Origin of the sequence: Vibrio sp. SCSIO 43009, from assembly GCF_023716525.1 — a bacterium.
Taxonomy (GTDB): domain Bacteria; phylum Pseudomonadota; class Gammaproteobacteria; order Enterobacterales; family Vibrionaceae; genus Vibrio; species Vibrio alginolyticus.
The window spans coordinates 1498701-1556371 of record NZ_CP071843.1; the positions used below are offsets into that span (position 1 = coordinate 1498701).

51 protein-coding genes (2 of these 51 cut by a window edge) are annotated in these 57671 nt (G+C 45.1%); 33 read left to right on the top strand and 18 right to left on the bottom strand.

Annotated features, from left to right (window positions below; all coding sequences use genetic code 11):
* The 6 genes from doeA to J4N43_RS22180 form a co-directional block, all read left to right on the top strand.
* Nucleotides 1-938, top strand: the 3' portion of a protein-coding gene (gene doeA / locus J4N43_RS22155) for an ectoine hydrolase DoeA (protein WP_005373780.1). Its footprint begins 250 nt before the window's first position; 938 of the gene's 1188 nt are visible here — the last part of the coding sequence; its start codon lies off the left edge, out of view; it ends in the stop codon at nucleotides 936-938.
* 54 nt (nucleotides 939-992) lie between these two features.
* A complete protein-coding gene (gene doeB, locus J4N43_RS22160; protein WP_005373782.1) occupies nucleotides 993-2000 on the top strand; it encodes a N(2)-acetyl-L-2,4-diaminobutanoate deacetylase DoeB in 1008 nt (335 codons plus the stop codon).
* 124 nt (nucleotides 2001-2124) lie between these two features.
* Nucleotides 2125-2604 carry an Lrp/AsnC family transcriptional regulator gene (locus J4N43_RS22165; protein WP_005373784.1) on the top strand — a complete coding sequence of 160 codons (480 nt, stop codon included), beginning with the start codon at nucleotides 2125-2127 and terminating at the stop codon, nucleotides 2602-2604.
* A gap of 155 nt (nucleotides 2605-2759) precedes the next feature.
* On the top strand, nucleotides 2760-4280 hold the full coding sequence (locus J4N43_RS22170) for an NAD-dependent succinate-semialdehyde dehydrogenase (RefSeq protein WP_054702559.1): 1521 nt from the start codon (nucleotides 2760-2762) through the stop codon (nucleotides 4278-4280).
* 41 nt (nucleotides 4281-4321) lie between these two features.
* Nucleotides 4322-5725: an aspartate aminotransferase family protein gene (locus J4N43_RS22175; protein ID WP_017819816.1), complete on the top strand. Its 1404-nt coding sequence runs from the start codon at nucleotides 4322-4324 to the stop codon at nucleotides 5723-5725.
* Between the two features lie 172 nt (nucleotides 5726-5897).
* Nucleotides 5898-6419 (top strand): DUF2058 domain-containing protein, encoded by a 522-nt coding sequence (locus J4N43_RS22180; RefSeq protein ID WP_053307193.1) that lies wholly within the window; start codon nucleotides 5898-5900, stop codon nucleotides 6417-6419.
* A 92-nt stretch (nucleotides 6420-6511) separates the two neighbouring features.
* Here the strand turns inward: J4N43_RS22180 and J4N43_RS22185 are convergent, their stop codons facing one another.
* The 3 genes from J4N43_RS22185 to J4N43_RS22195 all read right to left on the bottom strand — a co-directional run bounded on the left by J4N43_RS22185 (nucleotide 6512) and on the right by J4N43_RS22195 (nucleotide 8485).
* Complete coding sequence (locus tag J4N43_RS22185) at nucleotides 6512-7126, bottom strand: LysE family translocator (protein ID WP_017633575.1); 615 nt, start codon at nucleotides 7124-7126, stop codon at nucleotides 6512-6514.
* 77 nt (nucleotides 7127-7203) lie between these two features.
* Entirely contained in the window at nucleotides 7204-7596 is a 393-nt protein-coding gene (locus J4N43_RS22190) for a ribosome recycling factor family protein (RefSeq protein WP_017819813.1), read from the bottom strand.
* A 19-nt stretch (nucleotides 7597-7615) separates the two neighbouring features.
* Complete coding sequence (locus J4N43_RS22195; RefSeq protein ID WP_062731066.1) at nucleotides 7616-8485, bottom strand: LysR family transcriptional regulator; 870 nt, start codon at nucleotides 8483-8485, stop codon at nucleotides 7616-7618.
* Between the two features lie 105 nt (nucleotides 8486-8590).
* On the opposite strand from J4N43_RS22195, the gene J4N43_RS22200 reads away from it, so the two are divergent.
* Together J4N43_RS22200 and ansB are read left to right on the top strand one after the other, a co-directional pair.
* Nucleotides 8591-9847, top strand: coding sequence for an adenylosuccinate synthase (locus J4N43_RS22200; protein WP_158155762.1), 1257 nt, complete (start codon nucleotides 8591-8593; stop codon nucleotides 9845-9847).
* A 370-nt stretch (nucleotides 9848-10217) separates the two neighbouring features.
* Complete coding sequence (gene ansB, locus J4N43_RS22205; protein WP_042523261.1) at nucleotides 10218-11282, top strand: L-asparaginase 2; 1065 nt, start codon at nucleotides 10218-10220, stop codon at nucleotides 11280-11282.
* Nucleotides 11283-11358: 76 nt separating this feature from the next.
* Here ansB and ppsR read toward each other — a convergent pair whose 3' ends face one another.
* Nucleotides 11359-12195, bottom strand: a complete 837-nt coding sequence (gene ppsR / locus J4N43_RS22210; RefSeq protein ID WP_005373820.1) for a posphoenolpyruvate synthetase regulatory kinase/phosphorylase PpsR — start codon at nucleotides 12193-12195, stop codon at nucleotides 11359-11361.
* 251 nt (nucleotides 12196-12446) lie between these two features.
* On the opposite strand from ppsR, the gene ppsA reads away from it, so the two are divergent.
* From ppsA to tyrS, 4 genes are all read left to right on the top strand, one after another.
* The gene (gene ppsA, locus J4N43_RS22215) at nucleotides 12447-14819 is read left to right on the top strand and encodes a phosphoenolpyruvate synthase (protein ID WP_047102763.1); all 2373 of its coding nucleotides are present in this window, start codon (nucleotides 12447-12449) and stop codon (nucleotides 14817-14819) included.
* 170 nt (nucleotides 14820-14989) lie between these two features.
* Nucleotides 14990-15769 carry a lipid-binding SYLF domain-containing protein gene (locus J4N43_RS22220; protein ID WP_005373824.1) on the top strand — a complete coding sequence of 260 codons (780 nt, stop codon included), beginning with the start codon at nucleotides 14990-14992 and terminating at the stop codon, nucleotides 15767-15769.
* Nucleotides 15770-15962: 193 nt separating this feature from the next.
* Entirely contained in the window at nucleotides 15963-16769 is an 807-nt protein-coding gene (locus tag J4N43_RS22225) for a response regulator transcription factor (protein ID WP_025767978.1), read from the top strand.
* An 82-nt stretch (nucleotides 16770-16851) separates the two neighbouring features.
* Nucleotides 16852-18111, top strand: a complete 1260-nt coding sequence (gene tyrS, locus J4N43_RS22230) for a tyrosine--tRNA ligase (protein WP_158159467.1) — start codon at nucleotides 16852-16854, stop codon at nucleotides 18109-18111.
* Between the two features lie 106 nt (nucleotides 18112-18217).
* Here tyrS and J4N43_RS22235 read toward each other — a convergent pair whose 3' ends face one another.
* Nucleotides 18218-19252, bottom strand: a complete 1035-nt coding sequence (locus J4N43_RS22235; RefSeq protein WP_005373831.1) for an ABC transporter substrate-binding protein — start codon at nucleotides 19250-19252, stop codon at nucleotides 18218-18220.
* 137 nt (nucleotides 19253-19389) lie between these two features.
* Nucleotides 19390-19749, bottom strand: coding sequence for a DUF6559 family protein (locus J4N43_RS22240; protein ID WP_005373833.1), 360 nt, complete (start codon nucleotides 19747-19749; stop codon nucleotides 19390-19392).
* 167 nt (nucleotides 19750-19916) lie between these two features.
* On the opposite strand from J4N43_RS22240, the gene J4N43_RS22245 reads away from it, so the two are divergent.
* On the top strand, nucleotides 19917-20171 hold the full coding sequence (locus tag J4N43_RS22245; RefSeq protein ID WP_005373837.1) for a hypothetical protein: 255 nt from the start codon (nucleotides 19917-19919) through the stop codon (nucleotides 20169-20171).
* Between the two features lie 101 nt (nucleotides 20172-20272).
* On the opposite strand, the gene J4N43_RS22250 is transcribed toward J4N43_RS22245, so the two are convergent.
* Entirely contained in the window at nucleotides 20273-22681 is a 2409-nt protein-coding gene (locus J4N43_RS22250; RefSeq protein WP_005373839.1) for a beta-mannosidase, read from the bottom strand.
* Between the two features lie 303 nt (nucleotides 22682-22984).
* On the opposite strand from J4N43_RS22250, the gene J4N43_RS22255 reads away from it, so the two are divergent.
* The gene (locus J4N43_RS22255) at nucleotides 22985-24571 is read left to right on the top strand and encodes a BCCT family transporter (RefSeq protein ID WP_005373846.1); all 1587 of its coding nucleotides are present in this window, start codon (nucleotides 22985-22987) and stop codon (nucleotides 24569-24571) included.
* A gap of 62 nt (nucleotides 24572-24633) precedes the next feature.
* Here the strand turns inward: J4N43_RS22255 and J4N43_RS22260 are convergent, their stop codons facing one another.
* Nucleotides 24634-25362 carry a UTRA domain-containing protein gene (locus J4N43_RS22260; RefSeq protein ID WP_005387087.1) on the bottom strand — a complete coding sequence of 243 codons (729 nt, stop codon included), beginning with the start codon at nucleotides 25360-25362 and terminating at the stop codon, nucleotides 24634-24636.
* Between the two features lie 210 nt (nucleotides 25363-25572).
* Here J4N43_RS22260 and J4N43_RS22265 point away from each other — a divergent pair, with 210 nt between their 5' ends.
* From J4N43_RS22265 to J4N43_RS22305, 9 genes are all read left to right on the top strand, one after another.
* Nucleotides 25573-26640, top strand: coding sequence for an ABC transporter substrate-binding protein (locus tag J4N43_RS22265; protein WP_158159466.1), 1068 nt, complete (start codon nucleotides 25573-25575; stop codon nucleotides 26638-26640).
* 12 nt (nucleotides 26641-26652) lie between these two features.
* Nucleotides 26653-27477, top strand: coding sequence for an alkaline phosphatase family protein (locus J4N43_RS22270; RefSeq protein WP_005373854.1), 825 nt, complete (start codon nucleotides 26653-26655; stop codon nucleotides 27475-27477).
* On the top strand, nucleotides 27474-28364 hold the full coding sequence (locus J4N43_RS22275) for an ABC transporter permease (RefSeq protein WP_158159465.1): 891 nt from the start codon (nucleotides 27474-27476) through the stop codon (nucleotides 28362-28364). Before J4N43_RS22270 ends, J4N43_RS22275 begins: the two co-directional genes overlap by 4 nt.
* A 2-nt stretch (nucleotides 28365-28366) precedes the next feature.
* Nucleotides 28367-29155 carry an ABC transporter permease gene (locus J4N43_RS22280; RefSeq protein WP_065969830.1) on the top strand — a complete coding sequence of 263 codons (789 nt, stop codon included), beginning with the start codon at nucleotides 28367-28369 and terminating at the stop codon, nucleotides 29153-29155.
* A complete protein-coding gene (locus tag J4N43_RS22285) occupies nucleotides 29152-30171 on the top strand; it encodes an ABC transporter ATP-binding protein (RefSeq protein ID WP_005373862.1) in 1020 nt (339 codons plus the stop codon). The genes J4N43_RS22280 and J4N43_RS22285 overlap by 4 nt, the downstream gene beginning before the upstream one ends.
* 2 nt (nucleotides 30172-30173) lie before the next feature.
* Entirely contained in the window at nucleotides 30174-30833 is a 660-nt protein-coding gene (locus J4N43_RS22290) for an HAD family hydrolase (RefSeq protein WP_158159464.1), read from the top strand.
* Between the two features lie 192 nt (nucleotides 30834-31025).
* Entirely contained in the window at nucleotides 31026-31682 is a 657-nt protein-coding gene (locus tag J4N43_RS22295) for a TetR/AcrR family transcriptional regulator (RefSeq protein WP_021707693.1), read from the top strand.
* The gene (locus J4N43_RS22300) at nucleotides 31669-32997 is read left to right on the top strand and encodes an efflux RND transporter periplasmic adaptor subunit (protein ID WP_017633564.1); all 1329 of its coding nucleotides are present in this window, start codon (nucleotides 31669-31671) and stop codon (nucleotides 32995-32997) included. Before J4N43_RS22295 ends, J4N43_RS22300 begins: the two co-directional genes overlap by 14 nt.
* Entirely contained in the window at nucleotides 32994-36095 is a 3102-nt protein-coding gene (locus J4N43_RS22305) for an efflux RND transporter permease subunit (protein WP_158159463.1), read from the top strand. Before J4N43_RS22300 ends, J4N43_RS22305 begins: the two co-directional genes overlap by 4 nt.
* Before the next feature lie 482 nt (nucleotides 36096-36577).
* Here J4N43_RS22305 and J4N43_RS22310 read toward each other — a convergent pair whose 3' ends face one another.
* From J4N43_RS22310 to J4N43_RS22330, 5 genes are all read right to left on the bottom strand, one after another.
* A complete protein-coding gene (locus J4N43_RS22310; RefSeq protein WP_158159462.1) occupies nucleotides 36578-37441 on the bottom strand; it encodes a DNAase in 864 nt (287 codons plus the stop codon).
* Between the two features lie 164 nt (nucleotides 37442-37605).
* Nucleotides 37606-38454 carry a hypothetical protein gene (locus J4N43_RS22315; RefSeq protein WP_053349327.1) on the bottom strand — a complete coding sequence of 283 codons (849 nt, stop codon included), beginning with the start codon at nucleotides 38452-38454 and terminating at the stop codon, nucleotides 37606-37608.
* A 395-nt stretch (nucleotides 38455-38849) separates the two neighbouring features.
* Nucleotides 38850-39116, bottom strand: coding sequence for a hypothetical protein (locus J4N43_RS22320; RefSeq protein WP_005373876.1), 267 nt, complete (start codon nucleotides 39114-39116; stop codon nucleotides 38850-38852).
* Between the two features lie 324 nt (nucleotides 39117-39440).
* On the bottom strand, nucleotides 39441-42599 hold the full coding sequence (locus tag J4N43_RS22325; protein ID WP_025767992.1) for an efflux RND transporter permease subunit: 3159 nt from the start codon (nucleotides 42597-42599) through the stop codon (nucleotides 39441-39443).
* A 13-nt stretch (nucleotides 42600-42612) separates the two neighbouring features.
* On the bottom strand, nucleotides 42613-43770 hold the full coding sequence (locus J4N43_RS22330; protein ID WP_005387110.1) for an efflux RND transporter periplasmic adaptor subunit: 1158 nt from the start codon (nucleotides 43768-43770) through the stop codon (nucleotides 42613-42615).
* 519 nt (nucleotides 43771-44289) lie between these two features.
* Between J4N43_RS22330 and J4N43_RS22335 the strand changes: the two genes are divergently transcribed.
* Together J4N43_RS22335 and J4N43_RS22340 are read left to right on the top strand one after the other, a co-directional pair.
* Nucleotides 44290-45807: a phospholipase D family protein gene (locus J4N43_RS22335; protein ID WP_062731074.1), complete on the top strand. Its 1518-nt coding sequence runs from the start codon at nucleotides 44290-44292 to the stop codon at nucleotides 45805-45807.
* Between the two features lie 90 nt (nucleotides 45808-45897).
* Nucleotides 45898-46485, top strand: a complete 588-nt coding sequence (locus J4N43_RS22340) for a class I SAM-dependent methyltransferase (RefSeq protein WP_031781098.1) — start codon at nucleotides 45898-45900, stop codon at nucleotides 46483-46485.
* 54 nt (nucleotides 46486-46539) lie between these two features.
* Here the strand turns inward: J4N43_RS22340 and J4N43_RS22345 are convergent, their stop codons facing one another.
* On the bottom strand, nucleotides 46540-47010 hold the full coding sequence (locus tag J4N43_RS22345) for an ASCH domain-containing protein (protein WP_005373887.1): 471 nt from the start codon (nucleotides 47008-47010) through the stop codon (nucleotides 46540-46542).
* Between the two features lie 200 nt (nucleotides 47011-47210).
* Here J4N43_RS22345 and J4N43_RS22350 point away from each other — a divergent pair, with 200 nt between their 5' ends.
* A complete protein-coding gene (locus J4N43_RS22350; protein ID WP_005373890.1) occupies nucleotides 47211-48056 on the top strand; it encodes a tetratricopeptide repeat protein in 846 nt (281 codons plus the stop codon).
* A 13-nt stretch (nucleotides 48057-48069) separates the two neighbouring features.
* Entirely contained in the window at nucleotides 48070-48465 is a 396-nt protein-coding gene (locus J4N43_RS22355; RefSeq protein ID WP_005373896.1) for a DUF2391 family protein, read from the top strand.
* A 9-nt stretch (nucleotides 48466-48474) separates the two neighbouring features.
* Here J4N43_RS22355 and soxR read toward each other — a convergent pair whose 3' ends face one another.
* Nucleotides 48475-48909 (bottom strand): redox-sensitive transcriptional activator SoxR, encoded by a 435-nt coding sequence (soxR, locus tag J4N43_RS22360; protein ID WP_005373898.1) that lies wholly within the window; start codon nucleotides 48907-48909, stop codon nucleotides 48475-48477.
* A 201-nt stretch (nucleotides 48910-49110) separates the two neighbouring features.
* Between soxR and J4N43_RS22365 the strand changes: the two genes are divergently transcribed.
* The 5 genes from J4N43_RS22365 (at nucleotide 49111) to fusA (ending at nucleotide 55822) form a co-directional block, all read left to right on the top strand.
* Entirely contained in the window at nucleotides 49111-50319 is a 1209-nt protein-coding gene (locus tag J4N43_RS22365) for an MFS transporter (RefSeq protein ID WP_062731075.1), read from the top strand.
* Nucleotides 50320-50473: 154 nt separating this feature from the next.
* Nucleotides 50474-51355 (top strand): LysR family transcriptional regulator, encoded by an 882-nt coding sequence (locus J4N43_RS22370; RefSeq protein ID WP_085569193.1) that lies wholly within the window; start codon nucleotides 50474-50476, stop codon nucleotides 51353-51355.
* Between the two features lie 101 nt (nucleotides 51356-51456).
* Nucleotides 51457-52461, top strand: a complete 1005-nt coding sequence (gene dgcN, locus J4N43_RS22375) for an N-acetyltransferase DgcN (protein WP_158159504.1) — start codon at nucleotides 51457-51459, stop codon at nucleotides 52459-52461.
* A gap of 50 nt (nucleotides 52462-52511) precedes the next feature.
* Nucleotides 52512-53504 carry an N-acetyl-D-Glu racemase DgcA gene (gene dgcA, locus J4N43_RS22380; protein WP_139059291.1) on the top strand — a complete coding sequence of 331 codons (993 nt, stop codon included), beginning with the start codon at nucleotides 52512-52514 and terminating at the stop codon, nucleotides 53502-53504.
* A 293-nt stretch (nucleotides 53505-53797) separates the two neighbouring features.
* A complete protein-coding gene (gene fusA, locus J4N43_RS22385; RefSeq protein WP_158159461.1) occupies nucleotides 53798-55822 on the top strand; it encodes an elongation factor G in 2025 nt (674 codons plus the stop codon).
* A 75-nt stretch (nucleotides 55823-55897) separates the two neighbouring features.
* On the opposite strand, the gene J4N43_RS22390 is transcribed toward fusA, so the two are convergent.
* Nucleotides 55898-56092, bottom strand: a complete 195-nt coding sequence (locus J4N43_RS22390) for a hypothetical protein (protein ID WP_005373920.1) — start codon at nucleotides 56090-56092, stop codon at nucleotides 55898-55900.
* Nucleotides 56093-56279: 187 nt separating this feature from the next.
* Between J4N43_RS22390 and J4N43_RS22395 the strand changes: the two genes are divergently transcribed.
* The gene (locus tag J4N43_RS22395) at nucleotides 56280-57092 is read left to right on the top strand and encodes an aminoglycoside phosphotransferase family protein (protein ID WP_199266782.1); all 813 of its coding nucleotides are present in this window, start codon (nucleotides 56280-56282) and stop codon (nucleotides 57090-57092) included.
* Here J4N43_RS22395 and nqrM read toward each other — a convergent pair.
* Nucleotides 57070-57279 (bottom strand): (Na+)-NQR maturation NqrM, encoded by a 210-nt coding sequence (gene nqrM / locus J4N43_RS22400; protein WP_017635136.1) that lies wholly within the window; start codon nucleotides 57277-57279, stop codon nucleotides 57070-57072. The genes J4N43_RS22395 and nqrM overlap by 23 nt on opposite strands.
* 1 nt (nucleotide 57280) lies before the next feature.
* On the bottom strand, nucleotides 57281-57671 hold the 3' portion of the coding sequence (locus J4N43_RS22405) for a NifB/NifX family molybdenum-iron cluster-binding protein (RefSeq protein WP_053349334.1). Its footprint extends 116 nt past the window's final position; the window shows 391 of its 507 coding nt (coding positions 117-507); its start codon lies off the right edge, out of view — the gene reads right to left on this strand; its stop codon occupies nucleotides 57281-57283.

Sequence of the window (57671 nt, forward strand, 5' to 3'; positions counted from 1 at the left end):
CGGCAGAAAACATCACCTACTATCCAGACCATTATGTAATGAATCCGCCGCTACACCCGATGGATTTCCTGGTCGAAGCCGTACTGGCTCCGCGCCTTTGGGATCGTGGTCGCATCGGTGTAGAAAAAGATAACTATTACTTTAGCGCCACCGCTTACGAATCACTCACTACGCACCTACCGAATGCTCAACTTCTCGATGCAACTGGACTAGTCAACTGGTGCCGCGCCGTTAAATCCGATCAAGAACTGGCATACATGTACCGTGCCGCTCGCATTGTTGAAAATATGCACCGCGTCGCGTTCGACATGATTGAACCAGGATTACCGAAACACCACCTTGTTGCCGAGATTAACCGCCAAGCCGTGCTCGGGCATGAAGACCACTTTGGCGATTACACCGCGATTGTGCCGCTTTTGCCATCAGGTTCTGATGCTTCCGCACCTCACCTGACTTGGGATGACAGACCCTTCAAGAAAGGCGAAGGGACGTTTTTTGAAATCGCTGGGGCGCACCGCCGTTACCACTGCCCACTCTCACGCACTATTTTTCTTGGCGAGCCTGACGACAAGTTCAAACGAGCCGACGAAGCCCTGACTCTAGGACTTGAAGCGGGCTTGAAAGTGGCAAAGCCCGGAAATACCTGCGCCGACATCGCCAATGCACTAAACCAGGTTCTCGATAAAGCGGGATTCTCACGCGAAGGTGCCCGTTGTGGCTACCCAATAGGTTTGAGCTACCCACCAGATTGGGGGGAACGAACCATGAGTTTGCGAGACACCGATAAAACCATCTTGAGAGAAGGCATGACATTCCATTTTATGCCGGGGCTGTGGTTCAAAGATTGGGGGTTAGAAACAACGGAAAGTATCGTCATTACCCATGATGGAGCAAAAACGCTGTGTGACTTTCCACGCCACTTATTTGTTAAACACTAATTTTTCAAACCTCAGGCTCTGTTGAGCTAGGTCTGAGAACTAAAAGGACTTGATATGCAAAAAAGCTCGATCACAGCCACCATAGACTTTGACCGAGAAGGTGTACAGCACGGCTTTTTAACGCTGCCCTATTCACATGACGACTCCGCCTGGGGCAGTATTATGATACCTATCACCGTGATCAAAAATGGTCACGGACCAACCGCACTGCTTACTGGCGGTAATCACGGAGACGAATACGAAGGCATCACCAGCCTGCTAAAATTGACGAACTCGCTTCAGGCAGATCAAATCCAAGGTCGTGTCATTATTGTACCCATGATGAACTTACCTGCGGTACAAAATGCCTCACGTACGTCGTTTATCGATAAAGGGAATTTAAATCGCAGCTTTCCCGGCAACCCCATAGGCACAGTGACCGAGAAAATTGCGGATTATTTTACTCGTTACCTAGTTCCTAAGTGCGATTTTGCGTTAGACATTCACTCAGGTGGTAAAACGTTAGATATCGTGCCGTTCGCCGCTGCCCATCGTCTCGACAATCTCGATCAAGAAGAAGCCTGCATATTAGGTGCAAAACTGTTTGGCGCACCTTACACCATGATCTTGCTCGAAATGGACGCCACCAGCCTGTATGACACTGCCGTGGAGTCTCAGGGAAAAATCTTTGTTACCACCGAACTAAGAGGAGGCGGAACCAGCACTCCAGAAACCATCGCTTATTCCGACCGTGGCATTCGCAACTTCTTGCGCTTCTCAGGCAACTTGCCCGGTGACTACGAACAACCAACCCAACCAACTAAATTATTAGATATGCCTGATGCAAGTTGTTATGTGCAAAGCCAACACCACGGCATCACAGAATACTTATTTGATCTTGGCGATACCGTCAAAAAGGGCGATGTATTAGTGAGAATCTTCTCGACCGAGCGCACAGGTACCGCCCCCGTTGAGTACAAGTCACAGCGCAATGGTATTTTCGCGGCACGTCGTTTTCCTGCTATGGTGAATATCGGTGACACTATCGCAGTTATAGCCGAAGACTGCGGCGAGATAGGCTGATTGAAAAACCAACTAAAGAAATCAAAACAAATGGCATACCAGAAGCAAACTGGAAAGCAACTTATAACAGCGACCAGTCATCAGCCTTTCATGAAATGATTAGTATTCTACAGGGAGACTCATTATGCGCCTCGATCGCTACGACGTAAAAATTCTACAAATACTTCATGATAATGGTCGTATCACCAAATCTCACCTTGCCGAGGCCATCAACCTATCCGTGAGCCCTTGTTGGGAGCGTGTCAAAAAACTGGAAGAAGCAGGCATCATTGAAGGCTACGGAGCAAAAGTAAATACCGATATTTTGTTCAAACGAACGTCAGTTATGGTTGAAGTTACGCTCAAAGAACACAACGCCCAAGCGTTCAAACGCTTCGAGCAACTGGTACAACATTCACCAGAAGTCACTGATTGCTATGCCACGGGCGGTGGTGTCGATTACATCCTTAAAATTCAGTCAGAAGATATCGACCAATATCAGCGGCTTATCGACAACTGGTTAGACTCAGATGTGGGCATTGAGCGCTACTTTACTTACATTGTGACAAAAACAATCAAACGTGATGCGGGCACATTCGAAGTAAACCAAAACGCTTTGTTATAAAAGGGAAAATGCGTATCAGGCGTGAACAGAAAAAACACCATATTTAACTGCACTAAAAAGAAAGTTCTGACGTTTTAAACCTCGGTATCAGAAATTATTTCGGTCACTTCTCCATTACAGTTTCATTATGGACAACGATGCTGGGAGAAGGACTCATGGCAGCACTGCACAGCTTACACACTGAAGAATTAAAAGCCTCACACGACATGATGGCGATAATGAAAGACGTACGTTTGGTGAGAGGTTTAGCGTACGTGAATGGCAAATGGGTAAGTGGTGATCAATTTCATCCGGTGGATAATCCAGCAGATGGCACGGTCATCGGTTACATCACTAAGCTATCTCAGCAACAACTCTATCAAGCGATTGATGAAGCCGACCAAGCCTTTCGTCAATGGCGAAAAATGCAAGCAGAGGAGCGCGCTGAAATTCTCATGCGTTGGCACGACCTGATTCTAGAATCAAAGCAAGACCTTGCTCATTTGATGGTGATGGAGCAAGGAAAAACACTAGGTGATGCTGTAGGTGAGATTGACTACGGCGCATCCTTTGTTCGTTGGTTTGCCGAAGAAGCACGCCGCTGTTATGGCGAAACCATCCCAAGTCATATTCCGAATGCGCAGCTATCAACGGTGCGCGAGCCAATTGGTGTCGCAGCACTGATTACGCCATGGAACTTTCCTAATGCCATGATCACACGCAAAGCCGCTGCCGCACTAGCAATAGGCTGTCCGGTGCTCATTAAGCCCGCCAGTGAAACGCCTTTTTCTGCATTAGCGTTGGCAGAGTTAGCAGACCGAGCTGGCTTTCCACCTGGTGTCTTTAACGTGATCACTGGCGATGCGGTGATGGTGTCACAAGCCTTGTGTCACTCCGATAAAGTCAAAGCGCTCTCGTTCACAGGCTCAACTCGAGTAGGCAAACTATTGCTACGCGACGCGGCACAAACCGTGAAGAAGTGCAGTATGGAGCTCGGTGGTAACGCCCCTTTCATCGTGCTGCCAGATATGGATGTCGAGCAAGCAGCCAAAGCCGCCGTGGATGCGAAGTTTCAAACCGCAGGACAAGACTGCTTGGCCGCAAACCGTATTTTCGTCCCTGACGATAAGTACGAAGCGTTTTTGGAAGCGTTTGCCAAAGAAATGAGCCACATCGTTTTGGGCAATGGCTTAGACGAAAAAACCACCATGGGACCGCTTATTAATCGCACTGCGGTGGATAAAGCGCATGATTTGGTGCGTGACGCGCTCGACAAAGGCGCGCGATTGGTAGCGGGATACCACCAGCCCGTACCAGGCGAAAACTTCTTCGCGCCGACATTGCTAGCCGATGTAACCCCTGAAATGGCGGTGTATCGCGAAGAGAATTTTTGTCCTGTGGCAGGCGTATTGCCTTACCAAGACTTAGATACCGTGATTGAAATGAGCAACGACACTGAGTACGGCTTAGCTGCCTATGTTTATGGTCACGATATTCACCAAATTTGGCACTGCATGCGCGGTTTGGAGTTTGGCATGGTGAGCGTGAACTCCGTCAAAATGACAGGGCACCCTATCCCATTCGGCGGCGTGAAACAGTCTGGTCTTGGACGAGAAGGAAGCCGTCACGGATTTGAAGAATACAGCGAAATCAAATACTGCTGCTTAGGCGCTTTACCAACCGTCAGTGGCAGTTGAGACACGAAATATGGATATCCAATTATTCGAGGAGAAGGATCATGAGTAACAAAACCCAACAACTTTTAGAGATCGATCGTCAGAGAGTATTTCATGCCTCAACCCACCTGAAGCAGTATGCGGCCGGGGAGCTTCCGGGAAGAATTATCTCGAGCGGAAGCGGAATACGCATCACCGATTCAGAAGGCATCGAGCTGATAGACGGCTTTGCCGGGTTGTATTGTGTGAACATTGGCTATGGCAGGACTGAAATGGCCGATGCGATTTATGAACAAGCCAAAGAACTGGCGTACTACCACACTTACGTCGGCCATACGAACGAAGCGCTCGTGACACTGTCAGATCGCATCATCAAAATGGCGCCTGAAGGCATGAGCAAAGTTTACTACGGCATGTCAGGCAGCGACGCGAACGAAACTCAACTTAAGTTGGTGTGGTATTACAACAATGCTCGTGGTCTACCAGAGAAGAAAAAAATCATTTCGCGTGACCGCGGCTACCATGGTTCAAGTATCGCGTCCGGTTCACTGACAGGTTTACCGTTGTTCCACGCCCATTTTGATTTACCACTTGAGCGTATCAAACACACCATCGCGCCATATTATTATCGCCGTGAAGACGAGAGTATGTCTGAGCTTGAATTCTCTCAATATTGCGCAGATCAACTCGAAGCGATGATCTTGGAAGAAGGCCCAGAAACGGTAGCAGCAATGATTGCGGAACCAGTGCTCGGTACTGGCGGTATTGTGCCACCACCAGCAGGGTACTGGCAGGCGATTCGCAAAGTACTCGACAAATACGATGTGCTCTTGATTGCGGATGAAGTGGTGTGTGGCTTTGGTCGCCTCGGCTCCGATTTTGGCTCACTCCACTACGACATGAAACCAGATCTCATCACGGTAGCGAAAGGGTTAACCTCAGCGTATCAACCGCTGTCTGGCGTGATCGTCGGTGAACGAGTTTGGAGTGTGCTAGAAAACGGCACCGACCAATGGGGCGCTATCGGACACGGTTATACCTACTCTGGTCACCCAATGGGGGCGGCAGCCGCGAACTGCAACCTCGATATCATTGAACGTGAAGGCTTAGTGCAAAACGCGGCCGAAGTCGGCGCTTACTTGCAGCAACGTATGGCAGAGACGTTTAACGATCATCCATTAGTCGGTGATACTCGTGGCGTTGGCTTGTTGCATGCGTTGGAGTTTTCTTCAGACAAGCTTCGCCGAGCACACTTTGATCCAAACTTGAAAGTAGGCCCGCAAATCGCGGCGGCCTGTTTAGAGCAAGGCTTAATCGCTCGCGCTATGCCACATGGTGACATCCTCGGTTTTGCTCCACCGCTTATCGCGAATCGTAACGATATAGACACCATTGTCGACAAAGCGCATCAAGCGGTAAACAAAGTGATGGATAACCTCGTCACATCTAAACAGTGGCAGCCATAACCCACCTAGATTTCAGTAATGCTCGCGGGCTTTGGAGAAGGCCCGCTTTGCACTTTCCATTAAAGAGACAACAAGCCAACCAAACATTTTAGACCCATAGAAAGCACTATTATTTACTACAAGTGGCAATAGTGGGTAAAATGCCCAAAATTGCGCACTAACTGGATGAAACATGGCAAAACTTACCCTTCAAGAACAAATGCTGAAAGCTGGCTTAGTTAATGAAAAGAAACTAAAGAAAGCGAAGAAAGGCTCAAAAAAATCACGCGTTCAAGCACGCGAAGTAAAAGCGGCGGTTGAAGAGAATAAACGCCAACAGTTAGAGCGTGATAAACAATTGAGCGAGCAACAAAATGCTGAACGATTAAATAAAGAGATCAAAGCGCAGATCAATCAATTGATTGAGATGAACAAGATCGACTTAAAAGATGGCGACATCAAATACAACTTCACTCACGGTACGCTAGTGAAATCACTTTATGTAGATTCACTTATCCGCGAGCAGTTGATCAAAGGTATTTTGGCAATCGCAATTGTTGGTGAAAGCTATGTTGTCATTCCACGTGGAGTAGCGAATAAAATTGCTCAACGTGATGAGTCCGTCATCATCGAACAGAAAGAAGCAGAATCTGACATTCCAGCAGAAGACGATCCATACGCAGATTTCGTCGTGCCTGACGATTTGATGTGGTAACAATAAATAATCGATGCATCAACGAAAAGAGCCGCTGATGTAACATCAGCGGCTCTTTTTATAGAAAAATAATCTACAGAGATGATGTGTTGTTATTGCTTACTTAGTAGCAAATTCGCACCTGATGCTGCTAAAAACAACGAACATCCGCGATTGAAACGTTTCGCCATTTTTGGATTTGAAAACCAGTGCCTCAAGTACAAACCAAAGATGGCATAGATTGAAATGGCGACCATTTCTAATATCAAAAACGTGGAGCCAAGGGCAAAAAACTGCTCTTGAACGTTGGCATTGGCATCAACAAATTGCGGCAAGAATGCAGTAAAAATAAGAATCGCTTTCGGGTTGCCAGCAGCGAGCGTAAATTCTTGTTTCGCCAGTCCTGCGTAGTTGCGCGAATTGTCCAAGTCAGAGATCGGGCTGGACTCTGAACGCCAAAGGTTAAACGCAATCCACAGTAGATACAGCGCCCCTACCAACTTTATTGCCAAAAATAGCATTTCTGACGTATACAAAATCACAGCCAGACCTGATGCAGACAACGCAATCATCGCTGAAAAAGCAGCAATTCTGCCTAAACTGGCCGTAAACGCGGCCCTAAAGCCGTAACAACGCGCATTATTCATTGCCAATAAATTGTTTGGGCCTGGAGCCATATTTAGAGCGAAGCAAGCTGGAATAAAAAGGAGAAGCTGCCAAATATCCATAATAAAATGGTCTTAGTGAGTGATTTTGATCGGTACCCTAACATCTGTTAATAAAGTGAGTAAACCACAAACCGATCTTAAAGCAACTCAGCATCAAATCGTGCCGTGCGAGCTTGAACTAACGTGCAGTTCGTTTCAGCCATCAGCTCCGCTAAGGTGATGTTTGGGTTTTGTCTCACCAAACGTATCAACTTCACGTCCAAAGGTTCCAATTTGTCTTGGTGAGCAAGTAGAGCTTGTTCGATTTTGTTGATCGCAAATCGCATCGTCTCTGCTTCTTCGTTTTTGAGATGCTCTAAAAACGCTTTTACATCCAAAGCCTCGCCCGAGATTTGCCAGTGACGAGATCGTCTAATTCGCTTAAGATCGCACTGTTTTTCTGCTGCGAGTGTTTTCGCTCGCTTGGCATGGTCGCCCCCAATACGGTGAATCAAGGATGGGAGCGAAATCGTAATCTTCGTCTCTTTCATGGCCTTTTCTTTCATCGTCTTAGCCCTCAACCACCGACACATTCTCGCCAACCCAAGCCAACAACTGTTTTGCCGCTTTGGATAACACCTGATTTTGACGCACGATGTAGCCGAAATCAGTGTTTGGAAAACTTGGCAAAGGCGTAACTTCTCGGGAAAGCTTTAATCTCGGATCGAGCGAGAAATCCGGCACAATAGCAGTCCCAAACCCTGCTTCCGCCCAGTCGATTTGTGCTTCCACACTGCCCACTTCCATCACGCGATGCTTAGGCAGATTTAGCTCAGGTAAAGACGCATCAATCAGCTCTCGGGTTCGAGTATCATGCCCTAGCAGGATCAGCGTCTGGCTCTCTTTTCCATTGTCTTGCCACTCAAAAAAGTTATCGCCAAACGCACACCAGTGAATCTGCGTGAGAGGCGTAAAATGCAGCGGTTGACTCTCTTTTTGTGCGATAACAAAGCCGATATCGGCACGCGCACTTTTCACCAAATCCACCGCTTGAGAAGATGTGGTGTTGAACAATGCCAAGTCGATCCCCGGATATTCACTTTTGAATTGCTGAAATGGTTTGATAAGCAGTAAACGTGAAACAATATCGCTCGCCGCAATAGAAAGCGTCCCCTGCGTAAGATCGTTGATGGCATTGAGATCTGACTGACAAATTTGCAGCTCATTGAGCATCCGCTGCGCCGTAGCTAACAAACGCTTCCCCGCTTGCGTCAACTGCACGGGATTTCGCTCAATCAATTTCGTGCGCGTGGCTTGCTCCAACTGCTTGATATGCAAACTTACGTTCGGCTGCGTCATGTGCAGTTCCGTCGCTGTTTTACCAAAGTGTTTTACCTCTGCAAGAGTGACGAAGGTTCGCAGCCAGTTCAAATCTAACATTGCCAATTCCGATATGAGATTCTTATCAAGTTAATGAGTATAATTAATTTCTCTTATTATGGCGAACACCTTAAGATTTTTGCATCTGTTTTTGGAGATTAAATTATGTCGTCTATCGTTGTTGTGGGTGCAAACTGGGGTGATGAAGGCAAAGGCCGCATCGTTGACTTTTTGGCAGAGCAAGCTTCTGCGAGCATTCGTTTCCAAGGTGGTAACAACGCGGGTCACACCGTGGTTAACGATCTAGGTACGTTTAAGCTGCACCAGCTACCAAGTGGCGTATTCAACCCAGACTGTTTGGCAGTGTTAGGTCCGGGTATGGTTATCAGCCCTGCGTTGCTGTCTCAGGAGATTGCGGAAGTTGAAGAAGCGGGCGTAAAAGTGAATATGTGCATCTCTGATCGCGCAACACTGTGTCTACCTCTACACGCACTAGAAGATACGCTAGAAGAACAACGTTTAGGCGACAAAGCATACGGTTCAACTCGTCAAGGTATTGCACCTGCTTACGGTGACCGCGTAATGAAGAAAGGCATCCTAGTTGGTTGGTTGAAGCAACCAGAAGTATTGGTTGAACGCCTTCAATTCATGATGGATTGGAAACTGCCGCAACTGCGTGCACTTTACCCGACGTTCGAGTTTGAACAAACCGCTGAAGAACTGGCGAACTGGCTGCTAGAAGTCTCTGCACCTTGGCGCGATTCAATTTGCAACGTAACGCTTCCTCTAAAAGAACTACAAGCGAAAGACAAAACTCTATTGTTCGAAGCGCAGCTTGGCGCGGGTCGTGACCTTGTTTACGGTGAGTACCCTTGGACAACATCTTCTAACGTTGTATCAATGTACGCGGGTATCGGTAGTGGCCTTCCGGCACTTCGTCCTGAACGCGTTATTGCGGTTGCAAAAGCCTTCAGCTCATCAGTGGGTACTGGTACGTTGATCACTGCAATGGAAGAGCAAGACGCTTTCCGCGAACTTGCTGGCGAGTTCGGTGCAACTACGGGTCGTCCACGCGACATGGGCTACTTCGACGCAGTCGCTACGAAGAATGGCGTTGAACTGCAAGCCGCAACTGAAATCGCACTGACCAAAGTAGACTGTCTGACAGGTCTTAAAGATCTAAAAATCTGTGTTGGCTACGAAGGCGACCATAGCGAAAACCCAATCTGGCCTCAAACTGCCTCTCTTGCGCCAATCTACGAAAAGATGGAAAGCTGGAGCGAGGACATCACAGGTTGTCGTAAGTTTGAAGAGCTTCCAGTAGCAGCACAGAAATACGTTCTACGCATTGAGGAACTCATGGGCGTACCAGTAAAAATGGTGTCTGTGGGTCCTGGTCGTGAACAAATGATTATGCGATAAGATGTGAATTAACACATCATTGGCAAGCGGCTTTTATCTGTTCCGGGGTAAAGCCGCTTTTTTTTACACTGTAAACTTTGAAAAATTGCACGGCTAAATTCATGTTTAGTAACCTCATCACGAGACTCCTACCTCCTTTATTTATAAATCAATAAATTATAGGGCTTAACACGTTGTGCACGTTACTAGCACATCTCACTTGTTAAAGAAGCACGTCAATTAGGTTAACTGGTTGATTTGATATTCTTTAAGTGATTAGTTGATCACGATCTTCATCTGCAATTTGTTGAACTAGTACTCAAAAAATCTAACCCGCTGTTTTTAGGATAGATGAGTTCCCCAACATCCAACCTAACAGCAGGTGATTCCCATGACGAAAAATCTTTTCCGCCTCAGTACGATAACCCTTGGTTTGTGCCTTAGTTCTTTGTCTTTCGCGCAATCCGATCTTCCGAACATTAAAATTCTTGCCACTGGCGGCACCATAGCAGGCGCAGGTCAATCTGCAACCGAGTCAAACTACACAGCAGGTAAAGTCGGCGTTGAATCATTGATTTCTGCGGTGCCGAGTATGACCAACATTGCCGATATTTCTGGAGAGCAAGTGGTCAGTATCGGTTCACAAGATATGAATGATGAAGTGTGGCTAAAATTATCGAAAAGAGTTAATGAGCTACTCGATCAAGATGATGTTGACGGCATCGTCATTACTCATGGTACGGATACGTTAGAGGAAACCGCTTACTTCCTTGATCTGACCGTCAAGAGCAAAAAGCCTGTCGTGATCGTTGGTGCAATGCGTCCTTCCACCGCAATGAGTGCTGATGGACCAGTCAACTTATACAATGCAGTCGTAACAGCCACCGATGAAGATTCAGAAGGACGTGGCGTGCTAGTCGCAATGAATGACACGATTTTCGATGCGCGAGATGTGACAAAAACCAATACAACCTCCGTCAGCACTTTCCAGTCACCCAACTTTGGTGCTATCGGCTACATTCATAATAGCGATGCCAAATATCAACGAAGCCCAGAGCGTAAACATACGACAGAAACCCCATTCGATGTATCAAAGCTTACTAAGTTGCCTAAGGTCGGTATTGTTTATAACTATGCAAATGCCTCCAATTTGCCAGTGAAAGCCTTTGTGGATGCGAAGTTTGACGGCATCGTAAGTGCTGGTGTCGGTAATGGTAACTTGTACCACACTGTGTTTGATGAGCTAGAGAAAGCGAGTAAAGATGGCGTTGTTGTTGTAAGAAGCTCCCGAACGCCTAGCGGCTCAACCACTTTGGATGCTGAAATTGATGACGAAAAATACGGCTTTGTTGCCGCTGGTACATTGAACCCACAAAAAGCACGTATCTTACTGATGCTGTCACTAACTCAGACCAAAAACTATCAAGACATCCAAAAGATGTTCCAATACTATTAATTCTGTCTAAGGTTCATTCGATAGAGGAGGTACACACCTTACCTCCTCTTACACATGGCGACATGAGCGTCTCTTGTTAGCCAAACAAGCGACGCTTCATTCCTGCTTTTTCCAGAATACGCGTAGTAATTTCCTCAACAGACAGAGAGGACGTATTGATATATGGGATCGCCTCTCTTCTAAACAAAGCCTCAACAGTGTCTAGCTCCAGCTTGCACTGCTCTGTGCTAGCGTAATCACTTCCAGACAAACGATTCTCACGGATTTCAGTCAAGCGCTCGGGATCGATCGTCAGCCCAAACAACTTATGACGATGGATCTCAAATTCAGGCAACAAACGCATCATCTTCACATCTTCCGCAATGAACGGATAGTTCACAACACGTAAACCAAATTGCATCGCCATGTACAAGCTAGTCGGCGTTTTTCCGCTGCGCGATACTCCCAGCAGGATAATATCGGCTTGTTCCAACCCTTTTAGCGTGATGCCATCATCATGCGCCAATGTGTATTCAATAGCCGCAATACGGTCAAAATAGGTGTCGGAATCTTTCCCCACACTGCGAGAACGCTGCAACTTAGGCTTTGGTGCCATCTGAATGTCGTCTTGCACTTTCTGCACAATACTCTCCAACACATCGTAACTGTATGCCGGCGCTTCAAGCAGCATTTCACGTACTTCTGGAACGACAATTGAGAAAAAGACCAGAGGTTTGACGCCATTGCGCTGGTAGGAAGTTTCAATTTCTTTGACTACGTCAGTAGCTTTGTCCTGGCTTTCTACAAACGGAAAGGTTTTTTCGTTAGGAATGAACGGAAATTGACCGAGAACAACATGCCCTAATGTCTCACATGTTATCGCCGTACCGTCAGAAACATAGAATACATCACGACTTTGGTTATTTATTTGCATTTCTGTTTAATTTTTCAAAATCTTTTGAGTAGGATGGTACACATAATATTAATAAATCAGTTTGGCTTTCAGTTAGGTTCACCACAGCTTTAAAAATTCTTTTGAATTTTTTTCAGCCAGAACGTAATCGTTTGCCTTTGATATCAATCTAAATGAAGCAATGTATGGTCAACGTGTAATAACAGCCAACATGCGATTGTTTAGATCGATTTAAGTCCCCCTACTAAGCTGCAATGTTTCTGGAGAAAGACATGCAAAAGAACACCCTCTGGTTCAATGGCCTATCCATGGATGATGTCGACAAAGTCGGCGGTAAGAATGCTTCACTTGGCGAAATGGTTTCTAACCTAGCAAACGCAGGCGTTTCTGTACCAAATGGTTTTGCGACAACCTCATACGCGTTTAACCAATTCCTTGACCACGAAGGTTTGGATGAGCGTATTCACCAATTACTCGATGAACTAGACGTTGAAGATGTAGAAGCTCTGCGTAAGACAGGTGCAAACATTCGTCAATGGGTATTAGAGGCCCCTTTCCCTGCGGACCTTGAACAAGAAATTCGTGAAAATTACCAAGAACTGATCGAAGGCAATCCTGAGCTTTCAGTCGCAGTTCGTTCATCTGCTACGGCAGAAGACCTACCTGATGCTTCTTTTGCTGGTCAGCAAGAAACGTTTTTGAACGTGAAAGGCATCGACGCAGTACTAGAAGCAACTAAGCACGTTTACGCTTCTCTATTTAACGACCGTGCGATTTCTTACCGCGTTCACCAAGGGTTCGACCACCGTGGCATCTCGCTATCTGCGGGTATCCAACGTATGGTGCGTTCAGATAAAGCCTCGTCGGGTGTTATGTTTACACTAGACACTGAATCGGGTTTCGACCAAGTTGTCTTCATCACCTCTTCATGGGGTCTAGGCGAGATGGTCGTTCAAGGTGCAGTAAACCCTGACGAGTTCTACGTTCACAAGCCAATGCTTGAAGCAGGCGAACACCCAATCGTTAAGAAAACATTTGGTTCTAAGTTGATCAAAATGATCTACTCAGATAACCAAGAAATCGGCAAACAAGTTGATATCGTTGATACTCCTGATGAAGAGCGCAACACGTTCTCATTGAACGACGACGAGATCAAAGAGCTCGCAAAGCAAGCAATGATCATCGAAAAGCACTATCAGCGTCCAATGGACATTGAATGGGCAAAAGATGGCATTGATGGCAAGCTGTACATTGTTCAAGCGCGTCCTGAAACCGTATGTTCACAAACGGAACAAAACGTGATTGAGCGCTACGAGCTACAAAACAAAGCGGATGTTTTAGTTGAGGGTCGTGCAATCGGTCAGCGCATCGGTAAAGGCGTGGTTCGCTTGGTTGACTCTCTGGACCAAATGTCTTTAGTCCAAGAAGGTGACGTGCTAGTTACAGACATGACTGACCCAGATTGGGAACCAGTGATGAAAAAAGCATCTGCAATCGTAACCAACCGTGGTGGCCGTACTTGCCACGCTGCCATCATCGCTCGTGAGCTTGGTATTCCTGCAATCGTTGGCTGTGGCGATGCGACAAGCAAGTTAACCGATGGCGCAACCGTGACCGTATCTTGTTCAGAAGGTGAAACGGGCTACGTTTACCAAGGTGAACTTGAATTTGATGTAAAACGCTCTTCTGTTGATGAACTGCCACTGCTACCAACAAAAGTGATGATGAACGTGGGTAACCCTGATCGTGCGTTTGACTTCGCACAAATTCCAAATGAAGGTGTTGGTCTTGCTCGTCTTGAATTCATCATCAATAAGATGATTGGTATCCACCCGAAAGCATTACTTAACTTTGATGCACAAAGCGATGAGCTAAAAGCAGAAATCACTCAGCGTATTCGTGGTTACAAAGATCCTATCGATTTCTACGTAAGCAAGCTGACAGAAGGTATCGCAACCATTGCTGCGGCATTTTGGCCGAAACGTGTTATTGTTCGTATGTCTGACTTTAAGTCTAACGAATACAGCAACTTGGTTGGCGGTAAAGCATACGAACCGCATGAAGAAAACCCAATGCTTGGCTTCCGTGGCGCGTCTCGTTACATTTCTCCAGTGTTTGAAGACTGCTTCGAGCTAGAAACTCAAGCAATTAAACGCGTTCGTAACGAAATGGGTCTGAAAAACGTTGAAATCATGATCCCATTTGTGCGTACACCAAGCGAAGCAGCATCAGTGATTGATTTGCTAGCGAAGTTTGATCTGCGCCGTGGCGATCAGGGTCTTAAAGTCATCATGATGTGCGAACTGCCATCCAACGCGGTCCTTGCCGATGAGTTCTTGAAGTACTTTGATGGCTTCTCGATTGGCTCAAACGACATGACTCAGCTAACGCTTGGACTTGATCGTGACTCTGGCGATGTTGCACATCTATTTGATGAGCGCAACCCAGCGGTTAAGGTGATGCTTCAGATGGCGATTGATGCGGCAACAAAAGCAGGCAAATACGTTGGTATTTGTGGTCAAGGCCCATCAGACCACGACGACTTAGCGGAATGGCTAATGGATCAAGGTATTAGCTCTGTATCACTAAACCCAGATACGGTTATCGATACTTGGTTAAAACTCGGTAAAGTTAGCAGCAAGTAACACACGATAAACTCTAGCCCTCACACTCCACTTGTGAGGGCTTTGTTATTCACACGTCATTTCACAATCAGTTCGTGATTCCTCTCTCAAGTTCGTCATTTAGTCAATTTCATTATCAAAGTCTGATGACCTAAAATGAATGGTATATCGATAACTCCAGAGAGAATTTGATGAAAAAGCCTATCGCACTCCTTACTACATTGATGCTCCTGGCATCCCCTGCTTATGCCGATTGGGATGAAATTTCCAATAAAATGTCTGAGCTTGGCGACGCAGTTTCTGATACTGCACAAGATGCTTGGGACGACACCAAAGCGTTTTCAAAACAAGCGTGGCAAGATTTCACGAACTGGTCCGAGGAAGCGATCAATACCGCAGGCGAATGGACAGAAGCCAGCATCGAGAAAAGCAAAGAATGGATAGATGCTGCCGACAAAAAAATTGATGAGCTGATGGAAGGCGATACGCCAGAAGAAGCTCGCCAAGCCGTGGACTTAATGGCAGATAGCGCTTTGCTCAAGTTATTTAATGAAAAGCCGGAGGCAAAAGCTATTTACGACAACGCGTACGGCTACGCGGTCTTTGATTCTCGTAAATTATCTTTGCTGTTTCACACCAACTCAGGGTCAGGAGTCGCAGTGAATAAGGAAACAGAAGAACGCACTTATATGAATATGTTTGGTTTGGGCGTTGCACTTGGGGCTGGCGGCAAATTTTACCAACAAGTGGTTCTGTTTGAGAGCAAAGAAGACTTTGATACGTTCGTCAACGAAGGATGGGAGGCCACAAGTGAAGCCTCTGCTGTTGCGGGCGAAGATTCAGAGCAACTTTCAAAACAATTTAACAGCGGCGTCGCCGTCTATCAGTTGAACGCTAAAGGTTTGCTCATCGATGCTAACGTGTCTGGTTCTAAATATTGGGTTAACGAAGAGCTCACTAACTCGCAGTAATGCATAGCAACTAATCGCTTAAATAAAACCGTTGTTATGCACCCTTATCAATAAGTTAACGGGGATATGATTCCTCAAAACTGAGCACTTACGCAACTTTCTCTATGGAAGTCACCAGAAGATGGCGACTTCCCTTTCTCGTTGGATTGCTTTTGGTTATGCTTGCGCAAAACCACCTGCAATTCGGTATCCCATGCCTGACAATAACTTTAATAATCTGCTAGCAGAAGCAATTTCTGCTCTTAACACGCCTAACTTTACTCCTAAACTTATGCGTGTCATTCGCACTCTTTTTCATTTTGATTGCGCAGTTATTTTAGGTTACCGAGAAGGTAAACATCCTATTTATCTCTACGACTCAATTGAGAACGAGCGAGAGTTACTTTTTCAACGCTACCTTACTGACTCATTTCAAAATGACCCTTTTTTTCTCAAACTAAACGAGACAAAGCAACAAGGCGTATTTACGCTCAAAGACGTGGCGCGTAAAGGCGTTGATTTTACTTCCTACTGCGAACAGTTCTACCATCAGACCGGGTGGAAAGACGAACTGAGCATGCTAGTCGAAGTTGAATCTGGCCGTTGGGTCATGCTGTACTTCGGGTATATGAATGATGGAAAATACTTTTCTCAGCAACAAATCAATAAGCTAAAGCCCTATTTCCCGATAATTCAGTCGCTTTGTCAGCAGCATTGGAAACAAACGGAATTTACCTTTTCTGAGCCTGTTTTTGCACAGAGTGCTTATTCTGGCAGTATGCGATTAGCCATTGAGCAAGCTTTAGCAACGTTTGGCGTAGAATCACTCACCCGTCGCGAACAAGAGGTGGCTTCGCTTCTCGCTCAAGGGTTTGACACCAAAGAAATTGCCGCGCGGTTACACTTAGTTCAAGGCACGGTCAAAAATCATCGAAAGCGAATTTACTCGCAATTAAATGTGTCTTCATTGAGTGAGTTATTCCAGCTTTTCCTCAATCACCTCATTCTCCATTCAAGATAAAAAACTGTCCCTTAAGGGATATATCGAGAAAAGGTGTCGCGTTTTAGTCTGAATGTAACAACCACTAAAACAGACAAAAAGAATGACGACACCATTACTGCAAGATTTACAAGATCGCGGCTTGATTGCACAAGCCAGCGATTTGGAAGAAATTCAGACACTTCTCTCACAGCCACAAACCGTTTACTGCGGCTTCGATCCTACAGCTGGCAGCTTACATATCGGCCACCTCGTGCCTTTGATTATGCTTAAGCGCTTTCAAGATGCCGGACACCAAGCTGTTGCCTTGATTGGCGGTGCAACGGGCATGATTGGCGACCCAAGCTTTAAAGCGACTGAGCGCAGTCTGAACTCAGAGGAAATCGTCTCAGGCTGGGTTAACGATCTTTCTAATCAAATTCAGCAGTTGATGAATCACCAACTGGCCAAGCCGATGATCATGGTAAACAACGCTGACTGGATGAAAGCGATCAATGTGATCGACTTCTTCCGCGATGTGGGTAAGCACTTCTCAATCAATACTATGGTCAACCGAGAATCGGTAAAACAACGCCTGCAACGACCTGACCAAGGTATCTCCTTCACCGAATTTAGCTACGCCCTACTGCAATCGTACGATTTTGCCGAGCTAAACCGTCGATACGGTTGCCGTTTGCAAATCGGTGGCAATGACCAATGGGGAAACATCGTCAGCGGGATCGATTTAACTCGCCGTCAAAATGGTGAGCAAGTATTTGGCTTAACTCTGCCGCTGATCACCAAATCCGATGGTACCAAATTTGGCAAAACCGAAGGCGGCGCAGTATGGCTAGATCCTAGCAAAACCTCTCCTTACGCGTTCTACCAGTTCTGGCTTGGCGCAGAAGACGCCGACGTTTACCACTTCCTGCGTTACTACACGTTCTTGAGCTGCGAAGAAATTGCCAGCATTGAGGCGCAAGACCAAACAAGCCAAGGTAAACCGCAAGCACAACGTATTCTCGCTGAGGAAATGACGCGATTTGTTCATGGCGAAGAAGGCCTAGCTAGCGCCGAGCGCATCACTCAAGCTTTATTCAGCGGTAATGTGCAACAACTGAGTTTGGGTGAATTAAAACAATTGGAGTTGGATGGTTTACCAAGCATTGAGAGCGCACAACAAGATTTGGTTGAGCTGTTGGTTGAGTCGGGTTTAGCAAGTTCGAAGCGTGTTGCACGCGAACACATCAGCAACAACGCCATTAGTGTAAACGGTGAAAAAGTGTCGGCTGATAACCCAAGTTTGAGCTTCCCACTGTTCGATCAATACTGGTTACTGCAACGCGGTAAAAAGCACTTCTGCCTCGTAAAGCGTGCCGCGTAGTAACACTCGCAGTACAAAGCCTGTAAAAAATTCCCCTCACCACTTTCGTGATGAGGGGAATCCAAATTTGAACGATTTTAAGCCTAAAAATAGGTAAAGACGTCGCTTATTGCGTTCTTAAACGTTGCCAGTACTTTTCGTAAATCGCTAACGTTTCTGCGCCAACATCATTAATGAACTCGCCTTTTTTCATGTCTTCTGATGAAGGGAAAATAGTACGGTTGTTTTTCAACTCTTCTGGCAATTTGTCACGCCCAGCGTTTGTTGCCGACGCATAACCCAAACTGGTCACGATTTCCGCTTGGTTCTCTGATTGGTACATAAAGTTAATAAATTTATGCGCCAATGCTTTGTTTTTACTGCCAGACGGAATAGTGAAGTTGTCCATCCACAATACCGCGCCCTCTTCCGGCATCACGAACTTCAGCTCAGGCATTTCAACCTGCCCTTGGAATGCGTTGCCGTTCCATTGCATGCCGACCGATGTTTCACCGGACACGTAAGGGACTTGAGGTGCATCTGAGTTGTACAGCAATACGTTATTTTTCAGTGCCACTAAAGAATCGAAAGCCTGTTTGATTTCTGCTTCGTCTTTGGTGTTCACACTATGGCCATTTTTCTTCAGCGCCATACCGAACACATCGCGAACGTCATCAATCAGCATGACTTGTTGTTCGTATTGTGACTCCCATAAGTCAGCCCATTTTGTCACTGGTTGCTCAACCATGGATTCATTGTAGCTGATCCCGGTAATGCCCCAAATATAAGGCAATGAGTAATCATTTTTCGGATCGTGCGCTTGGCCAAGTAAGCCGTCCATTGTGTCTTGCATGTTTGGCACTTGAGCGTGATCTATTTTCGAAAGCAGTCCTTCTCGACCCATTTTTTCAATGAAGTACGCAGAAGCAAAAACCACATCGTAACCAGAACCTTTTAGCAATTTTAGCTTGGTATACATTGATTCATTATTCTCAAAGGTCGAATAATTAATCGTAACGCCTTCTTGTTTTTCAAACGCTTTTAACGATGCTTCCGGCAAATAGCCACCCCATGCATAAACGTTCAACGTTTTGCTATCTGCATGAGCAAACATGCTGAGCACAAGAGCACTCAGCCCCAATCCTTTGATGATTAATTTCATGGTATGCAATCCAACCAGTCCAGCGACGCGCTGGGATTCGGGTGCATAATTAGGTAATTGTTACCCAATTGAAAGAAAATTTAATTAATCTTTAACAGCAAAAATATTTATCGAATTTATAAAATTAACGCATGTTTTTAATAGCGACTGTGCATACCAAAATGATGAGACATTCCATCTTCCATTCGACCTCCTTTCCAGCCACCAGAGCCGAGTAAATTAAGCACATCTTGAGCGGTATAATCGACACCAGCGAAGAAGTCATGCGCTACATCAGAGCGGATGGCTTGCAACTCTGGTTGATTTTCCAAATCAAGATCTTGCGGATTCGCATACAACGCCAACGCAATTTTTTGTTGGCACGCGCTTAACTCGCTGGTGCTCGTCTTTACCTGACCAACCGAAAAGTACTCACGACTGCCGTATCCCACCACCAATCTGGTACTCATTAGTTTAATCACTTTCTTAATGCGGCGACGTTGTATAAATCTCAACATGTTTTGTTATTCCTGTATTAAGTTGGCTATGGTCGTATTCTTTTGTTCGAATTAAAACACTCTGTTTTATCCGCGAAATTTCTCTAGCGCTTTTCGCGATGATCGGTTGTATAATACGATCCTGAAATATTTTGTTACGTTACCTCGGTAACCCCTGAGACTGCAACATGAACAACAGCAGATGGGTCGGCTTTATAGGCGGCACGATTGTCTTACTTAGTACCTTTATCCTCTTTGGATCTTCCGTCCACTCTGCTTGGTACCGAATCCCTGCGGAAGCCATTCATGGTATCGCCTTCACTCTGGCTTTTGGTTTAGGGTTAAACAGCCTACTGGCGTACGCGACGGCAATGATTACTCTTGCTGCACTATTCTACATTGGCTTTGTCGTTAGCTATCGGGTCCATCAGAAACTTAAATAGTCTTCTGTCTCAACCTGAGCTTAATAACGGATACTTGGTAACTAAAAAGGGAGCAAACGCTCCCTTTTTAGTTGTCAGCATGTAGATGTTCTATACCCGCTTTAATCATTAAGGTGGTATACCCTCAACGACTGCTGCATACCTGAAACATCATCACCTAAATACTCAACCGTCATTGGAACGTTGACCAACAGAGTAAAACTGGAGTCACTGAACCTTCCATCAGCATCACTCTCCAAATGAACAAAAAACGCAGGCTTATCCGCAATCAATGTAATTCGCCTCCCTTCAATAGAGACATCTATATTGGCTTTCGCTATCGGCAAGGTTTTTAGCTCGTGAGTACTAAACCATGTGTTGCTTATTCTGTCTTCACCGATTTGCGCTTCAACATAGAAGAAGCCTGACGTAAGTTCATCCTTCTCGATCAATTCATCCAACTGCCACAAAATCGTATTGCTGTCTGCTATGACTGTTTGTTCTAAGCTCCAACATTGCTTTTCTTCCCCTTGCCAATCTACCCACTTGAGCAATGCGTTGACGCTTGCGGACTCTTTCGCATCATTGAGCAAATGTAGGCTCAACTTGCCTGTATGCTCGGAAAATACCAAATACTGCGGCGCAAAAAAGCGTTTTGCATGGTAGTGCAACTGCTTCCATCGACCACTGTATTCCAAACTAGACCAAGAGCTGACAGGCCAGTTATCGTTGAGTTGCCAGTACAGCATGCCGCGACAAACTGGAGAAATGGCACGCCAATGATCGCATGCAGTTTTGATCGCGATTGCCTGCTGAACTTGACTTAAATACAGCATGCTCTCAAATCCAGAGGGAAAACGAAAATAGCGCGTGAACATCTCTGTGATAATACTATTACCACGCGGGTTCTTCTGATGTTGTTCGAAAGTTGGGGATGTAATATTCCAGTCTTGCTCAGGGACAAACCGCTTAACTTCAGCAAAAGATGGCCAAGATTGAAAACCAAACTCAGAGCAAAAACGAGGATTCACGTCAAGGTAGGCACTGAATGATTTTCCTGAATGCCAAACGTCCCAAAAGTGCATATCGCCTTTACTATCATCATGCCACGCATCACCGAAATCCAGTTCACCATTACATGGGGAACTTGGCCAGAAACGGCGAGTGCTATCTTGCTCGGTAATCTCCTTCTCAATCATGCGGTTGAGGCGATCGTAGTTAACCGTGTATTTGACTTTACTGCGCTTAGATTCGTCATACCAACCAATAGCTCCAATCACTTCATTGTCACCACACCAAAGTGCGATTGATGGGTGCTCCTTGAGCCTCGGGATTTGGAATCTAAGTTCTTCTTCTACCTCTTTTAAAAACTCGTCGTTTGATGGGTACAACGAGCAGGCGAACATCATGTCTTGCCACACCAACAAGCCAAGTTCATCACAAAGGTTATAAAAGATTTCACTCTCGTACTGACCACCGCCCCATACGCGAATCATGTTCATGTTGGCGTCAACCGCACTTTGCAAAAGGTTGCGATAACGTGTTTCGCACTCTCGCCCCGGCATTGCGTCAATAGGGATCCAGTTGGCACCTTTAGCATTAATCGGTACGCCATTGACGATAAATTCCATTGCAGAGCCGTGCTCATCAGCTTGATTATTTAGAGTTAGCTGACGCAAACCAATGTTGTGCGTTAACTTTTGCTCTCTGCAAGAAATGGTAATGGGATAGAGATACGCTTCGCCATAACCCGATGGCCACCAGCGTTGAGGCTCCAAAATGTGGAACTGGCAATGATAGTGACCACTTCCTTTTGTTTGAATACATTGACGCTCACCATTAAATTCAACCATCATTTCATGGCGTTGACTGTCCGTTTCCACTTCAACTACTACATCAAGAAACACACTCCCATCGGCTTGCCATTGCTGCTCTGTCGAGAAGCCTTTGAGCCAAAGCTCATTCACAATGTCGATTTGAATGGGGTCGTAAATACCCGATACCATCAAGCAAATGCCCCAGTCCCATCCGGAATGGCACTGTGTTTTGCGGATCAAGTTCATGTGTGGAATTTGGTTGTTGCCCATTGCCGATGGAATAGGAAATGGCAGTTTTTTTGCTCTTGCGATACCTTCTAAATCCACCCGAGCAAACTCAACCCGAATCGTGTTAGTACCTTGCTTTAAATGCGGTTTAATATCCACACGTTGCTGGGTAAACATGTTGCTGCAAGTTTGTGCTAACTCACCATTAACATAGAAGGTTGCCAATGTATCGACACGAGTTAGCGTCATCCAAATTTGCTTGGCAGACAACGTAAACGCGTCGACGTCAAACTCACGTGAGATATGCCACTCACACTCTTCAATCCATCGAACTTTGTTTTCATTATCGGCAAAATAAGGATCTGGAATCTGCTCTGTTTGTAAAAGCGCCGACACATTATCGCCCGGAATAAACATTGGAATTTCAAGATTGGGACGCTGTGGCGAGGTAAGCATCCACTGCCCGTTAAGTTCGAAGTGAGCCATCGAGTTAAACCTTAGCTTGGGAAAAACATGTTTTCTCAATGTAATCCTGACAATCCCATGCAAAAACAAGGGAAATGTTAATTACATACGAAATGCGGTGCATTTCACGTAAAAACTCTTTCTTTTGATCTCTACCCAAAAATCAGCAACTTGGCTAACCTGTTAAAAATTAATCGAAATCTAAGGTTATATTTGCAACTTCGACATGTTAACATCATCAGCTTTTTGAACATCCTCACACTTTTCGTTGAAACGATGTGAGGGGAAATGCACGGCTTCATAGCCCTAAAAAGCGAAGTAATTATGTCAAATATGACGAATGCCGCCTCCCACACAGCGCCTATTCAGGATGCTGACTATTCTGCTATTCATCCCCCATCTTTACTCAAGCGCCTCGAACTCACCAATCCTGTCTTTTGGTTAAGTGGTAGCTTCCTCACTCTATTCGTTTTACTTGCTCTAACGAATACCGACTCTCTAACCGCAATGGTTAACACCGGCTTCGGCTTTGCTACTAAATATTTCGGAGCTTACTGGCAAGTACTGCTTCTTCTGAATTTCCTAATTGGTTTGGCTCTTGCGTTTGGTCGCACTGGTTATGTGCGCCTAGGTGGTCTAGCGAAACCTGATATTGATAACTTTAAGTGGTTGTCAATCGTACTCTGTACTCTACTTGCAGGTGGTGGTGTGTTCTGGGCCGCAGCTGAGCCTATCGCGCACTTTGTGACTGCTCCGCCTCTATACGGGGAAGCCTCACCGAAAACTGCCGCAATCAATGCCCTATCTCAGTCTTTTATGCACTGGGGCTTCTTAGCTTGGGCGATCCTTGGTGGTCTATCTTCCATTGTCTTAATGCACTTGCATTACGATAAAGGCCTGCCTCTTAAGCCGCGTACTCTGCTTTACCCTGTTTTTGGTGATAAAGCCATTAAAGGCTGGATTGGTGATGTTGCTGACGCATGTAGCATCATTGCAGTAGCAGCAGGAACCATCGGTCCTATCGGCTTCTTAGGTTTACAAATTAGCTACGCGCTAAACTCATTGTTTGGCCTGCCAGATACGTTCGTAACGCAAAGCATGGTTATCATGGCGGCGATCCTGATGTATACCCTTTCCGCACTGAGCGGTTTGAGCAAGGGTATTCAAATCGTCAGTCGTTACAACATCATTTTGTCTGTACTATTAATTGGTTACATCCTGTTCTTCGGGCCGACAAGCTTTATCGTTGATGGCTACGTGCAAGGCGTTGGTCGTATGGTGGATAACTTCTTCCCTATGGCACTTTACCGTGGTGATACAGGCTGGCTAAGTTGGTGGACAGTATTCTTCTGGGGTTGGTTTATCGGTTATGGCCCAATGATGGCGATCTTTATTGCTCGTATCTCTCGTGGTCGTACAATTCGCCAATTAATCATGTCTATTAGCATCGCGGCACCGCTGATTACTTGCTTCTGGTTTAGTATCGTTGGTGGCAGTGGCCTTGCGTTTGAACTTGATAACCCTGGTTTGATTTCATCTGCGTTTGAAGGCTTTAACTTGCCTGCAGCACTGCTAGCGATTACTGGTGAATTACCTTACCCAATGATCATTTCGGTTCTGTTCCTGATCTTAACGACAACATTTATCGTGACGACGGGTGACTCGATGACTTACACAATCAGTGTAGTGATGACGGGCTCAACAGAACCAAACGCAGTGATTCGCTCGTTCTGGGGTCTGATTATGGGTATTGTCGCTATTGCGCTTATCTCAATGGGCTCTGGTGGTATTTCTGCATTGCAGTCTTTCATTGTAATTACTGCCGTACCTGTGTCTTTCATTTTGCTGCCAAGCATTTGGAAAGCACCCGGCATTGCAAGCAGAATGGCAAAAGAGCAAGGCCTCGTTTAAACCGCCTCTCTAACCAATATGCGAAAAAGAGCCCTTCATTGGGCTCTTTTTAATTCTGCGCTTTATCCTACGCTATCAATGCGAATCATCACGGCGTCTGGACGCCAATACTCGAATTCGCAGTCCATTAAATGCCCATCTTGTTTGTAGTTTACCCGCCGAATTTTCAGAACGGGTTGTCCTTCAGCTAGGTTCAACGCCTTAGCGACATGAGCAGGAGCTGACGTTGGAATCACATCAAAACGAGAGCGCTTTGTCTCGTAACCATACTTCTCACGATAAATGCCCGTCAGGGACATGGTGAGGTTCTCAGACAATATACCCTCAAACAGTGCCGCTTTGAGCACGTTCTCAACAAACAATACCGCTCGCCCATCAATAAAACGTAACCGTTCAATTACATAAATTGGGGTAATTCGCTCCACCTCTAACGATTTGGCATACTCACCTGCGGCCATTTCACTTCGCACGTTGAGTAACTTAGTTTCTGCAATACGATGCTGCTCTCGAATCATCTGATGGAAGTGAGAACGAGACAACGGGTTGTAACAGATACGCTCAGGAGATACATACCAACCCCGGCGCTCTTCTCGATAAATAAGACCTTCCGTTTCCAAAGACACCAACGCATCTTTGATAGTGATTCGAGTTGTAGAAAACAGCTCACTGAGCTCTCTCTCTGACGGCAGTTTTTGTCCTTCCGACATGATGCCGGAAAGAATCTGCTGTTTTAAGCTGCTTCTAATTTTTCCTAATTGGGTACCAAATTGTCCGGTGCCTGTCGCTCTCATTCTGATCTAGTCCAACGATAATTTGACGAATAACATAAGGCGTTTACGTAACAAAAATATGACATTAATCAACAGAACACATACTGAACGTATGAAATATAAGTGCCACATAAAATCAGCAAAACTGTCAAATTACTTGCGCTAAATCGTCACATTCCATCCATAGCATACAAAGCGAACTTACTGACCTAGTCCAGAAGGATGGAGACAATGAAAACTTTGCTAAGTCGTTCAATTACCGCACCAGCGGCAATCATTGCGGTAACGCTCGCTACGCCAACAGTAGCGAAAGAAGCCGATATTGAATCTTTGGTAGCAGCAGCACAAAAAGAAGGGGCGGTTTACAGTGTGGGTATGCCTGACAGTTGGGCAAACTGGAAAGACACTTGGGCTGATTTAAAGTCAAATTACAACCTTAAGCACCAAGACACGGATATGAGCTCGGCTCAAGAAATCGCAAAATTCGAAGCTGAGAAGAAAAACGCGACCGCAGACATTGGTGACGTAGGCTTTGCCTTCGCACGTGTAGCGGTTAAAAAAGGCGTCACTCAGCCATATAAACCAACAACTTGGAATGACATCCCAGATTGGGCAAAAGACGAAGATGGTCATTGGGCACTTGCTTACACTGGCACTATTTCTTTTATCTCCAACAATAACCTCGTAAAAGACGCGCCAAAAACGTGGGATGACCTATTAAAAGGCGACTACAAAGTGACCGTAGGGGACGTAGGCGTAGCAGCACAGGCAAACAACGCGGTTCTCGCCGCAGCGTTCGCCAACGGTGGGGACGAATCCAACCTCAAGCCTGCGCTCAAATTCTTTTCTGAACTCGCGAAGCAAGGTCGTCTTTCATTTACCGATCCGAACATCGCCAACCTAGAAAAAGGCGAAGTTGAAGTGGCGATCATGTGGGACTTCAATGCATTGAACTACCGCGACAAAATTGACCGCGACCGCTTTACAGTGAGCATTCCTCAAGATGGCTCTGTGATTTCTGGTTATACAACCATAATCAATAAACACGCGAAGAACCCTAATGCAGCAAAGCTTGCTCGTGAATACATCTTCAGCGATCAAGGGCAAATCAACTTAGCAGAAGGTTATGCGCGTCCAATCCGCACCAACATCACACTGCCTCAAGCAGTGCAAGACAAGCTAATTGCTAATGACCAATACAGCAATGTTCACCCAGTGACTGACTTCTCAGCTTGGGAAAAGTCCGCACGTAAGCTGCCACGTCAATGGCAAGAAAGTGTCTTAATCCACCAGCAATAAGAGTAAGTCGTTATGAGCAATAAGGTCATCCTTGTTGTTCTAGATGGACTGAACTATCAGGTAGCCCGTGATTGCATGGGCTACCTCAATGGTCTTCTAGAGCAAAGTCGTTCCCAACAAGAAACTCGCGCAACGCTTTATCCTGTGCAGTGTGAGCTGCCCTCTATGTCTCGCCCACTTTATGAGTGCATTTTAACGGGCGTTCGCCCTGTAGAAAGCGGCATCGTAAACAACAATATCGTTCGTCTATCCAAACACGATTCCATTTTCAGTTTGGCAAAAGCCCAAGGAAAAGTGACCGCTGCGGCTGCCTACCACTGGGTAAGTGAGCTTTATAATCGCGCGCCATTTGAACCTGTTCGCGATCGTTTCACGCATGATGAAACCCTGAATATCCAGCACGGCTGCTTTTACCATTGGGATCATTATCCTGATGAAGCCTTGTTCCTGGACGCAGAGTATTTACGCCGCAACTATCAACCTGATTTCTTATTGATCCATCCGATGAATATCGACGATACAGGACATAAGTTTGGCCTAGACTCTCGCCAATACCGCAATTGTGCGCGAGGTGCAGACATTATTCTTTCCAACTACATCGATCAATGGCTTGCTGATGGGTATCAAATCATTGTGACCAGCGATCATGGCATGAACAACGATCTTTCTCACGGTGGGATTTTACCTGAAGAACGAGAAGTTCCCCTGTTTGTCATTGGTGATAAGTTTACCCATCAAGATTGTCATATTAAGCAAACTGATATTTGTGGCACCGTTTGTCAATTGCTAAACCTTGACCACACGAAGCCATACACTCAGGAATTGTTAGCACTATGAGCAGTTCAGTCCTCTCCCCAAGCTCTAGCGAATCACGTTCAAATTTGGCAAGTACTTGGTTAAAGCGCTTTAAGCCAGCCATTTGGTTGGCACCTTTCGCACTGTTTTTCTATCTATTTCAACTCGCACCGATGATTTGGGTGCTGTTAAACAGCTTTATCTACGATGGCGAGTTTGCCTTCGATAACTACATTGAAGTGCTCGACTCCGCCTTTATGATGCAGGCGTTTGGCAACAGTTTGTGGTTAGCTGTGTGGTCGAGCATTTTTGGCTTAGCCATTGCGACTCTGTTGGTCTCTTCTCTACGCAGAGTCGATTCTAAAGTCCGCGACGGTGTGATTGCGTTTACGAACATGAGCAGCAACTTTGCAGGCGTACCTCTGTCATTCGCTTTTATCATTATTTTGGGCACCAATGGGGCGATTACCCTTTTGCTCAAGCAGTATGGCTTACTCGGTGATTTCGACCTTTATGGTAAATGGGGTCTGCTGGCCATTTACATCTACTTCCAAATCCCGCTGGCGGTGTTGTTGCTCTACCCTGCGTTCGATGCGTTGAGTGATGATTGGCAAGCAGCTGCTGCGCTACTGGGAGCCAAAACATCACAGTATTGGGCGAAAATCGCGCTGCCAGTGCTCTCACCAGCCTTATTCGGTACCTTTATTATCTTAATAGCCAACGCAATCGGCGCATATGCGAGTGTTTATGCGTTGACCTCCGGTAACTATAACGTCATCACAATTCGAATTGCGAGTCTGGTATCGGGAGACCTGTTCCTTGAACCTAATCTCGCCGCTGCAATTTCGGTGGTTCTAATGGTGTTACTTGCCTTTATCACATTGATTAACCAATGGCTCATTTCGAAAAGCTATGCAGGTAGGAAGTAGTCATGCACAACGTTAATACTCGATTCCATAAAACAGTGGTTTATTCCATTGTTGGGATCATGCTCATCCCGATTTTAGCGACCTTTGTCTATTCGCTTTCATCACGCTGGGGTGCCACGGTGCTTCCAGATGGTTTCACTTTTGATTGGTACGTTAAATTGCTGACCGACCCACGCTTTTTGCAAGCGTTTGGGCGTTCGCTGTTTATTTGTATTGCTTCGCTAACCCTCAGTGTGCTTCTGGTTCTGCCAGCGATATTCGTGGTGTTTTACTACTTTCCGAAGCTCGATAAGCTCATGAACGTATTGATTTTGCTACCATTCGCTGTACCACCAGTGGTGTCCTCCGTCGGCTTGCTTCAACTTTATGCTGACAGTGAAATCTCCCTTATCGGTACTCCTTGGATTCTAGTAGGTACTTACTTCACCATCGCGTTACCGTTCATGTATCGTGCGATTTCTAATAGCTTCGAAGCAATTAACCTTAACGATTTAATGGACGCTGCACACTTGCTAGGGGCAAGCACAACCAAAGCGTTTTTGATGGTCATTTTACCTAACCTCAAAAAAGGACTGATGGCATCGCTTTTCCTTTCATTTTCATTTCTATTGGGAGAGTTTGTGTTCGCCAATATTTTAGTCGGCACACGTTATGAAACCCTGCAAATCTACTTGTATAACATGCGTCAGACGAGCGGCCACTTTACGTCTGCCTTAGTGATGACCTACTTCCTATTTATTTTTTTACTGACTTGGTTGGCAAGTCGTTTCAGCCGAGGAGTCAAACAATGAGCTACGTAACAGCGAAAAATCTGACTAAACGTTTTGGTGATAACACCGTATTTGAGGACATTCACTTTAACATCGAGCAAGGTGAATTCATTACGCTTTTGGGCCCTAGCGGTTGTGGTAAATCGACACTACTTCGCAGCCTTGCTGGGCTTAACCCTGTCGATGGAGGCGAGATTTGGGTAAACGGAGAAGATATCACGCATCAAGTCCCGCAAGAGCGTGGTATTGGGATGGTCTTTCAATCGTATGCGCTGTTTCCCAATATGACCGTCGAAGGCAACATTGCATTTGGCTTAAAAATGAAAAAGCTTGCGAATGATGATATTCGACGTGAAGTGGCTAAAGTCATCAAACTGGTGGATCTGGCAGGTAAAGAAAAACACTATCCGCATCAACTTTCTGGCGGTCAGCGCCAGCGTGTCGCACTCGCTCGAGCATTGGTGGTGAAACCTCGCATATTATTGCTTGATGAGCCACTTTCTGCGCTTGATGCCAAAATCCGCAAACACCTTCGTCAGCAAATCCGAGACATTCAGAAAGAGATGAATCTCACCACTATCTTCGTAACTCATGACCAAGAAGAGGCGATGATTATGTCTGATCGTATCTTCCTAATGAGTAAAGGGGAAATTGTTCAAGCAGGAACACCTGAAGAAATTTATACTCATCCTGCTAACGAGTTTGTGGCCGGTTTCATGGGGCACTACAACCTTGTAGAGGCCAATAAAGCCAAGCAACTCTTCAACATTGATACCGAATGGAAAGTAGCGATTCGCCCAGAGTCTATATATGTAAAAGAGCAAGGTCGTCAATATGATAGCCACATCTCAGCGCCACAAGTAGGTACGATCACCAACCACCAGCTTCTAGGTAATGTTATTCGCTATCAAGTGAACGTTGAAGAGTGTGAGCTCACTGTTGACTTGCTTAACCGCTCTTCAGAACGCTTACTAGCGAATGGCAGCCAACTAGAGCTACTCTTTAACCTAAACGAAATTCAACCAGTGAGAGCCTAAACATGTCCAAACCTTTGTATGTTTTTGATATGGATGAAACCCTAATAAACGCTGACTGCGCAATGATTTGGAACGAGTTTATGGTTGAGAAAGGCATCGCGACTGATCCTTTATTTATTCAGGAAGATCAGCGTCTAATGGCCTTGTACTCTGAAGGCAAAATGGACATGGAAGACTATCTAGCGTTCTCCATGAAGCCACTAGAAAACATGCCGATTGAAGAAGTAAATGCCTTGGTTGAAGAATGTGTTGAAAGCCATATTTTGCCTAAACAGTTCCCTCAAGCCAAAACCCTGATTGAGCAACTGTCTCGTGATGGTATAGATATGGTTATCATCTCTGCCAGCGTCACTTTTTTGGTGGAAGCCGTTGGTCGCCGTCTTAATATTCCAACCGCACTCGGAATTGATTTAATCGAGAAAAACAACCGTTATACTGCTGAAATCGACGGTATTCCGAGTTATCGTGAAGGCAAAGTCACGCGATTAAAACAGTGGCTAGAAAATCAGCCTGAGCCTTATTCCGAAATCCATTTCTATACCGATTCAATCAACGATTTACCGCTTTGTGAATACGCGAACTACGCTTATCTGGTAAATCCATGCCCACAACTAAAAGAACACGCCAACAGACCGAATTGGAGTGTGTTAAGTTGGGGGTGATATAGCCTCACAAGACCGTTCTTCCTAAGTAAATACTTTTCTATTTGTTCAAAGAGCAGTTCTTTCTGCTCTTTTTTACTTCTCTTCATCACAAATTAATCACTTGATTAAATACTGATTAATTTTTCACATGTCGCATGAGAAATCAGCGTCTTATAATTAATCAAATGTTTAATATTTTGAGAGAAGATTGTGACGGAAGCGCATCGAAGGGCGGGAAGACCCACAGATAATATCGACGCAAGGGAAAAACTGATTTTCCACGCGCGCGAACTCTTCACCATTATGGCTTATGACAAGGTCTCTACTCGCCTAGTCGCGCAGAAAGCAGGCGTGAACGTGGCGATGATTCGTTACTACTTTGGCAACAAAGAAGGCTTGTTCGAGACCATGTTGCGCGAAACACTGTCACCGATGCAAAAGCAGATGCAGACGTTGGTATCCAACAGTAACGAGCAAAACTTTCTCGATCTAATGCGCACCTACTACCGCGAAATGATCAAGGTACCACAGTTCCCACGCTTAGTTGCCCAAGTTATGAATATGCCCCCATCGGAAACCCAACGCAAACTGCTCGAAAAAGTCTTCGCAGATATCAGTAAGCCAATGCAAGGCGTGATCTTTGATAAGTTGATCGACAGTGGCGTTTTACGAAAAGACGCCGACCCTCAACTTTGTCGCGTCTCTTACATCAGCTTGATGGTATTTCCTTTTATGGCACCACCAGCACTGCTCGCCATTCATGGCATTGAACTTTCTGAAGCCTTCTTGAACCGATTATTCGAACACAACATACAACTGATGAAACATGGATTTTTAGACTCGGGCGACCAATATGAAGATAAATAAAAAGCTGCTGTTCTTTCCTGCTCTTGCGGTGGGGGTCGTCATTCTGTTTTTGGCGATTAGCCTCAAACCAGATTTGCCCGTAAAACCCGCTGGAGATCGTGCACGGTTGGTCGAGACGATTCCACTTGAGCTCAAAGCCATTGCTCCAGTAGCCATAGGGTTTGGCAAGATCGCCCCAAAAGTGGAATGGAAAGCGATAGCCGAAGTGACGGGGAAAGTGGTCTACCGCCATCCGCAGCTGGAAAAAGGACAAGTGTTGCAAGCAGGGACAGAAATCTTGCGAATCGACCCACTCGATTACGAACTGAAACTGGTTCAAGCTCAAGCCGATCTCAAATCTGCTCAAACCTCTCTGGCTAAGCTGAACCAAGAAGAAGCGAATCTCAAAAGCACACTCAAGATAGAAGCCAACCGTCTGGTTATCGCCAACAAAGAGTTAGACCGTAAACAAAACCTACGTAAGAAAGGCTTAACCTCGCAATCGGATGTAGATCAGCAAGAGCAAAGCGCGCTCTCTCAACGTAAGTTAGTGCTGGATATTGAAAATCAAATTGGTTTGATGCCGGATGAGAAACGAGTCGCGGAAGCCCTAGTTAAAGTTAATGCATCAAAAGTGGATGAGGCCGAACGCTCGCTTGATAAAACCATCATCACGCTTCCTTACGATTTGCGTATTGCTGACGTAGAAATTGAGAAAAAGCAAGTGGTTAACCTCCAACAAACCATGGTGACAGGACATGGTATTGATGTCATGGAAGTGGAAGCTCAACTATCCATTCATGACATGCAAACTTTGGCGGCGAGCATCGGTGAGTTTGTCCGCGATGAATCTGGTATTCCACAACCTGATATGAATGCGATTCATGCCAACATTGAACTCAGCAGCGGTAACCTCTCTGCAAGCTGGCCAGCAAAAGTTGCACGCATCAGTGAAACGGTTGATCCAAGCCAAGCGACTGCCGGTGTGATTCTGGAAATTGAACAAGACTACCGTGCATTAAACCCAACGTCTGCGCCTCCATTGGTGAACGGCATGTTTGTGCGTGCCTTGATTGAGGGACAAGAGAACCCGAGTTGGGTCATCCCAGAGCGTGCGCTTCATGGCGATAAGATTTACCTGATGGGCGATGACAATCGTCTGCAAGTCGTGACGGTTGAAGTGTTATATCGCCGCAATAACCAAGTGGTGATCGATGGTGAACTAGAGCAAGGTCAGAAGCTGATCATCAACGATTTGCTCCCTGCGATTAACGGCATGCTATTGAAAGAGTCACCTGAACAGTCAGAAGCCACTATTGAGGAGTCTGATTCATGATCCGATTCTTCGCCAAGCATCCAACAGCAGCCAACTTGCTGATGCTAACGCTGCTGATATTGGGGATTTCTTCACTTTCCACGATTAAGCGTGAAACCTTTCCTGAGTTTGATCCGCCCTACATCCTAGCCGGTGTGGTTTACCCTGGCGCTTCCCCGCAAGAAGTCGAAGAGAGTATCTGTGTCCGAATGGAAGATGCTGTTGATGGCCTTGCTAACATTGAAGAAACGCAATGTGAAGCGATTGAAGGCTCTGCGCGTCTTATCTTAAAACTGAATGAAGAAGCCGACATCGGGCGCATGCTGGTTGATGTTCAGACTCAGATCAACTCGATTAATGACTTCCCACAAGAGATTGAATCCCCCGTTGTACAAGAGTTGGATTGGAATGAGCCAGTTGTGGATGTCGCGATCACTGCAGACACCACATGGCCAGAGCTAAAAGCCTATGCAGAACAACTTAAACGCACATTAAAGCTCGATTATGATGTGTCTTTGGTTGAAGTTGCAGGCTTCTCTGACCACCAATACCGAGTAGAGCTAGACACTCAAGCTATTCGACAACTTGGCTTAAGTGTTGGCGATATTGCTGAGCAGATTGGTCGTCAGAACGTCAAGTTGCCAAGTGGTAATGTCGAGACGCCAGATAAGAACTTTCTGATCCGCTTTGATGAACGACGTGTGACGCCAGAAGAGCTTGAGACTATTGTCGTGGGCTCTGGTCCAAATGGATCAATCATCCGTCTAAGAGACATTGCGACGATTACCGACCGATTTGAATTGGACGAACAGAAAGTCCTCTTTGATGGTCACCCTTCTGCCCTACTAAAAGTCAGCAAAAACAAAGAAGACGATGCACTGCGCATTAAAGAACGTGTTGCTCAATTTGTCGAAGAACAACAAGCCATCGCGCCAGACGGTGTGATGCTACAAATGACCAATGACCTTTCATCCGTGCTTTGGGATCGCCTGACCATGATGGTCAAAAACGGTTGGCAGGGTATCATTCTGGTTTTCGCCACCATGTGGTTGTTCTTTAGTTTTCGCTACTCTTTTTGGGTCGCAGCTGGTTTGCCCGTAGCCTTCTTAGGTGGCTTATTTTTGATGGCGCAACTTGGCCTGTCCATCAACATCATGTCTTTGGTCGGGTTACTCATGGCCATCGGTATCATGATGGATGATGCCATCGTTATTGCCGAATCGATTGCCGCTCACCTCGACCGAGGAGAAGAGATCGATGATGCCGTTATCAAAGGAGTGAAAAAGGTACTGCCAGGGGTAATTTCTTCCTTCCTAACCACGGTGTGTATTTTCGGTAGCTTGTTATTCCTGCAAGGTGAAATGGGTGCAGTACTTAAAGCGGTGCCTCAAGTTCTGATCCTCGTTTTGAGTTTGAGTTTGGTGGAAGCCTTCTTGATTCTACCTAACCACCTTTCTCACTCACTACACAAACAAAAGCAAGAGCGAAAAACACCGAAGTTCAAACAAAAGCTGCTCGCTTCTTTTGAAAACTTCCGCAACACCACCTTGGTCAACGCAGTGGATAAAGTGGTCGAGTATCGCTATGCCTTTATGGGCAGTGTGGTTGCCTTGCTTCTTATCTCCGCTGCCACGTTAGTTGGCGGTTTGCTCAAGTTCCAACCCTTCCCTGAGTTGGATGGTGATATTGCAGAAGCGCGCATTATTCTTCCTCCGGGTTCTTCTCTGTCTCAAACGGAAGCCGTCGTCGATAAGATCGTTGCTTCCGCTCAAAAGTTAGATAAAGAATGGACAGAGAACGTGGAAGACGGCAATCCATTGGTTCTGCACATCACCAGTCAATTCAACGCTAACGCCGACGCGAATGAATCTGGCCCTCACATTGCCACGGTACGTCTGGATTTGCTGGGCGCAGAGAGTCGTAACACTCTCATCGATGAATTTATCGATGCATGGCGCGAAGACATTGGTGAACTTGCCGATCCTATCTCACTGGTATTTAAGCAACCGACCATGGGGCCGGGTGGACGAGCGATTGAAATTCGAGCGAAGCATGATGATCTGGATGCGCTCAAAGCAGCTTCTATCGACATTCAGCAGTACTTGAATGAGTTTGACGGTGTCCATGGCGTGTTGGATGACATGCGTATGGGTAAAGAAGAAGTTTTGGTTAAACTGCGTCCGGGTGCAGAAGCTTATGGGATTAACGGCCAACTCATCGCCAATCAATTGCGTGCGGCTTTCTTTGGCCAAACCGCAGACGAAATCCAAGTTGGTGTAGAAAACATTTCCATCGAAGTTCGCCTCGATAAAGCACAAGCCGGTGACTTGCAGCAATTGGCAAACTTTCCAATTATCTTGTCCGATGGCAGTCAAATTCCACTAGCGACCATTGCTACTTTGGATTTCCAACGTAATTACGTAAGAATCCAGCGCATTGATGGCTTGCGCACTGTGAGCGTATTCGGTGATATCGACAACACGAAAGCCAACTCAACCGCCATTATTCGTCAGTTCCAACAGGATGAAGCACCAAAGCTTATGCAAAAGTATCCTGGTCTTCGCTTTGATTTTGAAGGCGAAGCCAAAGATACCGCTGAAACTGGCGCATCAATGGGTAAAGGCTTCTTGCTTGGTTTGTTTGGCGTGTTTGCGATTCTGAGTTACCAATTCCGCAGTTATTTGGAACCATTCGTGGTCATGCTTGCGATTCCACTCGCCTTTATTGGCGTGGTATGGGGACACATCCTACTCGGTCACTCATTAAGTATGCCGAGTATGATGGGCTTTGTCTCACTAGCGGGGATTGTGGTGAATGACTCGATTCTGTTAGTTCAGTACATACGCCATCATGTCGATGAAGGGGATAATGTGCACGACTCAGTAGTCAAAGCCAGTCGGGAACGCTTTAGAGCAGTATTCCTGACATCAATGACCACTGCAGCAGGTTTGCTTCCGTTACTGACTGAAACCAGTTTGCAAGCACAGGTTATCCAACCACTGGTTATCTCCATCGTGTTTGGTATTTTCGCATCCACTCTGCTGGTGTTGTTTATGATCCCTGCTGCGTATGCCATTTTAGCTGACTTCGGCCTAGTCCATAAGCACGAAGAAATCTAAAACGACTGATAAGTAAACTTATCAAAATGCACAAGAGCGGCTTAGGTCGCTTTTTGTTCAATACCAATGCGTTAAAAAACACACAATCACTTAACAAACAGAGGGTTATTGTGTCTCATTAAGTGTGAATATGAACAGTTAAGGATTAAGTATGTTGAGTTTTATATAACCAAATCAAATAACCAACACAAGATTTATAATATGTCTTATTGTCAAAAACGGAATTTCACAGAGTAAAAATACACGTAGGCAACACATTCACAATTTAAACTCACGATAATGAAAACATTGATTGAAGAATTAACATTTTAACAATCATTACAACAATGTTAACTTTAGCCTCGTTGGTCGCGCTGGTGGTAAGCCTCTCACCAAGCCTATTGTCAGTTTTATATGGACGTTCGACCACCTCCAAAATGAATAGACACCCAATTTGGTGCCCTTTTTTCGCCCGTGAAAGCATTCTTCGCGGGCTTTTTTCTTTAAGTTAAGTATGAACGCTCTGGATCAACTTTTTTTGCCAACCTTTCGGATTTGGAGGTAGTATGCGAATCAATAAGCGGAGACAGTGCTAGCAACTCTAAAACGTTTTTTTCAAAGATTTCATCCGCGTGTCTTACCCAATCTAAAAACTTTTTTTGAGCAAATATAGGCTCGATTTCATATAAAAATTCAATACTAAAGTAAAACTCATTTTTGATAGGAAAATTGTACACTCTTCGATAGTCTTTTTTATACTCCAAATTTCCTTCTACATATTTTGAAAATGTATTTTCACCAATCTTGATATTTTGGCATTTGATTGGAGGATAACCACGAAGAAACTCTCCTACAAGGAACTCTTCTTTCGCTCTCTTTTTTTCTTCGTTTATCGGGTCTATTCCCCAACGATGATTTGCGTACGCAATGGCATCATTCATCAACTCTGTATGATCACCTTTTTGAGAACCGTCAGGTGACTCTACAGCATGATAAAAATCCACGTACTCTTTCTCTATAAATGAGGATAGTTGATTAACACTAGTAATATTTTCATCTGAAGATTTAATCCTTAACCGAATATATAAACCACCTTGTTTATTGATTGGTAATAGTGGATTTATTATTTTCTTTTTAAAAGAGAAATAAATCGTGGCCAATTTTATAAACTTTTCATGCCGCTCTACTTTTGAATCAATATTGAACCGTTGTAATTCAATAAAATCTTGGTATACATGACCTTCATATATATTGTTCGGACATTCAAATGATAGTACTAAGTCATCTATCTGGAATACATTATGTGACAAGTGTGCAAAATCTGGTTTCCCTCTAAACCCATCTTTAAAGATTTTGATAAAATTCATATTTATATCTCTTGTTATTTAAATATGTATTGATATTTGTGATAAGCTCTATACTAAATCCATTGGCCTTATATGCGCCATGGCGTACAAAGGTAAATAGACATCCAATTTGATTCATTTTTCTCTCATGGCTACATACTTTGCTAGCTTTTCTTGACGCTGTGTTACTCTGCCTTAGTTTTTTCGTTCAATCCCTTTACCGCTTTGGCTGTATACGAGTCGATGAGCGGAGACAAATCCAGTAATTCCAATACTTTTTTTTCAAAGGTTTCATCCGCACTTCTCACCCAATCTAAAAACTTCTGCTTAGCAAACATCGATTCGTACTTATACCAAAACTCGATGCTCAGGTAGAATTCATTTTTTATGGGTAAATTGTATACTCTTCGTAATTCACTCTTATACTTAAGATTACCTTCTGAGTATTTTGAGTATTTGTTTTTTCCAACTTCAACTATCTCACACTTTATTGGTGGATAACCACTTAAGAAACCTCTAATTAAATATTCTTCTTTTTCTCTTTTTCGGTCTTCACTTTCTGGAATTTCTCCCCATTGTTTATTCGCACGCTTAGTCAATTCTTTCATCAAGTCTGTATGATACCCCCTCATAGAGCCTTCACTTTGCTCCGGGGCATGATAAAAATCATAATACTCTCTCTCTAAAAATGAAGACAATTGACTAATATTATTAATATCTTCTCCAGCAGATTTAACCCGTAACCTAATATATAATCCACCTTGTTTGTTAATAGGAAGCAAAGGGTTTAATATTTTCTTCTGAAACAAAAAATATACCGTAGCTAACTTTACTAACCTTTCATGCCTCTCTACTTTTGATTCAACATCGAACTGTTCTAAATTAACAAGATCCTGGTATACATGTCCTTCATATATGTTGTTCGGACACTCAAATGACAGCACTAAGTCATCTATCTGAAACGCATTATGTAACAAGTCAGAGAAATCCGGCTTTCCTCTAAAACCATCTTTACACATTTTAATAAAACTCATATGTCTATCTCTTACTCTTCAAATATGCATCAATACCTTTAAACGAGAGCCTGCAATATGAGTTCTAATTCAAGTAAAGGTAAGCCACATACTAAGGTATTATGAAGGTCAAAAAGGAGATCGGATCTTTTCTAAATTTTAAATATCTAACATCACCTCCACTTTACTGAAATCTACACTTTTGAAAGTTACATCCGCTCCATCCAGCAATAGCTCATCAAACACGCCAACTATTGATAATAAGCTTGAGGATCTGATCTCCACCCATGAAATGAGAAACAAAAAAGCCAGCCTTAAAAGGCTGGCAAGTAGAGCAACAAGGTCAGTGCTTACTGCTAACTAACACCGAACTCGTATTGGATTCATTTTCGTCTGTTAGTCTCTTTTAGCGGCGTTTATGACTTGCTTGCTTTCTCTTTGTGGCACGTTACCTTTACTAACTGTTCTTGCTCATCTTTAATGTTTTTCACGATACGCTCATCACGTGCGTGAATGGCATCCATGTTCATTTGCTGAATATCTGCTATAGCTTCATGTTTCATTTCAGAAAAGTCCTGACGTAAATCTGAGCTCCACTCCTCTTTGTCTAAAGTGTTAGCAGCAGCGATTGGTGATGACATTACAGCAATAAGACTTAGAGTAGATAGAAATACGCTTTTCATAATAAGCTCCTTGAGGATTAGCAGTTAATTTTAATTACAATTTATATATTGCACATACGATGCCAACTTTTATTTTGTTATTTTTCAACAACTTAAATAAAACCTCATATTCAACGTTATCTTCGTCTGGTAAATTTCGCTAACCAAGTGTCAAATTAACCATGCAAATTTAAAACATTAGAAACATACATATTAGAAATACTTTGTCAGGCAGTTTTCTCATCAGATAATTACGTAACTGCCCACTAAAAAATCACTTTGAATCAAAATGCGGAAACAAAAAAGCAGCCCGAAGGCTGCTCCTAATCGTTAACATCAAGCTTGTTAACTCGATACGCTTGCTTCAACGCTCGACGTCACTGGCGACTTTCTGAAACGATTAATCAAACGATGGATAAACCTCTTAATCGATCTGAAAATATTTTTAATATCTTCAAGCATTAAATACAAACAAGGCACCAACACTAAAGTCAGAACCGTTGCGTACAACACCGCAAAGCCCAAAGCGACAGCCATCGGTATGACAAAACGCGCCTGCAAACTCGTTTCAAACATTATCGGCAATACACCCGCAAACGTCGTTATTGAGGTGAGCGTGATAGCTCGAAAACGAGCACAACCCGCTTCAACAACCGCTTGTTTGATGTTCATACCCTTTTCTCTTACTTGGTTTACGTAATCTGTCATAACCAGAGAGTCGTTGATAACCACGCCAGCAGCGGCGATCAAACCAAATGTCGACATCATACTTATGTCTAAACCTAGCCAGAAATGGCCCCAAATCGCCCCCGTCAGACTAAACGGAATGACGGACATTACAATCAAAGGTTGGGTATAACTTTTTAACGGTACAGCTAACAAGATGTAGACGATGATCATGCCTGCAATAAAGAACAAAATCTGTTCATTACGCTGCGCAGCTTGCTCTTCAATATCACCGCCCAATTCTGTTTTCACAGTTGGGAAGGCTTGCTTCATGTCCGGTAAGATATTGTCGTCAATGACCTTCACGATTTCTTGAGGTTCAACCAATTCTTCGTCTATCGAACCATAGACATAAACGGTTTGATACCCGCCTTCACGTCGAATGCTACTCACGCCCGGCTGCTCATTGATCTTCACCACATCACCCAACATGACCTTCTTACCTGCTGGTGTGGTAATCACAGCGTAACGCAATGATGAGAATGCTTCACGCGTCAATTGCGGGTAACGCACCATAACTTTAATTTCTTCACCATCACGAATAATGCGCTGTGCTTCGCCACCATAAAAGCTGCCACCAACTTGCTCTGCGATCATGGTGAGATCCAGACCGAGATCGTACGCTACAGGCGCAAGAGACAGGAGTACTTCTTTGCTTCCAGAATCAATAGAAGATGAAATATCATATAACCCTTCTTCCTGCTGTAAACGCTCTATCAAGTAACGACCAGCCTCGTTGAGCTCATTGATGTTAGAACCAAACAACAAGTAGCCAAACTCATCTCTGTCACCACCACCCGCACTCTGCTCGCGGATTTTGATGCTCTTCATACCTGGAATAACAGGCATAGCTTCACGCCAACGTCGAGCCAGCTCAAATGTATTGAACGGGCGTAACTCTTCATCAACCAAAGGTACTAATACACGACCTTCGGTGCGGCTTCTGTTGTACGACAGCACATCACGAATCATTCCTTGACCATGTTCTGCAATGGTCTCAGATTCGATCTTTTGCATGACACGTTCAATAGTCTTGAGTGCACTGATTGTCTGCTCACTTGAAACGGTATCATTCATTTCAATAGTGATCGCAGGATAGTCAGTCGGCACTTTAGGGTTGGGGATCACCCGAACATAATTCGCGTTGATCAAAGCCGCGCTGATCAGCAGTAAACCACAGAACACCGCAAACACTGTCCAGCGCCAATGGGTGCATGTTGTTACAAAGTTACGATACGGACCGTTTACAAAACCAAAAAAACGTTGGTTAAATCGGTCACGCCAGCCACCTGGTTTAACTGGCTTAAAATGAGTATGCGCAAGGTGTGCAGGAAGGATCAGCTTCGATTCAATCAAACTGAAGATCAAACAAAGAATCACGACCCCCGCGATACCATAAAAGAAGGCACTATCAATACCACTAGACAACAAGAAAGGGGCAAACACAGCAATTGTGGTTAACACACCGAAAGTGGCTGGTGTGGCAACACGTTTTACACCACGAACCACGTTTTCGACGCCACCGCCTTTTTCTTCAATTTCGCTGTAAGCGCTCTCTCCCATCACGATGGCGTCATCAACTACAATACCGAGCACCATAATGAAGGCAAAAAGAGACACGATGTTTACCGTGATCCCTAATGCAGGCATCATCATTACGGCACCGAGAAAACAGACAGGTAGCCCAATCATTACCCACATAGCCAAGCGGAAACGTAGGAAAATGGTCAGCATAATCGCGACTAATGCAGCGCCTTGCAGCAAGTTTTTCAACATCATGTCGAGACGCCCATTTAAATAATAAGTCGTATCAACTAAGACTTTGAGCTTAACATCCTGCGGCAATGTCTTGTTTTTTGCTTCAATATAATTACGAACGGACTGTGCAACAGGGATAATGTTCTGATCACGAGTTGCTTCAACAGACATGTAGATCGCATTTTGACCTGAGTATTCAAAGTAGCGCTCTTCTTCCGTAAAGCCATCTTTTATTGTGGCAATATCTTGCAACAGAACCTTTGCACCATTTGCGCCAAGCTTTACAGGAATATTTCTAAACTCATCACCACGGTAGTATTGGTTTTCAATCCTTACTGCAATCATCCCTGAGTTTGTTTTTACTTCGCCCGCAGAAAAGTTGGCTGAGTAACGGCTGATCGCGCTGCTGATATCGCTCAACGTCAGGTCGTATTTACGAAGAACAAGTGGGTCAACTTCAATCGCTATTTCTTCTTCTGGCGCACTCAGATACACCAGCATGACGTTTTCTAACTGAAGTAATTCATCTTCGATTTGCTTAGCAATCGGTTTAAGCTCCTCGAGCGGTCGGTCCCCGACTAATCCCATTTCGATTACATCTTGGCGCCATTCAACTTGGTAAACATTGATTGGTTCCATACCCGCTGGTAAGTTAGACAAGGTATCAATACGTTGATTTACATCATCTAAGACACGCTTGATATCGGCATTAACGTCTACCTCGATAGAAACATACGCGCTACCTCTAGAGGCCGTTGAGACTGCTTTTTTAATCCCGGTGACGTCTTTAATCGATTCCTCGACCTTAACGAGAATACTCTCTTCTATCTCTTGAGGAGAAGCGCCAGGATAAGTCGCACGAACATCAATGTAGTTCACCTCAATATTCGGAAACATCTGCCTTTGAATAAAGAGAAAACTCACCACACCCATGATAATGATGAACACCATCAAAAGGTTGGCAGCGACGGGGTTATTCGCAAAATAGGCAATTAAGCCCTTTTGTTTAGTATCTTCCATGACATACTCCTACTTACTGTACGACGGTTTCGGAGTCGTCACTCTTTTTTGCGATTTGTACCGCCATGCCTTTTTGAGGGTACTCTGGTAAGGTCAGTACCAACTTATCACTTTGCTCTAAACCTTCGCCCACCAGCAAAAACTCACCTTCTGCTCTCAAAACCGTGACAGTTCTGGGTTGAAGTTGATTATCGCCATTCACTACCCACACGGTACGATTTTTTACTAATTCCTGTGGCAAGCGATAGATATGCTTAAGTTCCTTACCAGTGAAGCTCACTTCAACGTAGGAGCCGAATTTAATTGGAGGCTGCTGGTTATCGACACCGTATGGGTCCGCGATTTGAATGACCATGTTAATCATTCGGGTAGCGCTATCAATCATGCCTAAATCACGAACTACTCGACCTTCTCTAGTGGTAGAAAACACACCTTGCTGCGTCACTGTCGCAGTGAGTTCACCAATGGATTCGGGTAAAAATGCACTATCAAAACCGGCAATGGGTACGTGCACCTCTGCCACTTCGATGTTGTTTAACGTGGCAACTCGAGAACCAGATGTAACAAATTGACCAACACCAATATCACGCTCAACAACCAGCGCATCGTAAGGTGCAACGACTTTGCAATTTTCTAACTCTCTTTTTGCTCGTTTGAGTGCCGCTTGAGCCGACTTCACTTGCGCTTGTGCGCTCAAAACGTGAGGCTTGCGTAAATACAGATCCGTCACTTGCTTATCGCTCAGTCTCTTTGCCTGACGTTTTGCTACTTCGGCTTTCGCTTGTTCCTCAATCAAGTTTGCGCGTGCACTAGCTAAATCGGCTTCAGCTTGTAAAACCGACGCTTCATAGTTGTCACTTTCAATTGTGAAAAGAACCTCTCCTCGTTTCACGATGCCACCCGTCACAAAATTCGGGTGCCAACTCGTAACTTCACCACTAACTTGCGCGGAAAGGTGTGTTTTTTCAAAAGGGACTAATTCACCGTGACTGGTAATCACCACTTTGTGATCGGTAGGAAAAAGAGAAGAAGCCTGAACAGTAGGTTCTGTAATTGCATCTTTGGTTGACTCTTTTTCCGGCGCAGTTGCGGCAATTGCAGCATATCCTGCATAAGAGCCTCCAACGACGACGAAGGGTAAAAGCCAACGTAATATGGGTTTTGCTAACATCGAAAATCCTTTTTTTATTGTTGTTTTCAACACCACACTTTTATTCAGTCCATTGCTCCCGGTAAGCATGGTGGTGAGAGAATTGAATTTGAATAAACATCAAAGCGGCGCTTGCCTAGTCTTTTAAGCAGCTAACTAGATAGTTATTGCCAATTCAAAGTTAATAAAATTAACAAAAAATTAACCAACTGCGCAAGTTGCTCTGACTTAACTTTTGTTCTAAACAGCAAATGACATGCCAAGCATTTATTTATTAAAAATCATATGGTTATATAAAAATCATTATTTTATCCAGTGTGCTATTGGTCATAATCACCAGATATTAGTGATTATGACCAATACGGCCATAATGATAATTAAAATAAATGATTATCTGCGCTCTAAAAGTTGAACTTAGTGCAGGTTCTATGGCAATTCATTGATTAATCGCTTGTTATCAAACGGTTCTGGGTGCATGTGGCGTCAGCTTAAGTCTATAATTTGGAGTAGGTAACACTCTGTAAGACAAGGAAATGTGCTTTGTTACAAACGCTCGCCAAGTTGCTCTTCCCCTCGCTGCTCACTATTTTATCGGCATGCTCATCCGTATCGTTGAATGACGCCAGTGAAAAGTCCACCAGCTTTCAGCTCGGTTATCAAAAGGATTCTGTTCTTGCGCAGTACTTTGAAGCTTACGGGAGAGACCCTAAGTCCATAACTGGCTTTGCACCGTTAAATCAGGGACACGATGCCCTTCTTGCTCGAACCTCTTTGATCGAGTCCGCCCAGAAAAGCCTTGATCTTCAATACTATATTTACCGTGGTGACGAAACGAGTCAGCTAATAACGTGGCGCTTGTATGAAGCGGCAAAGCGTGGTGTTCGAGTAAGGCTGTTGCTTGACGATATGCAAAAGCGAAACGACGATGTGATGGCTGCCCTCAATGCACATCCTAATATAGAAATCCGCTTATTTAATCCGCATCAGTATCGCGACTCCCGTTGGTTCGCTCTTGCTAGCGATTTTGAACGCCTTAATCGTCGTATGCACAATAAGTCTCTGATTGCAGACAGTGTTTCCGCCATTGTCGGAGGTAGAAATATCGGCAATGAATACTTCTCTTTTGAATCGCAAGTTGAGTTTGGTGATTTTGATCTTCTGCTCTATGGTGAGGCGGTACAACAAACTGCCGATCAGTTCGACCTCTACTGGAATAGCGCCTATTCGATACCAATGGAATGGATTACACCGAATTCACAGCAAATTACCGACCAAGCGATTCAAAAGCAGGTCAATAAACTCCGGTTAGAGGAAAAGTTTTCAACCAGCCGCTATGACTTCACTCAACTGGATATGTACCAAGATCTAAAACAAGGCAAACTCAAGCTCTACTGGGGAGAAGCGAAAGTATGGTTTGATCTGCCCGATAAAGTCGCGACCCGAGAGAGCCAACTTATTGATAATTTAACGGAGCTGGTTAAAAGTGTTGAGGATTCATTTGTGCTCATCTCTCCCTATTTCGTTCCAACTGAAGTAGGTACTCAAGCATTAAGTAACGCGGCCAAGCGAGGCGTTGATATCACGATTGTGACCAATAGCCTCGCGTCTAACGATGTGTTTGCCGTGCATGGTTGGTACGCAAAATATCGAAAAGATCTACTCGAAGCTGGAATAAAGCTTTGGGAAGTAAAAGCGAGCGCGAAACTCAAAAGTAAGTGGAGCCTCACGGGGAGTAGCAGAGCAAGTTTACACGCTAAAGCAATGACGATTGATAACAAAACACTTTTCGTTGGTTCGATGAACTGGGACCCACGTTCGGCCGCTTTGAATACCGAAATGGCCGTTGTTATCGAACAGCCAGAATATGTGCAAATGTTTCTAGAACAACTGCCGAGTCAACTGTCGAGTAACGCCTATGCCTTAACTCTGCGCGACGGGGACATTGTCTGGACCGACGTAAAAACAGGCGAAGAATACGAGTCCGAACCAGAAGCAGGAGTATGGCGAAAAATGGGCGCTTGGTTCTCCGGAATATTACCGATTGAAGATCAGCTATAACAGCTGCCAATACTGCAAACCTCCCCAGTCAAGCAAAACAAAATGGACGCTAGTTTTGGGCAGGGGACACAACCAACATAAGGAAGTTCAATGCCAGCGCAATGGAATGAATACTATCAGAAAATTTTAAGCCAACCTCACCGCCCAAACGTGGAAAATGCCGTAAACCAACTTAAGATAGAAGGCAAAGTCGCTCTTGATATTGGCTGCGGAATAGGTCGAGACAGCCACTTTCTCCTCGAAAAGGGATTTAAGGTTCACGCATGTGATAGCAATGAAGATGCAGTAAAAACTTGTTTAACACGCTTTGAAGGTAACAAACGATTTTCGGTTTCGCAGTGCTGTTTTACTGAGTTTAATTATCCTCAGTGCAGTTTGGTTATCGCAAATGCCAGTTTGTTCTTTTGCCCTGACACAGGCTTCAAACAAGTCTGGACAAAAATAGACAGCGCATTACAACCGGGCGGTATCTTCTGCGGCGATTTCTTGGGAGTGAAAGACTCCTGGGTTACCTCCGAAATGCATCCAAACATTACCGCATTAACAAAAAAGGAAGTGGAAAGCTTATTCGAGGGTTACGACCTCATTTCATTGCATGAAAGAGATGAAGACGGGACCACTGTAGTAGGAAGCCAAAAACATTGGCATATGTTTAGTGTGACCGCTCGAAAGCGCTAAAAATGGTCTCTCAATAAAGATAGCAGCACTTCAAATCAGTGCTGCTATCAGAGATTAATTGACGGGATACACCACTTCAAAACGCTCTAAAACCAGCGTACGTTTCTCATGCCAATCGATGTTCAACTCATCGCATTCAGCTTTAAAAAATGCAGTATGAGCATCACGCCACCAGTTTAAGGTTCTATCACCTTCGCCTTCTGCGAAGGCAAACTCTGCGGTTACATCCTCATATTTGCATGTACTTACGTCAGTAATTCGTATCACGCAAACCGGGTCCCCATCCCAATTCGTCACTACTTGTAAATGACCGACTTGGGGCATGGTTTCACCATGTTCTCGATACCAAAGCTCCAAACTGCACGATGCAGTTTTCTGTCCAATACGAACCAAATCTGCGCATACATTCGCGTTGTATTCGTCGGCACAATAATAGTCAGCACTGACTGATGGTACAGCTTCCCTTTGTTCTGGTGATAATAATTCTAGGAATTGTTCTAAGTAATCCTTAGCTCGCGCGTCCATGCTCACTCCATTAATCATAAATTCGCAAGGAGGATAAAAGATATCACAACAAATAACCACCAGGAACAAACTGAAAAACAACAAGAATATGACTTCTACGTAGACGACTGTTATTTCTTTTGTAATAACTTTGCTAAACGTTTGTGCTATTTGCTATTGTTGCATGGTCTATCTGTACTCTTCTCGTGAAAGGACGTTATATGCGCTTATTTATTGGTATTTTTTTCTCGCTGATACTTGCCTTGCCAACAATGGCATCGGAGGAAAAGTATTCAGAATCGGATCTGTTAGATAGACCATTAATGGAACGCTATATTTTAGATGAACTAAAAGCGCTACGTCAGGACTATCAAAGCCTAGAAAAGCGAATGATCACAGAGATCACCGATCGCGAGCTAACGGTCGCAGATAAATCGTTGAACTATGCCAACGTGACCGTTACATACTTCTTCTACATCATTGCTGGTGTCGCATCGCTGATTGCCTTTGTCGGATGGCAATCTCTGCGCGAGTTTAAACACAACACCAAAGAGATGGCTGATAAACGATTGGAGAAGATCGCCCAAGAATACGAGAAAAAGTTTGTCGCCCTTGAGCGAGATTTAAAACGCAAAACTCGCATTATCAGTGAAAACAACAAAGAGATTGAGAAAATCAACGAGATCCATAACTTATGGCTACGTGCACAAAGCTCTCAAACTCCAGAACAACGTATTGAAATCTATGATGAAATCTTATTAATTCGTCCAGGTGATTTAGAAGCGTTGACTTACAAAGCCGACGCAGCGATGGAAATCAACGAATACCATTGGGCACTTAGCATTTGTAACCGCGTACTTGAAGTCGATTACACCAACGGCCCTGCACTGTATCAACGCGCGTGTGCATACTCTCGCCTTGGTATCGAAGAGCAAGCTATTGAAGACTTGGAACGCGCAATTGAATACAGCCCATCCATTCGTGATTTACTTGCCGAAGAACGAGACCTCGAATTGCTGCACGGTAATGAGCGTTTTGAAAAGCTCTTACATCTAGCAAGCGAATAATGGAATAAACAGCATGAGCAGCCACTTTAATCTAGAAGACGCTAGCCAAGTATTGGTTGGTGCTTTTGCCCTAGCAGTCCCGATCTCATTTTCGGAGGAGGCGTGGCGATTGGGTGAGAGCCTACCAATGGCAAACTTGCTCATGCTGTTAAGTCTTTCTGTCATTTTCCTCAGTTTTTTCGCGTATCAAAGCGTGTTTCAAAGCCACATCAAGAATCGCGTATCCATCTTTATTTTTCGTGTGGTTATCGCGTACCTCATTGCGGCCGTTGTGGTAGCGTTAGTTCTTTTCTGTCTTGATAAGCTGCCACTCATGAATGAGCCTTTGGTTGCGATAAAGCGCGTTATCGTCATCACAATGCCTGCTTCGATGGGCGCGATCGTAGTCGACAGTTTCGACAAAGAATAGAGATAATCGCTACTCTTCTTCTAACGTTAAGTTCGACCCCGAGTGGTCTTTCCCTAATACATCTTCTGGGTTTCGCAGTGCGCAGGTTTCTAACGACAAGCACCCGCAGCCAATGCATCCGCCTAAATCGTTTTGCAACGCTTTAAGTTTTTGAATCTTTTGTTCTAACTGTTCATGCCAATGGCTTGCCATTTCTTCCCATTGCGCTTTGTTAGGGGCTTGGTGTTTCGGCAGTTCATCTAACGCATGTTTAATTTCTTCTAACGACAACCCAACTTGCTGCGCTGCTTTGATCACCGCAACACGGCGCAACACACTGCGATGGTAGCGACGCTGATTACCTTGATTTCTCCAACTCGAAATCAGTCCTTTTTGCTCGTAAAAATGTAGGGCAGATACTTTCACTCCAGAACGTTTTGCCACTTCTCCTACGCTGATTTCCATCCTTGACTCCCTGTGTATCAATTTTGTTAAAAAAATGCTTTACCTCAAGTTTACTTGAGGTTTTAAAGTTGCACCATCTTAATTAACGCTAAACCCCGGCGATCTCAAGATAATGTGTTCAGCGCGAACGACTTGGTTGTTAAACACAAGACAGTTGGACATCAACCTTTTGAAATCCATCGGGAGTTAGAGGCAAACATAATGAAAAATAAAACTCAGCCGTACTTAGCTGGCCGCTTCTTCGACAGCATTTCCTCTGGCTTATTCATGATGGCACTGCCATGGGTCATGCTTTCCGAACCTAACATGGGTACATTCGTCGCTTTAGTTTCTCTGAGCTGCACCGCGATTTCTTTTCTAGCAACGCCTTTCTTTTCCACTTTAATTGACCGACATTCACGCAAAGTACTACTCGTGCTCAATCAATGGATTCAATCGGGTATGGCTTTGGTGGTGTTCATTGCTTATTGGTTAGGGTTCGAGTCACACTGGTTGCTGGCTTTTGCACAATTGGTGTATTGGGTTTCGAGTAATTTTGCATGGACGACCAACAACGCTTTCACCCAAGAAAATTATCAGCACCATGAGTATGCGAAAATTTCGGGTCAGCAAGAAATTGTAATGCAATCCACAACCCTCGGAGCTGGCGCGTTGGGTATTGTTTTGCTTGAAATGTGGGGTATGAAAGAGTTTGCTTTGTTTGCGGCCAGCGCCTCTGCGTTAGCAGCGATGTTCTATATTCTGACGCCTTATACCCAACAATTAAGGGCATCAAAATCCGTTGCTTTCATCGCGCAACTCAAAGAGAGCAAACAAATATTCCGTCTCGAACCCCGATTTTATGGCTTTATTCTGCTCTCTTGCCTCTCTTATCCTGCATTGACGTATTTGAGCAAACTGGTGCCGATTTGGTTTTCTGAACAAGGCATCTCTGGCGATTGGTTTGCAGGGTTCAACATCAGTTTTGGCCTCGGCTCGTTGCTAACCGGCTTTATTGTCACCAAAGTGCTAAGCCGTGCCTCCCATAGCCACATTATGTTCGCTTCGATGGTTATGGTCTCTTTTGCGCTTATCGGGATGAGTTTTGCGATGAGCCCGCTGACCATCTTATTGTTTACGGCGCTGTTTGGCGTATTTAACGCGCTAAATCGCATTGCGAGAGTCAACTGGATGCATCACACCGTAGCGGTTCATCAACGAGGTCGCGTCGATGGCGGCATCAGCATGTTTGCCACCACCATTCAATCTCTCAGTTACGTCCTGATTGCAATATTGAGTCATTACGAACTAACACAATACGGTTTTGCAATCGCAGCCGCTGTCATGGTATTAGCAGTGATTTTGATGGGGTTACTCAGCCGAGACGTCGAGCCGTTTAACGACCTGCCCCTTCATGCAGCAGCAAAGTGAAGCATAGAAATTGAGAAGTTGAGAAATTGAAAAAGCGAGATAGGAAGGCAACCAACATCGTCTTCCTATTTTTTACGCCAGCACTTTTGCCTCTATCGCTTATCAGCAAGGTTGGGTATTCTGAGGTGACCAACATAAGCAGAGAGAAATCGCAGTGAACTTAAGGCAATTAGAAGTCTTTTACGCCATTATGCAAGCAGGAACGGTGTCAGGCGCGGCTCGCTTACTGCACGTTTCCCAACCTAATGTCACTCGAGTTCTCGCCCATACAGAACAACAACTGAGCTTCGCTTTATTTGAGCGTGTAAAGGGCCGTCTCGTTCCAACTCAAGAAGCCAAAGCCTTATTGCCAGAGGCTGAAAAAGTCTATCAACAACTCGGACAATTTCGCTCTCTGACCAACAAAGTCAAACAGGGAACTCAACATTTACGAGTTGGTGCTCCGCCTGTTTTGGCCGCACACTTGTTAACGCCGACTGTCGCGTTGTTGTCGAAAGAGCACAGCATCTCCTTTGAGCTCTTAACGGCCAATCGCGATGAGCTGTGCTCAGGTTTACTGAAACATGAATTGGATGTCGCCATTGCGTTCGGTGAAGAAACGCCACCAGCGATCATGGGACACATGTTATTAAAAGAAAACTTGGCGCTAATTGCCCCTAAAAGCGCAGCGATACCCACAGAAAAAACCGTCACTTTAGAAGAACTCATCAGTCACGATTTACCCATTATCGGTTTAGATAGCCGAGACCCTCTGGGCTTATTGCTGCATCAAACCTTATCGGCGCGTGACGAACATTATCAACATGCCATCACCGTCCGCAGCTACTCCGCGGCGGCTGAACTGGTGAAAAACGAAGCAGGATTCGCGATTGTAGACCCTTGGACTGCAAAACAATATCGCCAAGATAATGCCGTTTCCGTGCATGCTTTGGAGCCAAATATGTCCTTCTCCGTCTCTGTTTTATTCGCAGAGCACACACCTCAATCCATTGCGACAAAGCAATTTATCACCGCCCTAAAACAACAAATGGTTTAAAGGTATAACCTGAAGTTATGCCTGCCTAACAAATAAGCATTCGGTTTCCTAAATCAGTCTGGCTACATTAATGAGCAATAACGATGACGAAGGGAACCATCATGCAAATTGCTCAACCTTACCTACTCTTTCTTGGCGATGTAACCGATCCACTCGCAGCAAAAACCGCGCGTGGCATATACCAATGGCGACCTGAGATTTGTCTTGGCCAAATCCGCCTGACGCCAGAAACCGTATCGCTTGGTTTAACCGACATGACACTACAACAAGCGCAGCAGCAAGGAGCAAAAACGCTGGTGCTCGGCACGGCAAATCCAGGAGGCGTCATTCCCGAAGCTTGGCAAGCAACCTTACTTGAAGCGGCAGAGATGGGATTTGAAATTGCATCGGGCATGCACCAACGTTTGGCGGAATTTGATCCTCTTGCCGATCTAGAACAACGCGGATTAACCAAACTGTATGATGTTCGCCATTATGATGCCCCGCTCAAGGTCGGCAATGGCAAAGCTCGTGCAGGCAAGCGAGTACTTACTGTAGGAACAGATTGCTCCGTTGGCAAAATGTACTCTGCCCTTGCCATTGAGTATGCATTGAAGCGTAAAAACTGTCGTGCAGAGTTCAAAGCAACGGGTCAAACCGGAATTCTCATCGCAGGCAGTGGCATTTCGATTGATGCTGTAGTTGCCGATTTTATCTCCGGCGCAGTAGAAGCGATCAGCCCTGAGTTCACCGATCACGATTGGGACATCATCGAAGGGCAAGGTTCATTGTTTAACCCTTCATTTGCTGGCGTAAGTTTGGGCTTACTTCACGGCGCACAAGCTGACGCTCTGATACTGTGCCATGAGATTGGTCGCCCGCACATCCGCAACTTACCACATGCGAGCTTGCCAACCATTGAACAAACGATAGAAGCGAATCTGGCCGCTGCTCGCCTAACAAATCCAAACGCTCAATTAGTGGGTATTTGCTTAAACACTTCGGCGCTCAGCGAAGAAGATGCAGCCCAGTTATGCCAGGATTGGAGCGACAAATACCAAGTGCCCGTCACCGACCCTGTACGTTTTGGCGTTGATGCGGTTGCAGATAGGCTCCTTACGATTTAAGAAACATTTACGGTTTAGAAAATAACTGTGGTTTAGGGAAAACTAGTGAGATGAAAATTCATGTAGAACCTGTCACGCTTGCCATGGCGACACCATTTCGCATCTCTCGCGGCAGTCGGACAGAGTGCCACGTAGTCCGAGTGACAATTGAACATCGAGGCATGACCGCCCAAGGTGAATGCACGCCATACCCTCGTTATGGTGAATCGGTTGAATCGGTGATTAAGGCGATTTCTCACGCCGCACATGAACTGCAAAGTTTGTATGCCAAAGGCGAAGCTGATGTCATGGTTCTCAAAAGCCAGCTTCAATCGTTATTGCCCGCGGGGGCGGCAAGAAATGCATTGGATTGCGCCCTTTGGCATCTTCACGCGCTTTTGAGCCACAAGCAACAGGTTCACGACCTCTTTACGTTACCAGAGGCGATTGTGACGGCGATGACGGTTTCTATCGACACGCCGCAAGCGATGGCAAAACAGGCACAAGCTTATCTTAGCCAAGGCGCAAAACTGCTTAAGGTAAAACTGGATGGTGAACACGTGCTTGAGCGCGTTGCAGCAGTACGCGATGCTGCGCCGCACGCGCAAATTGTTTTAGATGCGAATGAAGCGTGGCAAGGCCTCGACCTCGCGACGGTATTTGCTCAACTCGAACCGCTAGACATCACCATGATCGAACAACCGTTGCCACAAGACTGCGATGACGTACTCGCCAGCATTCCGCACCCCATTCCACTTTGCGCCGATGAAAGTTGTCACACCAGAGAGCAATTGCATCAGTTGGTTGGCAAATATGAAATGGTGAATATTAAGCTAGATAAAACTGGCGGGCTCACTGAAGCACTATTATTAGCCGACGACGCCCAAAAACTCGGTTTTAGCCTCATGTCCGGTTGTATGTTGGGGACGTCGCTGGCGATGCGAGCCGCGTTACCTATTGCTGCTCAGGCAAGCGTTGTCGATCTTGATGGCCCGGTGTTACTAGGACAAGATGTAACGCCAAGCTTGGTTTATCGCGACGGCGAAATCGTTCTTTCCAAATAGCCTAAACAATCCAGAGGTTTTGCTCCAAAAGTCAGAACCTCTGAGTTTATGATCTCGATTAAAAAACAATCAGCCCCATCATGAAATAAATCACATAAATTATATGGTTATTGAGGCATGCTAAGATTCCAGTAGTCCAAGAAGGTGGTCTTATGCATCGAGTCATCCGGAAAATGACGTGGAAAACGAATAGGCGGTAATCCCGCCCTACTCCAATGCAGTGCGTGGGTTTCTATAACAACCCACTTCCTAGCAATTCGTAGGTTTTTCACGCCATCTTGCAAGGAGGCTTTATGCCTATCAATAAAATACGCAATATCGCTTTTGTCGGTCAAACCGGGACCGGTAAAACCACACTGATAGAAAAACTGCTCTTCACCTGCGATGCCACCCACCATTTAGGCAGCGTAGAAAAAGGCGATACTGTTACCGACTTCGACCCTCAATCCATCCAATATCAACACAGTATTGAAGCAACGCCAGTCGCACTGCGCTGGAATAAACACCGGCTCAATATCATCGACACTCCGGGACAAAACGAGTTACTTGGCCGTACTATCAGCGTTTTTCCTGCCGTTGAAACATCCGCCCTTGTCATCGACCCTCAAACACCGCTTAACCAAACTTCCGATCGCTTATTCACCTTTGCAAAAGAGCAGCAAAAATGTCAGATGATCATCATCAATAAGCTCGATAACCACGGTAATCAGTTAGAGAGATTGATGGAGAACATCGTTGAGCATTTTGGTGACCACTGCTTGCCGATCAACTTACCTTCGACTGACGGGGAATCTGTAGTTGACTGCTATTTCGAACCAGAATTGGGACGAGAAACCTTACTTGCAACAGTAGATGAAGCTCATGAGACCTTAATTGACCAAGTCATCGAAGTCGATGAAGAACTGATGGAACTGTATCTGGAACAAGGCTCTGAACTCACCGCAGAGCAACTGCATGATCCGTTTGAAGAAGCACTGAGAACTGGACATGTGATTCCGGTCTGTTTTGTCTCAGCACAAACCGGCGCGGGCGTCGAGTTGCTGCTGCGCACCTTGGCGGAGATCATGCCCATGCCAAACGAGGGTAACCCTCCTCTACTGGAAAAGAACGGCAAAAAAATCAAAGTAAATTGCGAAACCTTAGAGCACACCGTCGCACACGTGTACAAAGTCAGCGTCGACCCATATATGGGAAAACTTGCCTACTTACGTGTGTATCAGGGTGAAATCAATGCGGGCAGCCAGCTTTATATTGGCGAAAGCAACAAGGCATTTAAAGTTGGGCACTTATATCAACTGCAGGGCAAAGATAGAACCGAGATCCCTCGCGCGCTTGCAGGCGACTTCTGCGTTTTAGCCAAAGTGGATGATCTCGAATTCGATTCAATCGTTCATGACTCTCACGAAGAAGATGGTGTTCAACTCAAAACGTTGGACCTTCCTGAATCCATGTATTCTTTGTGCTTGAAGCCTCTTAAGCGTGGAGATGAGCAAAAATTAGGAGATGTGCTGAATAAAATTGCCAGTGAAGATCCTTCGCTGCGCATCGAACATCGCGCTCGCACCAACGAAACCATCATCAGCGGCCAAGGGGAGTTTCACCTCAAAGTCGCATTAGAAAAGATGGCGAACGTGTACAAACTGGACGTCGAAACCTGCCAACCAAGCGTCGAATACTTTGAAACCATCACCAAACCTGCCGAAGGGCATTATCGACACAAAAAACAAAGTGGCGGTGCAGGCCAATTTGGTGAAGTGCAATTGAAGGTTCGTCCACTCGAACGTGGTGCCGGATTTAAGTTCATCAACAAAGTGGTGGGTGGCGCCATTCCAACCGCGCTCATTCCTGCTGTTGAAAAAGGTATTTTGCAAGCGTTAGAGGAAGGCGCGATTTCTGGCAACCCAATTAAGGATGTGGAAGTCACCGTTTATGACGGTAAATATCACTCCGTCGATTCGAAAGAAATAGCGTTTGTCATCGCAGGTAAGAAAGCCTTTTTAGATGCGATTAACAACGCAGATCCTATTGTGCTAGAACCCATTGTCCAGATGGAACTGCACATCCCAACCGCGAATGTTGGCGATGTTTCTGGTGATTTATCTGGAAACCGAGGCTTAATCGAAGGCTCCGAGCCAATAGACAGCAGCTTCACTTTACTCAGAGCCAAGTCACCAGTAAATGAGCTGCAAGATTACGCTCGTCGATTGCGCTCCATCACGGGTGGTGAAGGCAGTTTTAGTATGACTTTAAGCCATTACGAGCCCGCGCCACCAGCAGTGCAAAAACAGGTCTGCCAAGGCAGTGCACAACAAGGTTAATTCCCTAAGATTCAAATCAATCACATAAACAAAAAAGCGCCCTCATTTTGAGGGCGCTTTTAGGTAAAAGAAAAATTATTTATCGAGAGACAAACCTATCTGACTGATTTTGCTTTCAAACTCTTCGATGCTGTTCGCTTTGTAAGTCGGAGCACCGTTAAAGTAGCGCGGTTTCTCTGGCAGCATCGCATTTTTCAGCTCTTGTTCTTGATCGATATTGTCATGGTAAACCGTTACACGATTTGGAATATCCTGCTTCATTACAGCCATTTTGGTTCTCCTTTATTAAGACGAATAGTAAGCGTAGAACGAATTTATCGGAGTACAGGCGAGACTGTGTAAAATTTAGACACTCACAGCAAAATCATATTTAAACGGTTGCATTTAATATTTTTGAGGCACTTTGTCGTGGCTATTGGCAAACGTGAGTGCAGCGATTAAGGTGAGATTTCTCTACATGAAGACAGGAAGTCCGGTGTCGCAACAAGAACTCAACCAAATGGGCAGTGCCAAAGTTTTTCTCATCGAAAAAGATGGCGTCCAAGTAATAGAAAAACGTAACCCTACTCAAATAGAAGTGGCGTTTTATCAACGCTATGCCGAGCAGTTTAACGCGCTTGGAATACACGTACCGCGCTTGATTCAACTCGACGACCAGAAAAACGTTCTGCACATTGAATACGTTCCCCACGCAGTCGAGCAAGCATTCTTACTTGAAGATGATCGAGTCATTGAACAACTCGTCAAACTGCACAAACTTCCACCAACATCAGATGGTGTTTATCACCGCCACCAGTGGACACCACAAGCGACTCAACAAGCACTCACTACACTTAAACTGGGCTCAGAGACAGAACAGTTCTTCCACCAGCTACAACAACGATCGGCGCACCTTTTTGATAGGCAGAACTTGATCTCCGGAGACACCAATGCAGGAAACTGGGGACAGCGCGAAAATGGCGAGCTGGTGCTGTTCGACTGGGAGCGCTTTTCTACAGGGCATGTCGCGATAGATTTAGCACCGCTCATCGAGGGCATGGGCACATTTGATGATTACTTGAACGTAGCAGACAAATATATAAAGTGCGCAGAGAAAGGTGAAACAACAGAATTGGCGCGCGATATCGGACTAGCAAAAGCGTGGATCGTTGTCGAGGTAGTCAACATACTGGTCTCCAGAGAGAATCCGCAGACCAGCAAGTATTTGGACTGGTTTCGGCAAACCTTGCCGCAATGGGCCAAAAGCCTTAGCGCTCAGGTGATGAGTTAGGCTCTGAGATTTGATATAAACGCCTTTCAGGTTCTGCGCATGAGGTTTCGCAGTTGCATACTTTATCAACACCGACGTTGTTTAAACCGCCGCAACTTCCTTGAATACGCTTGTTATGAAAAATGACGCCAAGTGACATCAACAAAATGATTGCGAGAAAACCAAGAAAGGTAAATAACCAAACCATATTAACCTGCCTTATTAGCCATCGACTCTAGCTTAAGTATAGCAGGGCTAGATGTTGCTTTGAGTAGCGCTTTAGGTCTTGCCAACAAGGAGGGTTTTGATTTTTGGCCACCACAACCACAGGAGCCGCAGCCGCCTTTTTCTTTGTGAACACTTTTCTTATGATTGTTTGATGGACGTCCTTGAGAGGGCTCAATCAAAGGCTCTCTTGGAACCGCAAGCACATCTTCCAAGGAACTACGAGTAGACAGCCTAAATACTGGCGTGCCACTGCTAAGTAGCTTTGCCAATACACGTTCACCGATATTTCGCACAAGAACAGCATCCACATTGTACCCTTTTAGAGACTGAATCAACTGAGACTTCGCATTACAACCCGCTTGTGGCATAGAA

What these genes read in the sequence shown, in the direction of transcription:
- J4N43_RS22290 (WP_158159464.1), top strand. Translation starts at nt 30,174, where the DNA reads ATGTCCAAACCTTTGTATGTTTTTGATATGGATGAAACCCTAATAAAC.
- doeB (WP_005373782.1), top strand. Translation starts at nt 993, where the DNA reads ATGCAAAAAAGCTCGATCACAGCCACCATAGACTTTGACCGAGAAGGT.
- nqrM (WP_017635136.1), bottom strand. Translation starts at nt 57,279, where the DNA reads ATGGTTTGGTTATTTACCTTTCTTGGTTTTCTCGCAATCATTTTGTTG.
- J4N43_RS22245 (WP_005373837.1), top strand. Translation starts at nt 19,917, where the DNA reads ATGAACAACAGCAGATGGGTCGGCTTTATAGGCGGCACGATTGTCTTA.
- J4N43_RS22280 (WP_065969830.1), top strand. Translation starts at nt 28,367, where the DNA reads ATGCACAACGTTAATACTCGATTCCATAAAACAGTGGTTTATTCCATT.
- J4N43_RS22240 (WP_005373833.1), bottom strand. Translation starts at nt 19,749, where the DNA reads ATGTTGAGATTTATACAACGTCGCCGCATTAAGAAAGTGATTAAACTA.
- J4N43_RS22275 (WP_158159465.1), top strand. Translation starts at nt 27,474, where the DNA reads ATGAGCAGTTCAGTCCTCTCCCCAAGCTCTAGCGAATCACGTTCAAAT.
- J4N43_RS22340 (WP_031781098.1), top strand. Translation starts at nt 45,898, where the DNA reads ATGCCAGCGCAATGGAATGAATACTATCAGAAAATTTTAAGCCAACCT.
- J4N43_RS22255 (WP_005373846.1), top strand. Translation starts at nt 22,985, where the DNA reads ATGTCAAATATGACGAATGCCGCCTCCCACACAGCGCCTATTCAGGAT.
- J4N43_RS22250 (WP_005373839.1), bottom strand. Translation starts at nt 22,681, where the DNA reads ATGGCTCACTTCGAACTTAACGGGCAGTGGATGCTTACCTCGCCACAG.
- ppsR (WP_005373820.1), bottom strand. Translation starts at nt 12,195, where the DNA reads ATGCAAATAAATAACCAAAGTCGTGATGTATTCTATGTTTCTGACGGT.
- J4N43_RS22270 (WP_005373854.1), top strand. Translation starts at nt 26,653, where the DNA reads ATGAGCAATAAGGTCATCCTTGTTGTTCTAGATGGACTGAACTATCAG.
- J4N43_RS22265 (WP_158159466.1), top strand. Translation starts at nt 25,573, where the DNA reads ATGAAAACTTTGCTAAGTCGTTCAATTACCGCACCAGCGGCAATCATT.
- J4N43_RS22365 (WP_062731075.1), top strand. Translation starts at nt 49,111, where the DNA reads ATGAAAAATAAAACTCAGCCGTACTTAGCTGGCCGCTTCTTCGACAGC.
- tyrS (WP_158159467.1), top strand. Translation starts at nt 16,852, where the DNA reads ATGACGACACCATTACTGCAAGATTTACAAGATCGCGGCTTGATTGCA.
- dgcA (WP_139059291.1), top strand. Translation starts at nt 52,512, where the DNA reads ATGAAAATTCATGTAGAACCTGTCACGCTTGCCATGGCGACACCATTT.
- J4N43_RS22305 (WP_158159463.1), top strand. Translation starts at nt 32,994, where the DNA reads ATGATCCGATTCTTCGCCAAGCATCCAACAGCAGCCAACTTGCTGATG.
- J4N43_RS22225 (WP_025767978.1), top strand. Translation starts at nt 15,963, where the DNA reads ATGCCTGACAATAACTTTAATAATCTGCTAGCAGAAGCAATTTCTGCT.
- dgcN (WP_158159504.1), top strand. Translation starts at nt 51,457, where the DNA reads ATGCAAATTGCTCAACCTTACCTACTCTTTCTTGGCGATGTAACCGAT.
- soxR (WP_005373898.1), bottom strand. Translation starts at nt 48,909, where the DNA reads ATGGAAATCAGCGTAGGAGAAGTGGCAAAACGTTCTGGAGTGAAAGTA.
- J4N43_RS22170 (WP_054702559.1), top strand. Translation starts at nt 2,760, where the DNA reads ATGGCAGCACTGCACAGCTTACACACTGAAGAATTAAAAGCCTCACAC.
- J4N43_RS22175 (WP_017819816.1), top strand. Translation starts at nt 4,322, where the DNA reads ATGAGTAACAAAACCCAACAACTTTTAGAGATCGATCGTCAGAGAGTA.
- J4N43_RS22345 (WP_005373887.1), bottom strand. Translation starts at nt 47,010, where the DNA reads ATGGACGCGCGAGCTAAGGATTACTTAGAACAATTCCTAGAATTATTA.
- J4N43_RS22190 (WP_017819813.1), bottom strand. Translation starts at nt 7,596, where the DNA reads ATGAAAGAGACGAAGATTACGATTTCGCTCCCATCCTTGATTCACCGT.
- ppsA (WP_047102763.1), top strand. Translation starts at nt 12,447, where the DNA reads ATGCAAAAGAACACCCTCTGGTTCAATGGCCTATCCATGGATGATGTC.
- J4N43_RS22220 (WP_005373824.1), top strand. Translation starts at nt 14,990, where the DNA reads ATGAAAAAGCCTATCGCACTCCTTACTACATTGATGCTCCTGGCATCC.
- J4N43_RS22195 (WP_062731066.1), bottom strand. Translation starts at nt 8,485, where the DNA reads ATGTTAGATTTGAACTGGCTGCGAACCTTCGTCACTCTTGCAGAGGTA.
- J4N43_RS22185 (WP_017633575.1), bottom strand. Translation starts at nt 7,126, where the DNA reads ATGGATATTTGGCAGCTTCTCCTTTTTATTCCAGCTTGCTTCGCTCTA.
- J4N43_RS22325 (WP_025767992.1), bottom strand. Translation starts at nt 42,599, where the DNA reads ATGGAAGATACTAAACAAAAGGGCTTAATTGCCTATTTTGCGAATAAC.
- J4N43_RS22180 (WP_053307193.1), top strand. Translation starts at nt 5,898, where the DNA reads ATGGCAAAACTTACCCTTCAAGAACAAATGCTGAAAGCTGGCTTAGTT.
- J4N43_RS22355 (WP_005373896.1), top strand. Translation starts at nt 48,070, where the DNA reads ATGAGCAGCCACTTTAATCTAGAAGACGCTAGCCAAGTATTGGTTGGT.
- J4N43_RS22285 (WP_005373862.1), top strand. Translation starts at nt 29,152, where the DNA reads ATGAGCTACGTAACAGCGAAAAATCTGACTAAACGTTTTGGTGATAAC.
- J4N43_RS22350 (WP_005373890.1), top strand. Translation starts at nt 47,211, where the DNA reads ATGCGCTTATTTATTGGTATTTTTTTCTCGCTGATACTTGCCTTGCCA.
- J4N43_RS22235 (WP_005373831.1), bottom strand. Translation starts at nt 19,252, where the DNA reads ATGAAATTAATCATCAAAGGATTGGGGCTGAGTGCTCTTGTGCTCAGC.
- J4N43_RS22330 (WP_005387110.1), bottom strand. Translation starts at nt 43,770, where the DNA reads ATGTTAGCAAAACCCATATTACGTTGGCTTTTACCCTTCGTCGTCGTT.
- J4N43_RS22200 (WP_158155762.1), top strand. Translation starts at nt 8,591, where the DNA reads ATGTCGTCTATCGTTGTTGTGGGTGCAAACTGGGGTGATGAAGGCAAA.
- J4N43_RS22300 (WP_017633564.1), top strand. Translation starts at nt 31,669, where the DNA reads ATGAAGATAAATAAAAAGCTGCTGTTCTTTCCTGCTCTTGCGGTGGGG.
- fusA (WP_158159461.1), top strand. Translation starts at nt 53,798, where the DNA reads ATGCCTATCAATAAAATACGCAATATCGCTTTTGTCGGTCAAACCGGG.
- J4N43_RS22310 (WP_158159462.1), bottom strand. Translation starts at nt 37,441, where the DNA reads ATGAATTTTATCAAAATCTTTAAAGATGGGTTTAGAGGGAAACCAGAT.
- J4N43_RS22390 (WP_005373920.1), bottom strand. Translation starts at nt 56,092, where the DNA reads ATGGCTGTAATGAAGCAGGATATTCCAAATCGTGTAACGGTTTACCAT.
- J4N43_RS22395 (WP_199266782.1), top strand. Translation starts at nt 56,280, where the DNA reads ATGAAGACAGGAAGTCCGGTGTCGCAACAAGAACTCAACCAAATGGGC.
- J4N43_RS22165 (WP_005373784.1), top strand. Translation starts at nt 2,125, where the DNA reads ATGCGCCTCGATCGCTACGACGTAAAAATTCTACAAATACTTCATGAT.
- J4N43_RS22315 (WP_053349327.1), bottom strand. Translation starts at nt 38,454, where the DNA reads ATGAGTTTTATTAAAATGTGTAAAGATGGTTTTAGAGGAAAGCCGGAT.
- J4N43_RS22320 (WP_005373876.1), bottom strand. Translation starts at nt 39,116, where the DNA reads ATGAAAAGCGTATTTCTATCTACTCTAAGTCTTATTGCTGTAATGTCA.
- J4N43_RS22260 (WP_005387087.1), bottom strand. Translation starts at nt 25,362, where the DNA reads ATGAGAGCGACAGGCACCGGACAATTTGGTACCCAATTAGGAAAAATT.
- ansB (WP_042523261.1), top strand. Translation starts at nt 10,218, where the DNA reads ATGACGAAAAATCTTTTCCGCCTCAGTACGATAACCCTTGGTTTGTGC.